Genomic DNA, 57671 nt, shown 5'->3' with positions numbered 1-57671 from the left:
CGGGGCCATGCTGCTGCCGTCCGAGCTCATGGATATCGCGCAGTTCATCATGGGCTCGAGGCGGATCCGCAAGTACGTAGGCGCCGTTTCCGAAGAAGCGGACATCCCGCTGCTCGAGGATCTTTGCGAGCCGCTTATCGATGCCAAGCAGCAGGAAGACGAGATTCGCAGGTGCATCGACGAGCAGGGCGACGTGCTCGACGCCGCGAGCGCCGAGCTGGCTGCCATTCGCAGAGAGATCCGCACGAACGAAGGACGCGCCCGGGAAAAGCTCGAGAGCATGATCCGCTCGTCCTCGGTGCAGAAGATGCTTCAGGACGCGCTTATTACAATGCGCGGAGACCGGTATGTCATCCCCGTCAAGGCGGAGTACCGTTCGAACTTCGGCGGCATCGTGCACGACCAGTCGGGCAGCGGCGCGACGCTGTTCATCGAACCGGAGGCCGTCCTTCAGATCAACAACAAGCTCCGCGAGCTCAAGCTTCGCGAGACGCGCGAGATCGAGCGGATCCTGCGGCAGCTGTCCGAGAGCGTAGGCGTCAAGGGAGAGCTGCTCATCGGCGACGCCGAAGCGCTCGGCTACATCGATTCGATTTTCGCGCGGGCGAAGCTGGCCGACCGGATGCAGGCGACCAAGCCGCAGATGAACGGCGAAGGCCGCCTGCGGCTGAAGCGGGCGCGCCATCCGCTGATTGACCCCAAAAAGGTCGTGCCGACCGATATCGAGCTGGACGATACGCACTCGGCGATCATCGTGACCGGACCTAATACGGGCGGCAAAACCGTGTCGCTCAAGACGGTAGGCCTACTCAGTCTGATGGCGATGTCCGGCATGTTCGTGCCTGCCGACGAAGGGACGATCCTTTGCGTTTTCGACGGGATCTATGCGGATATCGGAGACGAGCAGAGCATCGAGCAAAGCCTGAGTACGTTTTCCAGCCATATGACGAACCTGATCGGCATGCTGGGCCAAGTGACGAGCCGCAGCCTCGTGCTGCTCGACGAGCTCGGCGCGGGCACCGACCCTGCGGAGGGCTCGGCGCTCGCGATCGCCATCCTCGAGCATCTGCACCGCCTGCGCTGCAGGCTGCTCGCGACGACGCACTACAGCGAGCTGAAGGCGTATGCATACAATCGCGAGGGCATCATGAACGCCAGCATGGAGTTCGACGTTGCGACGCTGAGTCCGACTTACCGGCTGCTTGTCGGCGTGCCGGGCCGAAGCAACGCCTTTGCGATCGCTGAGCGGCTCGGTCTGCCCCGGTCGATTATCGACCACGCGCGAGGCGAGGTGTCGGACGACGAGCTCAAGGTCGATACGATGATCGCATCGCTCGAGCGGGACCGCCGGACGGCCGAGTCGGAGCGCCAGCTGGCCGAGCGGATCAAGCGCGAGGCCGAGGAGCTGCGTCTCAAGCTCGAGGAAGACCGGGCGAAGCTCCAGGATCAGCGCGTCAAGCTGCTCGAAGACGCTCGCGAGGAAGCCAGGCTTCAAGTGGCGAAGGCGCGGCGCGAGGCCGAGGAGATTATCGCCGACCTGCGCAAGCTCGCCCTGGAAGAAGCGGCGAGCGTCAAGGAGCACAAGCTCATCGAAGCCCGCCGCAGGCTGGACGATGCCGTGCCGGCGCCGGTGGCGAAGCCGCGTCCGGCCGCATCCAAGAGCGCGAAGCTCGGGCCGGGCGACGAGGTCAAGGTTTACAGCCTTGGCGGCCAAAAAGGCCATATCGTCGAGCTGGCGGGCAACGACGCGTTCGTCCAGCTCGGCATCATGAAGATGAAGGTGGCGCTCGCGGATCTCGAGCCGATCAAAGCGCCGAAGGACGCGGCAGCCAAAAAGATGCACCCCGCAGCGGCCGGCGCGACGTTGAAGCGTGCGGTTTCGGACCAGATACGGACGGAGCTCGACCTGCGGGGCGCTACGCTCGACGAAGCGATCATCGAGACGGACCGTTTTCTCGACGAATCGTTCCTCTCGAATCTGCACCAGGTCTATATCATTCATGGCAAAGGAACGGGGGCGCTGCGTACGGGCATTCAGGAGTTCCTGCGCAGGCACAAGCACGTGAAAAGCTATAGGCTCGGCAATTATGGCGAGGGCGGCGCCGGCGTTACCGTGGCGGAGCTGAACTAGCGTTAGGAGCGTTCCGCATGAATGAGCCCAGTTCCATCGACCGGCTGCTGTCCCATCCGGCGGTCGCGATCCCGGCGTATTTTTCCGTCGGCATTCTGATGCTGATCATCTGCCTGTACTGCTTCGAGCGGGTGACCAAGTACGAATGCTGGCAGGAGATCCGCAAAGGCAACATCGCGGTTGCCATGGCGACCGGCGGCAAAATATTCGGCATCTGCAACATCTTCCGGTTTTCCATCCAATCCAAAGACAGCATCTACGAGAGCATGCTATGGGCGGGAGGCGGATTTCTGCTCCTGCTCGCCGCGTACCTGCTGTTCGAGTTCGTCACGCCGGTATTCCGGATCGACGAGGAGATCGGCAAGGACAATCGTGCGGTGGGACTCATCTCCCTGCTGCTGTCCGTATCGCTTTCCTATATTATCGGAGCGGCGGTGACGCTGGATTGACGGCGGCCGCCGCAGGAGGTTTCATATGAAGTATTTATGGGGAACGCTGTTCGCGCTTGCGGCCCTTTTCTTTATTCTAGGCATCGTCTATATGGTGAGGGAGGGTTAAAGCCGTGGCTGCCAACGTAATTATTTGCCCCTGGTGTCAGTCCGAGATTATTCAGGAGCCGGGCGAGGAGCCGGACAAGTACTGTCCGGTCTGCGACAACGAGTTAAGCGGTTACCGGACGCTTCAGTTCGGTCTGGGAGAAGAAGATCCGGCAGAGGACGAGGAAGAGGAGGCGGAAACGGAGAATGAAGCGCTTTACGGGCGCCGTCGTCTCCGCGATCTGCCCGAAGACCTCGAGGGACTCGGCCTGGACGGCGACGACGACTTGCGCGGCAAGGACGAAGCGCTGCTCCGGTACGAAGACACGGTCGAAGCGATCCTGGACGAGCAGGAATTCGTGCCCGAGTGCCCGCAATGCCGCGAATACATGGTCGAGACGGGACGGCAGGTCGTACAGGCCGCCTCTTTCTCGTCCAAGCGGCCGGAGCGGCTGCGCGGCGGGGCGGTCCTCGAGGCGCCGTTTTCGATGACGCTGTATATGTGCCCTTCGTGCTTCACGATGGAGTACGCGCTGTCCGAGGAGGACCGCAGCCGCATCGGGGACAAGCTGAGCCGGGAACCCGGAGCCGACGGAAAGTGAGACGACGAACATGAAGAAGCTGGTGTATCAGAGCGTGACGGAGTTGATCGGCGATACGCCGGCCGTCCGGCTTAATCGTCTGGCCGGTCCCGACGACGCGGAAGTGCTGGTCAAGCTCGAGTGCTTCAATCCGAGCGGAAGCGTGAAGGACCGGGCGGCGGGCTCGCTCATCGAAGACGCCGAAGCGAGGGGCTTGATCGGGCCGGGTTCGCTGATCGTCGAGCCGACGAGCGGCAACACGGGCATCGGCTTGGCCATGAACGCGGCGGCCAGAGGCTACAGGCTCATCCTCGTCATGCCCGACAATATGTCCAAGGAACGTATCGACCTGCTGAAGGCTTACGGCGCCGAGGTCGTGCTGACGCCCGCATCCCAGCGCATGCCCGGAGCCATCCGGGAAGCGCAGTCCATCGCGGCGGGCACGCCGGGCAGCTTCATGCCCAACCAGTTCGAGAACGCCGCCAACCCCGACGTCCATCGCAGAACCACGGCGCTTGAAATTCTGGAGCAGACGGACGGACGGCTGGACGCGTTCGTGGCCACGGCGGGCACGGGAGGCACGATCACGGGCACTGGCGAAGTGCTCAAGGACAGGCTTCCGAATCTGCATGTGACCGTCGTGGAGCCGGCCGGCTCTCCCGTGCTGTCGGGCGGCGTACCGGGTCCGCACAAGCTCGTCGGCACCAGCCCGGGCTTCGTCCCGTCTATCTTGAACACCGACGTCTACGACGAGATCGTGCAGGTGACGGACGACGACGCCATCGACACGATGAGGAGGTTGGCGCGCGAGGAAGGGATACTGGCAGGTCCCTCGTCCGGCGCATCGGTATGGGCGGCGCTCCAGCTGGCCCGCAAGCTGGGCAAGGGCAAGCGGGTGCTGTGCATCGCGCCGGATACGGGCGAGCGGTACTTGTCGATGGATTTGTTTTAATAGTGCGAGGTCCTGCTGAGGCTCTATGTAGAGCCTCTTTTTTCATGAGGGGCGTGATTCCGAAAAGAAGTCCTATGCAGGACCTCTTCGCCGTGGCCGGCGTCGCAGCCCCGCAAAGAAGTCCTATGCAGGACTTCTTCGCCTCCGTCGGCGTCGCAGACCCGCAAGGAAGTCCTATGCAGGACATCTTCGCCGCGGCCGGCGTCGCAGACCCGCAAAGAAGTCCTATGCAGGACCTCTTCGCCGTGGCCGGCGTCGCAGCCCCGCAAAGAAGTCCTATCCAGGACCTCTTCGCCTCGGCCGGTCTGAAGAACACGCAATCTAAACCTGTAAAAACCTCATCGTACCGAACCTCTGCGCAATTTCGTTATACAGCGCCGCACAGCTGCTTTTTCTTGTCGGTCGGGGGCGCGGTTAGCGCTGTTGCATAGTGGCTCCCGCGCAAGTTTGCCGCCGTGTGCGCCGTGCGTCGCATGAAGGGATAATCGGCAGAGGTTGGCCGCATACTATGCTCGATTGTCCAATTACAGGAGGGATCGTCATGCTTCAACCGATCACCGGCAAGGAGCTCGAGTACATCGCGGATTCGATGTCCAACGAGGATCTGCTCATCAAGCAATGCACGGCCGCTTCCACGTCATGCTCGAACCAGCAAATCAAGCAGGTGCTCGATCATCAGGCGCAGGTGCACACGCAGCATTATCAGACGCTCCTGTCGCTGCTCCAGCAGCACCAGCCGCTCGCCCCGACGCAACCCCAAGCCTAGAATCGCATTCGAAAGGGAGGCCTCACGAAATGGCGCCAGCAAACCAGTTTATGCCTGACGAGGATTTGGCTTATACTGTGCTCTCAGATTTGAAACGCGTGACGCGCGAATACGCGACGGCAGCGACCGAATCGGTCTGTCCGACGGTTCGCCAGCAATTCACGCAGCTGCTGAACGTGACGCTGCAGATGCAAGGAGAATTGTTCAACGCGATGAAGACGGCTAATATGTACAATACTTCCTCGCCGACGCTGCGGCAGGAGATCGACAAGAACCTGAAGACGTATCAGGATACCCAAACGAAGACGCAGCAATTCGTGCAGCAAACGAAGCAGGGCGCGATGCCTGCCTGGCAGCAGCCGCAGCAAAACGCCCAGCAGCAAATGCAGCAGCACTGAGCGCGAAGCAGGGACCAGGCATCCTCCTCCCCCGGACGACAGTATCCGGCGGGAGGTTTTTTATAGGCGGGCGACATTGAATTTCCTTTTCACAGGGCCTGTATTTGATGTAATATGAGAGGTATTCAGGAGGGATCCCCATGAACGAATTTAAGTTGAAGATTCTGGATCTGCTCAAGGAAGACGCGAGATTGTCCGCTTCGACCATCGCTACGATGCTTGGGGCGGACGAAGCCGAAGTGTCTGCCGCCATCGCGGAGATGGAGCGGGACCATGTAATCGTAAAGTATGCGACAGTCGTGAATTGGAGCAAGGTGGACGACGAAAAAGTGACGGCGCTCATTCAGGTCGAATGCACGCCGGAGCGCGGACGGGGCTTCGAGAGCATCGCGGAGCGCATTTACCTGTATCCCGAGGTCAAGTCGGTATATCTGATGTCGGGCGCTTACGACTTGCAGGTGGAGATCGAGGGCAAGACGCTCAAGGAAGTCGCCTCGTTCGTTTCCAACAAGCTGTCGACCATCGAATCCGTTATCGCGACCAAGACTTTTTTCATTCTCAAAAAATATAAACAGGACGGGATCATCTTCGAGGAATTCGAGGGAGATCAGCGCCTGCTCGTTTCTCCTTGACGCGATAAGGGAGCGAGTATTTCGAAAAGGACGGTTGTCCAATGATTACGAATCAACAGACGCGCGGCAAGGAATCGACCGAGGGGATGAATCGTTATTTGTCCGCCGGCGCGCGCGCCATTCCGCCGTCCGGCATCCGCAGGTTTTTCGATCTGGTCAGCGCCAGCAAGGATGGCAGCATCATCTCGCTGGGCGTTGGCGAGCCGGACTTCGTGACGCCGTGGCATATTCGCGACGCAGCGGTCTATTCGCTTGAAAAGGGCAAGACGCAGTACACGTCCAACGCGGGCATGCTGGAGCTGCGCGAAGAGATTGCCTCTTATTTGAACAAGCAGTTCAATTTGCAGTACGAGCCAGGCAACGAAGTGCTCGTGACGATCGGCGGCAGCGAGGCGATCGACCTTGCGATCCGGGCGCTCGTCGAGCCGGGGGACGAGGTACTGATCCCGGAGCCCTGCTACGTTCCGTACAACCCGATCACCGCGCTAGGCGGCGGCGTTCCCGTTGGCATCGAGACATTCGCCAAGGACGGCTTCCGGCTGACGGAGGAGGGCTTGCGCGCGGCGATCACGCCGCGTTCCAAGCTGCTGATTCTCTCCTATCCGAGCAACCCGACGGGCGCGATCATGAGCTACGAGGATATGCTGCCGATCGCGAGGCTCGTCGAGGAGCACGACCTGATCGTCGTGTCCGACGAGATCTACGCAGAACTGACGTATGGCTCCAAGCACGTGAGCTTCGCCTCCTTGCCCGGCATGAAGGACCGTACGATACTGGTTAGCGGCTTTTCGAAGGCGTTCGCCATGACTGGCTGGCGAATGGGCTATGCATGCGGCCATCCCGAGTTGATCGGCGCGATGCTCAAGATCCATCAGTATACCGTCATGTGCGCCCCGATCATGGGCCAGGTCGCCGCGCTTGAAGCGCTCAAGAACGGCATGGAAGAGATGTATCGCATGGTCGAATCTTACAACCAGAGAAGGAGGCTCGTCGTCCAGGGCTTCAGGGATATCGGCCTGGACTGCCACGAGCCGCAAGGCGCGTTTTACGTTTTCCCGTCGATCGAGTCGACCGGCCTGTCGTCCGAGGCGTTTTCCATGCAGCTCGTGAGAGACGCGAAGGTCGCGGCCGTGCCCGGACACGTATTCGGCAGCGGGGGAGAGGGCTTTATCCGGTGCTCCTACGCCTCCTCCGTCCCTCAATTGACCGAGGCGCTTGAGCGGATCGGTCAGTTCGTCCGGCAGCTAAAATAGGGAAATTGGAAAAAGGATGTTATTTTTTCTAAAGTTCTGCTATAATTACCCTTGTTTTGCAGACTTGCCCGTAGCTGCGGAGAGGGGGAAAACGATGGCGACAGCAAGCAATCATTCTTTGGATCCGGATCGGCCCGCGACATGGGCGTCCGCCAGGAATGCCTACAGTGAAGCCGGCGCGTCTTCCTCTTATAACGACCGAAGCCTTATCGAAGAAATCGATCTGCTCAGGCGACGCATGACAGAGACCTTCTTGCGGGAAGACTCCTTCACCGCGGAGCCCGTCATGGAGATTAGCCGCATGCTCGACGTGAAGATCAACGAATACATGAGACTCGGCTATCATGCCCGATAAGTCCGGAGCTTCGCTCCGGGCTTTTTTATTTTGGCGCTCGTCTGCCTCGCTCCGGCTCTGCGCTTTTTCAAGTCGCCCTGCGATTGTGCTATAGTTAAAGTAGATATTTTTGCGCCTGGGAGGTGACGGGACATGCTCCTGTTGGTAACCGGCGGCACGGGGGCGGGCAAATCGGCATATGCCAGGCTATTGGCGGAGTCGCTGGGACGCGAGGCGATCGGCTTCACCTGTCCCGCTTGGCCGCTGCTTGACGCCAGCCAGGGCGCTGGTGCGGGTGCGGACGCGGACGCGAAGGCCAGCTCCGATACCCAAGACGCTGATGCGTTCGCCGACGCGAAGCATGCGCCGGGCAGGCGCGGCTTCGCATGGACGCAGCTGCCGGCGGATGGCGCCTGCGCGCAGACGCTGACGCGCGTCAATCTGGACTCGAACCCTTACCGGGCCGAGCGAAGGGCGCTGGTGCTGGACAGCCTGTCGGGCTGGCTGCGGCATCGCGTGCTCGAAGTCCGCCCGGGCGAAGTGGATAAAGGAGGGGCGGCTGCCGAAGCGGGCAAGCTGCTAGGCGCGCTGCTGGCGTTCGAGGGCGTCGTCATCGTCGTGACCGAGGAGGCGGCTGCGGGTCTGGCCTCGGACCCGCGCGAGAGAGCCTATATCAAGCTGCTGGCCGAGTCCAACCGGAGGTTGGCCGCGGCTTCGCATACGATCTACCGTCTGTCGTTCGGGATCGCCGAGGCGATCCGGGGCGAACGGATCTGATTCGGGAGGACAGGGCGATGAAGTTGTATACGAGAACCGGCGACGATGGCACGACTTCGGTCATCGGCGGCAAGGTTAACAAAGACGACGAACGGGTGGAAGCTTTCGGGACGATCGACGAGCTCAATTCGTTCGTCGGTCAGGCAGCGGCGTGTACGGGAAGGGCGAAAACAGAGGAAGCGGCGACCGAGCCCTCGGAAGGCATCCGTGCGTTCGAAGTCCGGCTGCTTGAAGAGCTGGCCGTCATCCAGCACGAGCTGTTCGACTGCGGCTCGGATCTGTCCTACGCGGCGCCGCAGCCGGAGCAGCTGAAGGTCCAGCCCGGGCTGGCAGAGCGGCTGGAGGCATGGATCGACCGTCATGAGGCCGGGAATCCGCCGATCGCGAGGTTCATATTGCCTGGCGGGACGGCGACCGCCGCCGCGCTGCACGTCTGCCGCACCGTCTGTCGGCGTGCGGAACGCGCGGTCGTGACCCTGGCGGCCACGGGCAGGTCATGTCCGCCCGACGTCGCGAAGTACCTCAACCGGTTGTCTGACTATTTTTTTGCGGCGGCGCGCGCAGCCAATGCCAAGGCGGGCGTGCAGGACGTTGAATACGAGAGGGGAGCGGCGGTTTTCCGCCGCATCGGCAAGGAGCTATAGCATCGATGGAATGGGAACGCACGGAAGGGTATTACAAACCGCTCGTACACGTCGCTGACGAGCGGGACGAAGGGCGCATGCTGCGCGACGTACTTCGCAACCGGGTAGGCATCTCGCGACGGCTGTGGACGAAGCTGAAGGCCTCTGAAGAAGGCGTGACCGTTAACGGGAACCCGGTGTTCTCCAGTTTTATTTTATCGGCGGGCGATATCGTGGCGCTGCGTATGGCGGAGGAGTCCTCGGACGATATTTTGCCGCAGCCGATGGCGCTCGATATCGTGCATGAGGACGACGACCTGCTCGTTCTTAACAAGCCTGCGGGCGTCATCGTCCACCCGACGACCGGCCATTACGCGAACACGCTGGCGAACGGCGTCGTGCATTATTGGCGGGAGCGCGGGGAGCGCTGCCGGTTCCGCCCGGTCAACCGGCTCGACGAGGACACGTCCGGCCTCGTGATCGTCGCCAAGCATCCTTACGCGCAGCAGCAGCTGTCCGCCCAGATGACGGCGGGCACGGTGCTCAAGCAGTACCGCGCATACGCTTACGGCCGTCCGCCCGCGGATCAAGGCGAGGTGAACGCGCCGATCGGCCGCGTGCCCGAAGACCCGCACAGGCGCGCCGTCCGAGAGGACGGCCAGCCTTCGCTTACGTATTATTCGTTGTCCGAGACGTACCCTTGCGGCGCGAGCGCGCTGGACATCCGTCTCGGCACGGGGCGGACGCACCAGATTCGCGTGCATATGGGCGCGATCGGATGTCCGCTCGTCGGCGACGCTTATTACGCCGATCCGGCCTGGATGCGGACGCCGCTCGCCGGCGCGCTCTCCGGCGCGATCGGCAGGCAGGCGCTCCATGCGGCGCAGCTCGCATTCCGCCATCCCGTGACCGGCGCCGAGACGATGCTCGAGGCGCCGCTGCCCGCCGATCTGCGCGAGCTGGAGCGGGTCCTGCGCGAGCTTCCGCCGGGTCTGGACGCCCTTTGAGCATGCATTTATCGAACCTGGAGGAACGCAGCAATGTCTAAAAAGTTGACAGTCTACCAATACCCGTCCTGCGACACCTGCCGCAAAGCGATCAAGACGCTGCAGGCCGAGGGGCATGAACTGAATTTAATTCATATCAAGGAAGCTCCGCCGTCCGTGCAGGAGCTGCGCAAGCTGGTCGCGGATAGCGGCCTTGCGATCGGCAAATGGTTCAATACCGCGGGCGACGTCTATCGGTCGCTGGGCCTTAAGGATCGCATGGCGCAGCTGTCCGACGACGAGAAGCTGGAGCTGCTCGCCGGCAACGGCATGCTGATCAAGCGCCCGGTCGTCTCGGACGGACGGACGGCGACCGTAGGCTACCGAGAAGAGGAGCTGAAGCGCGCCTATGCCGAATGACGGCCGGGAACATGAAGGGACGCTTGACGATCATAAGCCGGCGGATAACCGGCAGGAAGGGCTGACCGCTCCGGGCAATCCGGATGGATCGTATCTGCCGGAGCCCAAGCCGATCGACCCGAACGCGCCGCCTGTTCCGCCGTCGCACGGCGACGAAGAAGAGAGGCCGGCTGCAGAGGACGAGGGGGGCAAGCGCAAAGGCAATGGCGGCTCCTGGGCGTTCGGCGCCGTGCTCGCTTTTTTGCTGGGCAAGGGCAAGGCCGCGCTGCTGCTGTTCCTGAAGTTCGGCAAGCCGCTGATCTCGATGGCGATTACGGTCGGCGCGTACGCCATTATTTATCCATGGTCGTTTGCCGTCGGATTCGTCGCGCTCATCTTCGTTCACGAGATGGGACATGTGTGGGTCGCGAAGCGAAAAGGATTGCCGGTGACCGCGCCGTTATTCATTCCGTTCCTCGGCGCGGCGATCATGATGAAGCGCAATCCGAAGGACGCGGCGACCGAAGCGGATATCGCGCTCGGGGGACCGTATTTGGGCACGGCCGCGGCATTCGTTTGTTACGGCATCGGCGTTTATACGGACAGTCCGGTGTGGCATATGCTGGCGTACGTCGGCTTTTTCCTCAACCTGTTTAATCTCGTGCCGGTCCGACCGCTGGACGGCGGCAGGATCGCGTCGGCCGTGAATCGTTGGATCTGGCTTGCGGGCGTCGCGATCGGTCCGTTCGTCATCTGGTACACGCATAGCGTTATTTTTATCCTGATCTGGGTCTGGTTCCTGTTCACGACGTATCGGAAGTTCAAGGCAAAGCGCGGCGAAGGGCCGGTCCATATCGCCGAAGGCGTCTATCAGGCCAAGGCGGATCCGGCCCTGCCGGACTGGTATTACCGCGGCACCAATCATCTGCGCGAGCTGCCCTATACGGCTTACTGCAAGCTGGACGGCCAGCATATGGTCGAGTTCGAGTGGGAGGCGCTGTCCTTTAAGGGAGAGCTGCCGGTCGACCAGGCGATCCTCATCCGGCGCGTCTACGCCTATCAGCTGGAGGGGCCGGACGCCGAGCAGAACCTGACGCTGAAGGTGCGGGTCGAAGGCAATGTTTATGAGCCGGACAACTATTACGAAGTAAAGAGCCGGGACAGATGGCGGATCGGAAGCTTGTACGTCGGCCTTATCGTCGTACTGGTCTATATGATGTGGGTCATTCAAGAAGCAGGCTGGACGAACCCGGCGCAATAATGCGGCCGGGTCGTGCCGCGCACAGAGGAAGGAAGCTGTATTAGATGAATCGGCAAGCATGGAGATCCGACAGGCTGGACCGTCTGGGTTCGGCTATATTTTCGGAGGTGGCAGGCTGGAAGGCCGCAGCCCGATCGGCGGGAGTGGACGTCATCGCGCTCGATATCGGCAGTCCCGACCAGCCGCCGGCGATCGGGATTCGCGAGCGGCTGGCCGCAGCCAGCCTGCGGCCAGAGCTTTACCGCTATCCGGGCACGGACGGCAGCCCCGCTTTTCGCCTGAAGGTCGCGGAATGGTTCGAGCACCGGTTCCGCGTCGCGCTGGATCCCGAGCGGGAGGTACTCTCGCTCATGGGGACGCAGGACGGACTTGCCCACCTCGCGCTGGCCGTGACGAATCCCGGGGATGCCGCGATGCTGCCCGATCCGGGTTATCCCGTCTATCAGGCCGGTCTGGCCGTAGCCGGCGTGGAGACCGTGCCGCTGCCGCTGACGGCGGAGCGCGGCTACCTGCCCGACTTCGATGCCGTTCCTGACGATGTCTGGAGCAAGGTCAAGTTCATGCTCCTGAGCTATCCTAGCAATCCGACGGCAGCGGTCGCGGACCTTTCCTTTTTCGAGGAAGCGGTAGCCGTCGCAAAGCGTCGGGGCGTTCTGCTCGTGCACGACAACGCCTACAGCGAGATGGCATACGACGGCTTCAAGCCGCCGAGCGTGCTGGAGGTGACCGGCGCCAAGGAGATCGCGATCGAGTTTCACTCGCTGTCCAAGTCGTTCCATCTAGCAGGCGCGCGTATCGGCTATGCAGTCGGCAATCCCGAGGTGCTGGACAGCCTTCGCGCGCTTAAGAACAATATCGACTTCGGCGTATTTCTCGCCGTCCAGGAAGCGGCCGTCGAAGCGCTCGAGCTGGACATGAGCGCGCCGGACCCCGTCGCGCCGGAGTACGAGTGGCGCAGGGACGCTTTCATCTCGGCGATGGCCGCGGCAGGCTGGACGATTCCCGCGCCGCGCGGCTCGATGTTCGCCTGGGCGCCCGTGCCTGCAGGCTGGAGCTCGCGCGAGCTCGCCAGGTCGATGCTGGCGCATGCCGGCGTGGCGGTCATTCCCGGCAATGCGTTCGGCGCGCTCGGCGAAGGCTATGTCCGCTTTGCGCTTGTCGAGCCGGAGGAGCGGCTGCGCGAAGCAGCGGCGCGTATCGGGCGATTTTTACGGGAGCATGCCCCGTCCGAATCCCGCTGATCCGAAGGCGACGCTGGATAAATAAGGGGCCGGGACCAAACCGCGCGTTATGCTATAATAGGGTGATAGTTTACGCGCGAGGGTGATAGATGAATGAACGGCAACGATCAAAGAGTGCTGCTGGTCGACGGTATGGCGATTTTGTTCAGAGCCTACTTTGCGACCTCTTATACCGGCTACATCCGCAAGACGAAGGCCGGACTACCGACCAACGCGGTCCACGGCTTCATTCAGTACTTTTTCGACGCGATCAAGACGTTCCGGCCCACGCACGTCGTCTGCTGCTGGGACATGGGGAGCTCGACCTTCAGGACGGAGCAGTTCGGCGCCTACAAAGGCAATCGCCCGGAGCCGCCGCTCGAGCTGATTCCACAGTTCGACCTGGTCAAGGAAGTCGTCGCGGAGATGGGCGTGCTTAACGTAGGCATGCGCGGCTTCGAAGCCGACGATTGCATCGGCACGCTCGCTACCTCGCTCAGCGCGGCTGCCGAGGTTTACGTGATCACCGGCGACCATGACCTGCTGCAGCTCGTTTCGGACCGCGTGAAGGTCGTCATCATGAAAAAAGGCAAGCTGAATTATGCCGTATACGACCTGGAGACGTTGATGAGCGAACGGCAGCTGACGCCGGGGCAGATCGTCGATCTGAAGGCGTTCATGGGGGATACGAGCGATAACTACCCGGGCGTACCCGGCATTGGTGAAAAGACGGCGCACAAGCTGCTGCTCGAGTATCAATCGGTCGAAGGCGTACTGGACAATCTCGACAAGCTGGCCAAAGGCGTCCGCGCCAAGATCGAAGCGAATCTGGAGCTGCTGCATTTGTCGCGGGAGCTGGCCACGATTCGCCTGGACGCGCCGATCGCCTGCACGCTGGATGAATGCGTGTTGGAAATCAGGCGGGATGCGGCGACGCGCAAGTTCGAGGAGCTGGAGTTCGGCGGCTTGTACAAGCTGCTGAGCGCGGCGGAATTGCTCGGAAGCGCCGAGGCTGCCGCGGCGGCGGAAGATCCGTTTGCGGAGCCGGAATTGCTGCAGGCGGAGCTCACGTTTTCCGAAGCGGATATCGAGCGACTATAGTGGACGTACCGATCGCCGGGAATGCGCCGGCGATTTTTTTTGCATATCGCATTGCGGACATCGGCGTCTTTATAAATAACAAAGAACGGTTGAAGGTTCTCCCTGTCTAACCGTTCTTTGTTTATGACGGACGTTATGGCGGCTTAACGGTCGTCGTCCGTATCACCGAGCGGATCTTCGCCCGGATATGCGCGGGGCAGATCCTCGTGTAGCTCGATATTTTCGTAGCCGGCATGCGTATCCTGGTCGATGCGCCAGGGCTTGGAGCGGCCCAATTTTAAATTCGTGACAAGAGCGGCGCCGTAAGGCCCTTCCGGAAACTCTTCCAGAAAAAGATCGTTGCGAGCCGACTCCACCGTGCTGAGGTCCGTTTCGGGGCGACGTTCTTCGGAAAGGAAGCGGGACATGAGAAGGCCCTCCTTTATCGTAAGGATGAGCCTATTGTGCGTCATGCAGGAATGAATCATGCATGGCGTATGCCGCAGGCGGTCAGTCCGTAAAATGAACCTCGCCCAAAACGAGCGCCAAAAATTGCGACAGCTCGGCTGCCGCCTCTTCTTCCAACCGGAACACCGACGCGATCACGCCTGCTTCCTCGAGATCGTCGTAAGCGAGCACGCCGCTACGGCCGGATTGCATGTCGATCACGAGCTTTTTTCCATAAAACCGGTTTGTCGTCACGATCGCCAGATCGAAACGGTTCAAGCCCGGAGATACGAAGGTTACGAAACGCGTTGAAGTTTGTTCCGTACTGTCCGAGAGAAAATCGAAGTCCGTCATTTCCAAGTTGGGGGGCTCCCTTCAATTTTGTTTATGCGTACGGCGGATTTTGATGTATGAATTGCGGGCTGACGACGCGGTCCTCATAGCTTTTGTGGAAAATGGAGGTTGCTGAAGGGGACAGCGGCGGGATCAGCCAGGACCAGCGGCCGGTGACGTCTCTGCCGGCTTTTTGTTCATTGCGCTCGAAAATGCCGAATTGCTGCGCGGCCGTATGATGATCGACGATCGTGACGCCGTCGCGCCGGAAGGAATGAAGCACCGCGACGTTGAGTTCGACCAGCGCCCGGTCCTTCCAGAGCGACGCGTTCGATGACGTATCCAGACCCAGATTGGCCGCAACCCGCGGCAGCAAATCGTACCTGGCTTCGTCGCCAAGATTGCGCGAACCGATCTCCGTGCCCATATACCAGCCGTTAAAGGGGGCCGCGGGGTAATGGATGCCCCCGATCTCGAGCAGCATGTCGGATATGACGGGAACGGCGTACCACCTGGCCGGGAAGCCGGCGAAAATGTTTTTGTCCGGGTGCGCCAAGGGGACTTCGAGCACGTGCGTACGGGGAAGCTCGAACAGCCTCGGAGGCATGTCGCCATGCTGTATGACCAACGGGAGCAGGTCGAACGGCGTACCTTCTCCCTGCCAGCCGAGCCGCTCGCAAACCTGCGTAAACCGGACAGAAGCAGGGTCGCCGACGACGCCGGAAGGACCTTCGTATCCCGCGTATCGCAGCAGCTGATGGTTCCAGATCCGAAACGTATCGCGGCCAGCGCCGGCGGCCGGCAGGATCGTGATCGCAGGACGGATCTCCCCGCCGTTGGTGGCGAACGAGAGATGCCGCAGCAGCGCGTCGAATACCTCTTCCTCGCTGGTCGCGCCGCGTACGTCGAACACCTGCATCCGGTTCCAGAATAACCGGCCGATGCAGCGGTTGGCATTGCGCCACGCCATCTTTGCGCCGAGCGTCAGCTCTTCGGGCGTATGCCTGTAGGTTCCCGTCGCAGCGATCTCCGCAAGCGCTTCCCGACGTCTGGCCGCTGCGGCGATTCCTTCCATCCCGGTTTCCTCCGCATAACGCGTCAGGAAAAGCTCCGCCTCTGATCGTAGCGATCGTAAGCCAATATCGGTTGAAGTCGTACTGTGCATCGACATCGGCTCTCCTTCGCGGCCATTAAGGCGATATGTTGAGTTTACCTTAACATATCGGCACTAGCCCGGCAAAAGTCGATCCTGTGAATATCGCCGCTTGAGCCTCTTGTCAAAATGACCTGTTTTTGGTACGCTTGTGCAGAACAGGTCGAACGGATGAGGAAGCACCTCTATCGCCAAGCGCGGGACGAGGTGCTTCCTTTTTTGTCGCCTTTTTTCTCCCTTGGACGACTTGGTATCCCAACGCCGGCTGACGCCGGACCTATACAAGGAGGACTAAGGCTATGAAGATCGTGTTTTTGAATCGGCTCGAGCAAGGCAGCGGCTTCCCGGCGGGGCGCGAAGGACAAGTATTCATCGGGGAAGAGCAGGGCAACTGGACCGCGGGCTGGCAAGAGACGGCCGAGAGCGGAGACACGGAGCGGACGATCTGGTACGAGGGCACGAGCTGGGAGGAGCTGCTGTCGTCGTTCCGGCACGGCGTTGCCGGCAGGATGAAGGAAGGGTACCGTCCGATGCTGGACGGCATGCTCGAGGATACGCCGTTCTGGGAGCGCAAGCCCCAGCTGCAGACGCTGCTCCAGTGCTATGCGGACGGACGGTCGTCCTCGGACGAGGTCGTCGAATCGCTTCGCGTATGGCGAAGAACGAAGGCGGCGGAGGAGAAGCGGCCTGCTTATATGATCGCGACCAACCGCGAGCTCCACGGCTTGGCCGTATTTCTGCCGCACAGCCAGGCGGAGCTGCAGCAGGTGCCAGGCTTCGGCAAGCTGAAGGCGGAACGCTACGGCGCGGAGCTTGTCGCGATGCTGGCCAAGACGGAGCGCAGCCACGCGTTTCCGCTGGATTGGGTATCCGGCGCGGTATCCGCCGATCAATATACCGCTTGGATGTTCGCCCAGCGCGAAGATCGCTACGGCAAAAGCTTGTCGCTCATCCAGGAGAAGCGCAAGCTGTTGGCGGGTATCCGCGAGGGCAGTTCGCTCGCGGAGCTCGCCGAGCGGATGCAGTGCGCGCGCAGGGAGCTGATCGCGCGGATCGAGCAGCTCGACGAGGAAGGCTACGACGTGCTGCCGCTGATCGATCTGGAGCTGGCTGCCGTGCCCGAGCAAGAGAAGGAGGTCGCCTTGGGCGCCATGGACGAGCTGGGAGACCGTTTTCTCAAGCCGCTGCAGCAGCGGGTGTACGGAGGGCAGACGGGCACGGAATATGCGGAGACCGAGCGACAGTACGAGAAGCTGCGCATGCTTCGCATAACCTTCCGTAGGAGCAGGAAGATCGCGATTTAAGGTCGAATTCGGCTATAAACCCGCGTTCACGGACATAAAGCGCCCTTTTGCAGCCGAACCGGACGTGATATGATGCCAAGGATATTGAATCGGCACGTTTGCGGGTTCGGCGAGGGGCGCTTACTTACATGGAACTGGACAAAAAAATGAAGCTCGGCCGTCTCACTTGGCCTATAATGATCGAGATGTTCCTGGCGTTTGCCATCGGCACGTCGGATACGCTGATGGTAAGCCGGATCTCGGACGAAGCGGTCGCCGTCGTCGGCTTTTCCAATCAGTTTTTTAATGCCGTTATCGTCGTATTTATGCTGGTCGCAAGCGGCGCGGGCATTCTGATCGCCAATCGGCTCGGCGCCGGCGAAGCTTACGAGGCGCGCAAGCTGGCGATCGTCTCCGTCGTCCTGACCGGCGCGATCGGGCTCGCCGTCAGCCTGCTTATGATATTCGGAGCCAGCCAATTCGCCGGATGGCTTGGCATGCCTCACGATATTCGCCCGCTCGCGAAGGACTATATGGCGATCGTCGGCGGCGGCATGATCTTCACGGCCATCGGCAATGCGCTGTCTACCGCCGTCCGCAACACCGGCAATACGCGTTCTCCGATGTACATCGCGATCATGATGAACGTCGTTCACATCTTTTTGAACGCCCTGTTTATTTTCGGTCTGCTCGGCTTTCCGAAGTGGGGACTGTTCGGCGTGGCGTTGTCGACGCTGTTCGTGCGGGCGGCGTCGGTCGTGCTGCTGCTTTACGTGTTCCGCTCGGCATTCGGCGGCCGGATCGGGATCCGCGAATTTCTGCGTCCGGACTGGAGCAAGTCGAGGGAGATTCTGCGAATCGGCTGGCCGCTCAGCATCAACGGCGGCTCTTGGCAGATCTCGCAGCTCGCGATCACGGGGCTGATCGGAGTGATGGGGGCGCAGGAGCTGGCGGCGCGGACCTATATGAACACGATGGAATCGTTCGCGTTTACGATCGGGTGGTCTTACGCGATGGCGGTACAGATCCTGATCGCCTACCTGTTCGGTCAGGGAAGGCTGAGAGAAGCGTATCGCAGCGCATACCGGGCGATGGGGTACGGCATGGCTTTCGTCATGTTCAATACGGCGGTCATGCTTCTGTTCCGCAAGCAGATCATCACGTTTTTCACGGACGATCCATGGATCGTGGACATGGCGATCGTGCTTCTGTGGCTGAATTTGATCCTTCAGCCGGGCAAGATGCTGAATATGGCGCTCGGTCAGTCGATCGTGGCGGTCGGCGACAGCCGTTATATGATGAAAATATCGATTCCCAGCCAGTGGCTGGTGTCCGTCGGTCTTACTTACGTCCTGGGCATCCAGCTGGGATGGGGACTTTACGGCGTCTATGCAGGCATGATCCTCGACGAGTATATCCGGGGGATCGTGCTGTACATTCGCTGGCGGCATCACCGCAAGCGCGGTCTGTTCGCCGACGACGGCGACCGCGGCGCGGGAGCGCTCGGCGTGACGGTCGGCGGGTTGCAGGCCTGATCCCATATTCAACGACAAAGGCGCTCCGGATCGCTGCAGCTGCAGCTTATCGGGAGCGCCTTGTCTGAGGTAAAGGGCCGGCGTCGTTCATAGCCAATCCTTCTTGCGGAATATATAGAACATGCCGAAGCCAAGGCCGATCATAATGCACAGCAGCACGACGGAGCCGTACTGGTCGTGCATCCCGGGAATGTAATCGAAGTTCATCCCGTATACCCCCGTGAGGAAAGTAAGAGGCATGAAGATCGTCGTCAGCGCCGTGAATACGCGCATGATCTCGTTGGCGCGGTTGGCGACGCTGGACTGGTAGGCTTCGCGCAAGTTGCCCATCAGATCCCGGTACGTTTCGAACGTTTCGTAGATTTTGACGGCATTTTCGTGAATGTCGATAAAGTACTTTTGCAGCTGGTGATCGATAAGCCTGAGGTCCCGCTTGTTCAGCGTAGCGATGACGTCGCGCTGCGGGCCGAGCACTTTCTTGAGCCACAAAATCTCGCTTCGCAGCCCGATGATCTCGGTCAGATGCGATTTTTTGGTGTGCATCAGAATATCTTCCTCGAGCTGCTCGATGCGGGCTTCGATCCGGTCGCCGACGGAGAAGTAATTGTCGACGACGATATCGACGAGATGGTACATCAATCTGTCGGCGGTGTTGACCTCCTGCTCCCAGAGAATCGGCTTGATGCTGCGCAGCTCGTTGATCTTCTGGCGGGTCACGGTGATCAGATAATGCTTGCCGAGGAAGACGTTCAAGGCGCGGAGGAAAATCTCCTCGTCGTCGAACCGGATGCTATTGATGACCAGAAAATAATGGCTCTCGTAAACCTCAAGCTTGGGGCGCTGCTCTTCCTCGGTCATGCAGTCTTCGACCGCCAGATCGTGGATGCCGAACAGCGGCTGCAGGACGACCAGATCGTCGATATCCGCGTCGATCCAGTAGAAGCCTTCATCAGGCGGAATAAGCGTTTCGGTAATATCTTCAACAGTCGTGAATACGCCTTGACGGACCAGGCGGATTTTCATGGATATCGCTCCTTGTCATAATCGGCTTAAGCGCCGTCCGGCGCGCCTGTCTAAGGTCGCATTGGTACGGCGCTGTCGTATTATGCAGGGCGAACATCCGCGTGCGAAGGGGTTTACTCGGCGGAGCCGGGCAAGCGCGGGGCTTCGGTGGCGGACTCTCGTCCTGCGGCAATGCATCTTAATATGCGACTTGGCCCAGGATGATCTCCTTCCATGACCGGCTCCCCCCTTCCGTTTTTCGGATCGATGCTTAACAGCGAATTCGCCCTGTCCGGGCGCAATCCGTGTTAAGTATAATCCTCCGCTTCATCCCTTTCAAGGACAATTTATCGCGGCTGTCTAGGCGCTTGACGGAAGCGGGCCGATCGGTTACATTAATTGTAGTTTAACCTCTACAACCGAATAGTTTTGCCCATCTTATCAAGAGCAGGCGGAGGGACTAGCCCGATGAAGCCCGGCAACCGGCGTAGCGTACGCACGGTGCTAATTCTTGCGAAGACGTTCGTTTCGAACGTTTCTGGGAGATGAGAGAGGCGATCGCGTAACCGTTTGTTCACGACGACCCCTTTCTGACGAAAGCGGGTCTTTTGTTTTGCCAACACACCTGATTAGGAGTGATATTATGCCCATCAAGGTACCCGACAATTTGCCCGCCAAGGAGATTTTGGCCGGAGAAAACATATTCGTCATGGACGAAAGCGTCGCCTACCACCAGGATATTCGGCCGCTTCGCATTGCGATACTGAATCTGATGCCGACGAAGGAAACGACCGAGACGCAGCTATTGCGGTTGATCGGGAATACGCCGCTGCAGGTGGAAGTCGTGCTTCTTCATCCAAAGACTCACACGTCCAAGAACACCTCTTCCGAGCACCTGGAGAGCTTCTACAAGACGTTCGACGAGATCTCCCACCAGCGTTACGACGGTCTGATCATCACGGGCGCGCCCGTGGAGACTTTGCCTTTCGAAGAGGTCAACTATTGGGAAGAACTAAAAGATATTATGGACTGGAGCGCGAAGTACGTCACTTCGACCTTCCATATATGCTGGGCCGCCCAAGCCGGCCTGTATCACCACTTCGGCGTGCCTAAGCTGCCGCTTGAAGAAAAGCTGTTCGGCGTGTTCCCGCATACGATCGCGAGGCGCAACGTGCCGCTGCTGCGCGGATTCGACGAAATGTTCTACGTGCCTCAGTCCCGGCACACCGAGGTAAGGCGCGAGGATATCGATAAAGTGCAGCAGCTCGAGGTGTGGGCCGAATCCGAGGAAGCGGGCGTGTACATCGTGGCGTCGCGCGGGGGCAAGCAGATATTCGTTACCGGACATTCCGAGTACGACCCGAACACGCTGAAGTGGGAGTACGACCGCGACAAGGCCAAGGGACTTCGGATCGACGTGCCGAAAAATTATTACCCGAAGGACGATCCGTCCAAAATGCCGCTGTCGACCTGGCGCGCGCACGCGAACCTGCTGTATTCCAACTGGCTGAATTACTATGTATACCAGGAGACGCCGTACGACCTGGGCGCGGGCATCTGAGCGGAGGAGCCGCAGGAGTAGCGCTTATACGCATGCATGCGTAAAGACGGCGAGATCGATCGCGTTAGCGGGCGCAAGCCTAACCTAATGAAGATGGAGGAGTACTATTTATGAAAATCGAAAGCCGTCTTGCCCAAATCGGTTCGCAGGAGGATCCGGCGACAGGGGCCGTGAGCTTCCCGGTGTATCAAGCGACCGCGTTCCGCCATCCCAAGCTCGGACAAAGCACGGGATTCGACTACGCCCGCACGAAGAGCCCGACGAGAGCCGTGCTCGAAGAAGCGGCCGCGCAGCTTGAGAGCGGAGACCGCGGATTCGCCTGCAGCTCCGGCATGGCCGCGCTCCAGACGATCTTCGCTCTTTTCAAGCAAGGCGATCACCTGATCGTCTCGCTCGACCTTTACGGCGGCACTTACCGGCTGCTGGAGAAGATCATGTCCCGCTTCGGCGTGACTGCGTCATACGTGGACACGAACGACCTCGACGCGCTCGAATCGCTGCGCACGCCCGCTACCCGCGCGGTGTTGATCGAGACGCCGACCAACCCGCTTATGATGATTACGGACATCGCCGCGGTAACGTCTTGGGCCAAGGTGCACGGGCTGCTGACGATCGTCGACAACACGCTGCTCACGCCGTATCTCCAGCGTCCGATCGAGCTCGGCGCCGATATCGTCATCCATAGCGCCACCAAGTACTTGGGCGGCCACAACGACGTGCTGGCAGGACTGATCGTGACGAAGGGACAAGCACTGTCCGACGAGATGGCGTTCCTGCACAACTCCATCGGCGCGGTGCTCGGGCCGCAGGATTCCTGGCTGCTGATGCGGGGCATGAAGACGCTCGCGCTAAGGATGGAACGTCACGAATATAATTCCGTCAAGCTGGCGGAGTGGCTGGCCGAGCACCCGGCCGTCGATTCGGTATACCACCCCGCGCTCCCGGCGCATCCGGGTCATGACGTTCAAAAACGACAAGCTTCGGGCAGCACGGGCATCTTCTCCTTCCGCATGAAGGACGCCCGTACGGTCGAGCCGATTTTGCGCCACTTGCGCCTGATTGCGTTCGCCGAGAGCCTCGGCGGCGTCGAGTCGCTGCTGACTTATCCGGCGGTGCAGACGCACGCCGACATTCCCGAGGAGATTCGCAGAAAGGTCGGCGTAGACGACCGTCTCCTGCGCTTCTCCGTCGGCATCGAGCATATCGACGATCTGATCGCCGATCTGGGCCAGGCCATCGAGGCAGCGACAGCTGAGATCGGAGGGGAAGGCGCATGACGCATCCGAACAACCGACACGCGGGAGACCGCGAGTTCGCCACCAAGCTGATTCACTTCGGATCGGAGATCGACGAAGCGACGGGCGCGTCCAGCGTGCCGATTTACCAGGCGTCGACCTTTCACCACTTCGACCTGGAGCAGCCGCCCAAGCACGACTACAGCCGCTCGGGTAATCCGACGCGCGAAGCGCTGGAGTCTTATATCGCGCTGCTGGAAGGCGGAACGCGCGGATTCGCGTTTTCCTCCGGCATGTCGGCGATCTCGACGGCTTTCCTGCTGCTGTCGGCAGGCGATCACGTCATCGTCACGGAGGATGTATACGGCGGCACTTACCGCTTGCTGACGACCGTGCTCAACCGGCTCGCGATCGAATCCACCTTCGTCGACATGACGGACTTCGAGCAGGTCGTCGCGGCCCGCAGGCCGAATACGAAGGCGCTGTTCATGGAGACGCCGTCCAATCCGACGCTCAAGATCACCGACATCAAGCGGGTCGCCGGCTGGGCCAAGGAACAAGGCTTGCTCACGATGCTGGACAATACGTTCATGACGCCGTACCACCAACGTCCGATCGAGCTTGGCGTCGACCTGGTGCTGCATAGCGCGACCAAGTTTCTGGGCGGGCACAGCGACGTGCTCGCGGGCTTGATCGTGACGTCCGACGTAGAGCTTGGCAAGCGGGTCAAGGCGCTGCAGAACGGCCTGGGGACCGTGCTCGGCACGCAGGAGAGCTGGCTGCTCATGCGCGGCATGAAGACGCTGCAGGTGCGCATGGAAGCGAGCGAGCGCGGCGCGCGCAAGCTGGCGCAGTGGCTGAGCGAGCATCCGGGCGTGGCGCGCGTCTATTACCCGGGACTGGACGGACATCCGGGCAAGGACATTCACGAGCGGCAGTCGCAAGGCTACGGCGCCGTCGTCTCGTTCGATGCGGGGAGCGGTGAGAAGGCGAAGAAGCTGCTCGGCAAAGTTCGTATTCCGATCGTGGCTGTCAGCCTCGGCGCGGTCGAGAGCATCCTGTCTTATCCGGCCATGATGTCCCATGCCGCGATGCCGGCGGAAGTAAGGGCGGCGAGAGGCATTACCGACGGACTCGTGCGCTATTCGGTCGGGCTCGAGGATATCGACGATCTGATTCGCGATCTCGCGCAGGCGTTGGAAGAGTAAAGAAGAACAGGCCTTAGCCATTGTTTGGGCGGTTAGAGACGGGCTAGGGACCGGCAGGAGGCCGGCTAGTAAGCGGCTTCCATAATTCGCCTTTCCGAGCATTCCGATTCGTGATAAAATAACAATATTCGACAAGACCCATGCAACTATAACGAATCGATAAGACAAGGCAGGCGAGGACGTGACCGCGACGATGCTGCTTGAGAGATTGAAGACGATTGCCAAGGCATTTCTACCGGATCGCCGGTTAAACGCCTTCCCGCCGGATTTTACGATCCGGCGGCCGATCCTATCTCTTCTACGGCGGCGTCTCGGTCGCGGAGAAGCCTGCTTTTTAGCATTGTACCGCTGGGAGAGCAAGTTCGATCCCGAGCATCGGCAGCATGGCCGCGAAGACGAAAAGCGGCTGTCCGCCGCCAGCCGGAGGCAGCTCACGTTGCTTGCGCGCGAGCAGTTCGGCAAGCGGGAGCTGATCGGCATGGATCAGTACGGTCCGCAAGATTATGTCGTGCTGGTCAGCGCGCCCCAGGATCCGGAGGAGGCGTTCGTGCCGGTCTCGCTGTTCCGCAGGCTGGAGCTGCTGCGCCATGCATTCGAAGGCGGCACCGCAGCCGCCATGCCGGAAGCCGCCGAGCAATGGCAGCTGACGGGCACTTACGTGCCGGTATCGAGCGCTGTCTGGGCTTCGGCTCCGGACGCGTCGGCGCTGTTCAAGGAAACGTTCGATTTCGCGCTGGCGCTGGCTACGGGAGCTGTCACGCCCCAGGTGATCGAGGCCAGGAGGCAATTGGACGAGATTCTGGCCGAAGGCCGGATCTCGGTGCTGGCGCAGCCGATCATGGATCTTAGAAGCGGCGACGTGTACGGCTGGGAGATCCTGACGCGAGGTCCGGCCGCGAGCGTGTTCCATATGCCCGACGAGCTGTTTCGCTTCGCCGGTCAGAGCAAGCTGCTCAGCAAGCTGGAATTTATCGTCATTCGGCATGCTCTGGACGAGATCGCGAGCCGGCGCATCAGCGAGCCCGTATTTCTGAACGTCACGCCGGTGACGTTGGCGCATCCGTTGTTTATGGCGCATCTGGAGCAGTGCCTCGACCGGCACCCGTCGCTGTCGGCCGGACAGATCGTGCTTGAGATCACCGAGCGGCACGAGATTCACGATCTGGGGGAGATGTCCAAGATTTTGGACCGGTTCCGCGAGAAGGGGTATCGCTTCGCGATCGACGACGCAGGGTCGGGCTACTCGAGCTTGCAGTGGATCGGCGAGCTGATGCCGGAGCTGATCAAGATCGATCGCTCGGTCATCCAGTTCGTGGATCGGTACAAGGTCAAGGAAAGCTTGCTGCGCGCGATCGTGACCGCTGCGGGCGAGATGAGCTGCGATGTCGTGGCCGAAGGCGTCGAACGCGAGGAAGAAGCGGACGTGCTGTTCCGGCTCAACGTGAGCATGGGGCAAGGCTATTACTTTGCGCGCCCGAATCCGCTTATGCACGAACATGAGCGCGGGATTTTCGATGAAATGAAGGAACGGATACAAAGCCGCCGCGGATTGGTTGCTTCCTGATTGTGGGAGGCACCTTTTTGTTCGTCAGCAATCGTGATTTATTTCACAAAGAAATGCATGACAAGGACGGCGAACAGCGTTAGAATAAGGGCATAGTGAAGGAGGCTTGAACGATGAGTGCGGTGGATGGAATACTATCACGCGCGCTGCAGGGCCAGCGCTTGGAATTGGAAGATGTCGTCAAGCTGTTCGAATCGGAAGAGATCGAGAAAATGGGAGCGGCAGCGAACGAGCTGATGATGCGCCGCCACCCGGATCCGATCACGACGTTCGTGGTCGGCCGCAACGTGAATTATACGAATATTTGCGACGTATATTGCCGTTTCTGCGCCTTTTACCGCGCGCCGGGCTCCAACGAGGGCTACGTGCTGCCGGATGAGCTGATTTTGCAAAAGATTCAAGAAACGGTCGACGTCGGCGGCACCGAGATTCTGATGCAGGGCGGCACCAATCCGAACCTCAAGTTCGGCTATTATCTGGATCTGCTGCGCAAGATCAAGGCGCGTTTCCCCGGTATTACGATGCACTCCTTCTCCCCTGCGGAGATTCATAAGATGATGGACGTCTCGGACGGCTTGTCGCTCGAGGAGGTCATCCGGCAGATTCATGAAGCGGGACTCGACTCGTTGCCGGGCGGCGGCGCCGAGATCCTGGACGACCGCACGCGCAAGAAGATCAGCCGGCTCAAGGGCTCGTGGCGCGATTGGATGGACGTCATGACGACCGCGCACAAGATCGGCATGAACACGACCGCGACGATGGTCATCGGCTTCGGCGAGACGATGGAAGAGCGCGCGCTTCATCTGTTGCGGGTCCGCGAGGCGCAGGACGAGTGCCTGAACAACGGCTATCCGTCCAAGGGCTTCCTGGCGTTCATCCCGTGGACGTTCCAGCCGGACAATACGAACATGAAGCGCGAGAAGGCAACGCCCGAGGAATATTTGAAGACGCTGGCGATCAGCCGCATCGCGCTCGACAATATCGACAACTTCCAGTCCTCCTGGGTTACGATGGGGCCGGAGATCGGCAAGCTGTCGCTTACCTACGGCTGCAACGACTTCGGCAGCACGATGATGGAAGAAAACGTCGTCTCGGCCGCCGGCACTACGCATAAAGTCAACATCGAACTCATCCTTAAGCTCATCCGCGAGGCAGGCAAGATCCCTGCGCAGCGCAACACGCGGTACGAGATTCTGAAGGTGTACAACGAGGACGAGAGCGTCGCGCGGGACTTTATTATGCAGAACTGATAGAATGTACGTTTTTAACGCTTATCTAGCTTCTGCCCCTCGGGGAAAGCGTCCGGATAAGCGTTTTTTTGTGTATTGTTTGAGGCATCAGGCAAAGCGAAGGGGTGAACACGATGAGAGGCATCATTATTGAAGGGTTGTCCACCACCGGAAAAACATCCGTTTTTGCGGCGATCAAAAAACTGCACAGTCAAAATCAAGGCGTGGAACAATCGGTCGTTGCGTTAAGCGAACACTATTCGCAAGTTTTGCATTCCTACCAAGGCGTATTGAGATCGATGGGGAAGGATGAACACTTGCAGCTGTTAAAACGCCATGTAGATTATCTGGAGCAGCAAGACGAATGGATTGGATCTCTGGGGCATTTGAAACGATCGAACGATATATTTTATTTGTTGGAGAGGTTCCATTTAAATCATCGAGGCGCATTTACGGGGTCGGAAGAAATCGGCGTACTAGAAAAACGCCTATCAAAAATGAATGCTCGCTGCATATTGCTGACGATATCCCCTGACGCCGTTGAACCGAGATTTATCGAAAGCCGCGGCGAAGCTTGGAAGTCATATGTGATGGAGGATCACGGTGGGGTAGCTGAGATTTGCGAGAAGTTCTTAGGGGAACAAGAAAGGCTTCGCAGGTGTGCAAGCGATTCGCTCATTCCTACTTTAGAGATTAACACGGATGAGGGGAAATGGGATTCGTATGCCGAGGAAATACTTGACATGACTTTTGTAAATCATTAAAAGTCGGATTTTTATTGAAAGAACTTTTTGTGCCGCAAATCATGCAATTGTATATCTTTGCAACAACTTTTGCAGTAATAACGAAGTGTGATACGATGTTTGTTCCTCCCTTAATAATAAGTTCCGCTCATGCTGTACCAGCCTTTTTCTAGCAAGGTTTTTTCATACTTCATGGGATTTTTTTTCCTCCAAACTAGCCCTGCCGAGATAACGATATTGTAAATGAGTCGAGCATTGGATGTCTCGCTTTAGTGGGAAAATCGTACCTACTGCCAATTGGAAGACTGAATCGCTCATCGCCTGTTGTAGAGCAGACGAACATCCATAACGAGGACCGGATGGTCCGATCGCCTCCCGTATAGCAGGCGATCGCCGGAAACGCGGGTCGCCTGGCTCAATCGCCTGTTGTAGAGCAGGCGATCATTCTAATCGTCGGTCGGCTGGCCCCATCGCCTGCTGTAGAGCAGGCGATCGCCCTAATCGTCGGCCGCCTGGTCTCATCGCCTCCCGTAGAGCAGGCGATCGTCCTAATCGTCGGCCGCCTGGTCTCATCGCCTCCCGTAGAGCAGGCGATCGCCCTGAAACGCGGGCCGCATTACCTCTTCATGTCCTTCTGCCCCATTCAACCAACCCGTTTCCGCGAGCCCCAAAATCATCTCCGCCGAATCCGCATTTTACCAGCCGAAAATTAATAAAATATACCACATGCGGCGAGCGATCGTATATGGCGATTCCGGTCACCATATAGTTTAAGAACAGGAAGTCGGGGGTGCGCGGATGAACAGGGAGCAGTGGGCCGTTAGTCTATACGGGGGCCTGGAAATGAGAAGCAGGCTACAGCGCATGATGAACGATGCCTTTGAGGGACTGGCCGATAGCGCAGGACAAGGTCCTTGGCGCCTCGCCGAACGGGGCGATGCGATCGTGTGCAAGCTCGATATTTCCGCGGGGCAAAGGGAATTTTGCGACAAGGTCGGCATGGTGCTGGCGGAATTTGTGCTGGCTGTCAAGGAGCCTCAGACGCTTGAGCGATTTATGCAGCGCAGGTTAGGCACGCGCGACCAGAAGGAAATCAAAACGGGTATGCGGGAAGCGATCGTTCTGTTAAATGGGGAATTGCCGGAGGGCGAGGCGGTCGATCCCGAAGTGGTCCCCGGCGAAGGCCGGAAGCTGCGACTGGTCAAGATCGCCGTGAAGCTCGGCGATTTTATGTGGCGCAACGGCTCGCTCCATCTGGACGGCTTCATGCGGTTTCGCATGCGCGAGCATTTGGAGGAGATTAGGGAAGCCGCCGAAACGGCGATCGAAGAAATGCTCATGGACCGGCAATATCAGGAGTTCATGCGCCTGCTGCAATCGATGGTGAAGGGACAGGAGACGGGACTGCCGGCCATCCACGTGCTGCATGGCGGCGGACAAGGTCCGACGCTGCTCGACGAGAAAATGCGTCCGCTGCAGGACGAACAGGTTACGGAACCGATCCTGCAAGCGGCATCCGATCAGCAGGACCGCGAGAGCTTGCTGGTCACCAGGCTGCTCGCCGCGAGCCCGAGGAGACTTTACATCCATACGGACGAACCGGATGCGCAGGTCGTGCGGACGCTGATGGGTATTTTTGGCGAGAGAGCCGCTATCTGCGACCATCCTGTACCGCGCTGAAGCGGGCAACCGAGGCTGCAGCCCGCTTGACGCATGCGGCTCGCTACGGGTATAATGCATCGTATCGGCTGTGAGAAAGACAGCGGCGCTGCAACGGACGGCCCAGAGAGAGGAACCTTAGGCTGCAAGTTCCTTCCGGCAACGGCAAGCGTCGACCCCTTTCGAGCTGCAGCTCCTAACGCGAGTGCCATTCCTGCATAGGTCTTATACAATCGACCGGGCGGAGAAGCGCGTATCGCCATTAAGAACTGCCGGGTCATGACCGTTACTCATGCCTAGAGAATCGTCCGTACTCCGCCTTGGGCGGCAGGCTCGGCGGTTGAACGAGGGTGGAACCACGGACGCCATGAACAGGCGCTCGTCCCTTACCGGGGACGGGCGCTTTTTTGCGTTGATTTGTCCCCATACACTTATTCCACGCAGCCAAGGAGGCCAACGCAATGACTGTACAAATCAAGCTGCCCGACGGAGCGGTCCGCGAATACGAGGGCGGCTCCAACATCGCCGACGTCGCCGGTTCGATCAGCCCGGGATTGAAGAAAAATGCCGTAGCCGGCAAACTCGACGGCAAAGTCGTCGACCTGAACGCCGAGCTGACGCCGGATGCCAAGGTCGAGATCGTGACGCTCGACTCCGCCGACGGCGTCGAAGTCATGCGTCACAGTACCGCTCATCTCATGGCTCAAGCGATCAAGCGCATTTACGGCGATACCGCCGTGAAGCTGGGCATCGGTCCGGTGATCGAAGACGGATTTTATTACGACATCGACATGGAGCAATCGATTACGCCGGACGATCTGGCGAAGATCGAAGCCGAGATGGAGAAGATCGTCAAGCAGGACCTGCCGATCGTCCGCCGCGTCGTGAGCCGCGAAGAAGCGCTCCGCATTTACACGGAACTCGGCGATCCGCTCAAGCTCGATCTGATTAACGGCTTGCCGGAAGAAGCGGAGATTACGATTTACGACCAAGGCGAATTTTTCGACCTGTGCCGAGGGCCGCACTTGCCTTCGACCGGCCGCATCAAGTCGTTTAAGCTGCTGAGCGTAGCGGGCGCATACTGGCGCGGAGACAGCAAGAACAAGATGCTGCAGCGCATTTACGGCACCGCCTTCGCCAAGAAGGCGCAGCTGGACGAGCATCTTCATTTCCTCGAGGAAGCGAAGAAGCGCGATCATCGCAAGCTCGGCAAGGAGCTGGGCATGTTCACCTTCTCCCGCGAAGTCGGCCAAGGACTGCCGCTGTGGCTGCCGAACGGCGCCAAGGTCCGCCAGATGCTCGAACGCTACATCGTCGATCTGGAGGAGAAGCTCGGCTATCAGCACGTATATACGCCGGTGCTCGCAAACGTCGACTTGTATAAAATCTCCGGGCACTGGGAGCACTACCAGGAGGACATGTTCCCGCCGATGCAGATGGACAATGAGGAACTCGTCCTGCGTCCGATGAACTGCCCGCATCACATGATGGTATACAAGAGCGAGATGCGCAGCTATCGCGACTTGCCGATCCGGATCGCCGAGCTCGGCACGATGCACCGCTACGAGATGTCCGGCGCGTTGACCGGCCTTCACCGCGTGCGCGCGATGACGCTTAACGACTCGCATATCTTCTGCCGCCTCGACCAGATCAAGGAAGAGTTCAAGCGCGTCGTGCAGCTGATCCAGCGCGTATACGAAGACTTCGGCCTTAAAGAATACCGTTTCCGGCTGTCCTACCGCGATCCCGCGGACAAGGAGAAGTACTGGCCGGACGACAACATGTGGGAAACGACGCAGCGCATGCTCCGCGAAGTCGTCGACGAGCTTGGCCTGCCATACTTCGAGGCGGAAGGCGAGGCGGCGTTCTACGGACCGAAGCTGGACGTACAGGTGAAGACGGCGCTTGGCAAGGAAGAGACGCTGTCGACCGCTCAGATCGACGTGCTCCTGCCCGATCGCTTTGAGCTTGAGTATGTCGGCGACGACGGCAAAAAGCACCGCCCGGTCGTTATCCACCGCGGCATCATCAGCACGATGGAGCGCATGACCGCGTTCCTGCTGGAGAACTTCGCCGGCGCGCTGCCGGTGTGGCTGTGCCCGGTGCAAGCCAAGATCCTGCCTGTCAGCCAAGCGTTCGAAGCATACGCGCGCGAGCTCGAGGACAAGATCCGCGAATCCGGCGTTCGCGTCGTGGCGGACCTGCGCAACGAGAAGCTCGGCTACAAAATCCGCGAGGCGCAGCTTGAGAAAGTGCCATATATGCTCGTCGTGGGCGAGAACGAATCCGCAGCCGGCACCGTATCCGTACGCCGCCGGGGCGAGGGCGATATCGGCGCTGAGCCGATCGACGCTTTTATCGCGCGGATCAAGGGGGATATCGACAGCAAGCGCACCGATTGACCGTTAGCGTCTAACGATGAATAAAGCTTGCGGGCTTGGGGCATTCTCCCTCTAGGAGGAATGCTACCGATGCCCGCAAGCTTTTTTTTCAGATCGGCCATAGTGCTTCTCGTCGTCTCTGCCGCATGGACTTCGTCCGAAGTCCCGCGCGCGGCCGCAGAAGCGACAGCGGAAGAAGAACGGGAAGAATCGAATCCCGCTACCGTATCCGTACTGGCGACCGGCTACACGGCAGGTGTCGAGTCGACGGGCAAACGCCCGGGGCACCCGCAATACGGCGTGACCTATTCAGGCGTCAAAGTGAGGCGCAGCAAGGTATCGACGATCGCGGCCGATACGCGCGTATTTCCGCTGGGAACGCTCCTTTATATTCCGGGCTACGGCTACGGCTGCGTCGCGGATACCGGCTCGCGGATCAAGGGGAGAAGAATCGACCTCTATTTCCCGTCGACCCGGCAGGTGTTCAAGGAGTGGGGGAAAAAGCAGGTCGAGGTCAAAGTCATCCGCCGAGGCAGCGGGAGAGTGACGGAGACGATGCTGGACGAGATGAACGAGGTCGCCGTGGCGGGCCAGGACTTGTCCGACAAAAAATTCGATTCTTAGTATAATTATGATATTACGATCGGAATCCATATGTTAAAATAAAGGAGATGAGGATCAAAAGGCCTAAGGAGTGACATTGAGGCATGACGAACTCCCGCGGAGAAATCGGAAGTCGCGAACAATCCGCTATCGAGGACGAACTTCTGAACGAGCTGTATCGGGAGATGCTGCGGGTGGCCCGTCACAGGCTTCATCACAAGAGCGACGCGATCGACGTGGTCCAGGAAGCATGGGTTAGAATCTTGGAAAAGCGTGACACGCTCCGGGAGAGCAACAAGATTATCCCTTGGGCGAAGACGATCGCCGCCAATCTGGCGCTGAACGCCAACCGCGCCAGGCGCGTCAAGCCCGTCAGCGAGCTGAGCGAAGCTTATGCGGCCGGCGAGACCGGGGCCGGCAGGCTGAGCGAGCCGGAGACGATGGCCGAGCTGACCGATATCCTCGGGCGGCTGGAGCCGGCGACGCGCACGCTGCTGCTTTACAAGTTTTATTACGGGTTCAAGGACGATGAGATCGCGGCTGCCCTGCAGGTGCCGGTCGGGACCGTCAAAGCCCGCATCCACCGGGGGAAGGCGAGGCTGAAGGCCGAAGCCGGCGGCGCAGGAGCCATGGATTTATAGCGATTCGAATATAACCGAGAGGAACCGTGAGGTTCCTCTTTTATTTTGCCCTGTGGACAGATATAATGTTAGCAATTATTACATTATGTCGATCGGTGTAGAAAATGCCGACGGAAGGCGGGGGCGATTCGCAATGACCGGATGGCGGAAATGGTTCAACGGAACGGACGGGGCCAAAGCGAAGCGGACGGCGTCAGATACGGCTGCCGCCGTATCGGCGGGGAGTGCGGGAGCGGGGCATGACGCGGACCAGGACAAGCTGCGGACGATGGTCGGCGAAGCCGTCGTCATTTCCGACCGGCTCCAGGCCGCGGTCGGCGAGGTGGATTCGAGCGTAGGGCAGCTGGAAGCGATCGCGGACCGTTCCGCCGTGCAGGAGGATCGGCTGCGACAGCAGAGCAGGCTTGCTTCCGGGCGTCTGGACGAAGCGTTTTCGGCGCTGCAAGAAGTGGCGGCCGCTTCGGAGGAGATCCGCGCGACCTCCGAAGGCATGAGCAGGCAAAGCCGGGAAGCCCGGGACGTCGTGATCGATGTATGCAAGTCGATGCTGCAGACCGACGAGGTCATGAACGATCTAGCGGCCCATCACGGCACGATGGAGGAACGGGTGAGCGCGCTCATCGCCGAAGCCTCTAAGATTACGCAGATGAACGAGCTGATCCAGGAGATCGTCTCGCAGACTTCCCTTCTGGCGCTGAACGCCGCCATCGAGGCTGCGCATGCGGGCGAATACGGCAGCGGATTCACCGTCGTAGCGCAGGAGATCCGCAAGCTCGCGGAGCAGAGCAGCGTCGCGGTCAAGCGCTCGTCGGGCATCGTCCGCAACATCGAGGCGGGCATCCGGCAGGTCGTCGCGTCGGTGGCCGAGGAGAAGCAGTCGGTCGCGCGCGGCCTCGCCGAGATGCAGGTCAATCGGGACCGGATGGACGCGATCTACAACCATATCGTCAAAGTGGACGGGCAGGTCGGCAAGACGCTGACCGCGGCGGCGGAGCAAGCGGGCCGGACTTCCGCGGCCAATGCGATGCTGAAGGATGTCGTCGACTCCGTCAATCAGATGATGTCCAGCATCGACGATACGCTTGCCCAGAATCTTAAGCAGCGCGACGAGACCGCCAAGCTCGGGAGAGTATCGACGGAGCTTAAGACGGCGGCGGACGAGCTGATCGGCGCGGTTCATCAGGCCGGAGGCAAGGTGTGGTCGGATACCGGACTCGCGGAAAAAGAACGGTGGATGCAGTTTCTGACGACCATGGCGGCCGATCCCGCGCTGAGCGGACTGAGCGAGGACATTCATCGCCGAGTACTCTCCGGCTGGCTGGCGCAGACGGCCGGCGTAGAAGCGATCTGGTCCAACCGGGCGGACGGCTCCTTCGTCTTTTCCGAGCCGGTAGCGGGCTTGCTCAACGCGCGCAGCAGGGAATGGTGGAAAAAAGCGATGGATGGAGAGATTTTCGTATCGGAGGTATACCTGTCCGCGATCACGAAAAAGCCCTGCGTGACGGTATCGACGCCGCTTCAAGGAGAAGATGGACGCCCGATTGGGGTCATCGGGATCGACATTGTCATCTCTTCCTAAAAAATAGCTGACATAAGGGTTCTCATGCTGGCTGTTTTCCGATACAATTGGCTTACGTGTGATGAATCTTCACAAGAATAGACAGGTGATATTTCATGACAAAGCCCGTTGTGCAAGGAATCCCGCCATCGGCGGCGCTGTCCCGGCAAGCGGAGGTGCACTCGCTGGTCGACGCTCTGATCGAGAAGCGGCTTGAGGAAGTCGCGGAGATCGAGCAGATGGTCCAGCGCTATGAGCGCCGCGTGCAGAAGGAAGAGCAGGCTTACCGGACGATGTCCACCTTTCGCAAGTTCCTGAGCGGCAAAAAGCCGGATCACCATGCGGCGGTCGAATATATCCATTACGTCAAAAAGCCGCTTGAAAAGGCCAGGAAGCTGCGCGAGGAGATTGCGCGGTACGAGGCGATGAAGCTGAACGGCGACTATATAGAAGAATAAAGATTTGCGGAGCATAAAGAAGCTTTTCCGGGCACCTGCGAGGGTGCGTTCGGAAAAGCTTTTTTGTTGCGGAGCGGGCGATCTGGAACGAATGGCATGAAGCGGGCTGTCGACCTGCGCGGCGTCCGAAGTTATTCGTTCCTCAATCGCTCTATATCAAGGAAGTCATGCTCCTGGCTGTACGCGGGCACGCCATGGATGCCGACGTCGAGACCGACAAGCTCCTCGTCGCGGGAGACGCGTACGGGACGCCATGCATTGATGAGCTTAAGCGCGCCCCAGGTGAGCGCGAAGCCCCATACCGCGACCACGGCAAGTCCGAGCGCCTGGACGCCCAGCAGCTTCCAGCCTCCGCCGTAAAACAGTCCGGCGTTGGCTGACAGGCTCGGCACGGCGAACAGCCCGACGGCGAGCGTGCCGATGCTGCCGCATACTCCGTGAACGGCGAAGGCGCCTACCGGATCGTCGACGCGCCGCCGCTCGAGCCATTCGGTCGCAAGCACCATCGCAATGCCGCTGAATGCGCCGATGAAGATGGCCGCTCCGTCCGACACGAAAGCGCAGCCCGCGGTAATGCCGACAAGACCGGCGAGCGCGCCGTTAATGACGGTAGGCGGGTCCGCTTTTTGGTAGCGCAAAATGGTAAACAGAATGCAGGCGGCGCTGCCTGCTGCGGAGGCGAGCATCGTCGTAACGGCGATGTGGCCGATGTTGGGATTGGTTGCGCTGAGCGTACTCCCCGAATTGAAGCCGAACCAGCCGAACCAGAGGATAAAGGCGCCGACGGAGGCGAGCGGGAGGTTGGAGGGCGGGACGATATTGACCCGGCCGTCCTCGGAAAATCTGCCGATGCGCGGTCCGAGAAACAAGGCTGCAGCAAGCGCGGCGAAGCCGCCCAAGGCGTGAATCGCCGCCGAACCGGCGAAGTCGACCATGCCGAGCTTGGCGAGCCAGCCTCCCGCGGACCAGATCCAGTGACCGGAGATCGGGTAGATCAGCCCCGTCATGATGATCGTATAGACGATATAGGCGCGGAAGTGGATGCGCTCGGCGACGGCGCCGGATACGATAGAGATGACTGCGATGACAAAGGCGCTTTGGAAAAGCCAGAAGGTGTCCGTCGAAATGTTCAGGCTTAGATGCGACCAATCGCCCTTCATCGCAAAGCCCGAAGTTCCGATTAATCCGCCGGCGTCCTTGCCGTACATCAACGCGAAGCCGACGGCGTAAAACAGCAGAGCGCCGAACGAGATGTCCACGAATACCTTCATGATGATGCTTACCGCGTTTTTTTGCCGGACGAAGCCTGCTTCGAGCAGCGCGAAGCCGCCTTCCATCAATAAGATCATTGCGGCGGTCAATACAACCCATATTGTATCGACGCCGCTGGAGAGCGTCTCCAACGTCATTCTACTTCCCCCAGAATGATTCGATTTTTTGTCGCTTGCCTACAAGAAGAATAAAAATACGACCAAATTATATATTTAGAAGTCATATATGTCAACGAAACATGTTATGAAAAATGACATAATCGAAAGTCCGGGGAACGACTCCGTCCCGAGACCGAGGCAAGTTCCATCCCGCGCCGCTATGGAAGCTCCGCGACTTTCCTTTATAATGTAACCAGCAGAACCCAATCGTACAGAAAAACGGAGGAACCCCTATGCAGCAGTCCGTGCTTCATCGCATTTTTTGGGGATTTATTCTGATCGGCGGCGGCCTGATCTTCTTATTGAATCAGAGCGGGGTCATCGAAGTGGATATCGGTTATCTATTTTCGAACTACTGGCCCGTCTTGATGATTTTCTTTGGCCTTCAAGGCATGCTGCTACAACGGAGGAACGGCTTCGGCTGGAACTCGATCGTCGTGTTGATGGGTCTTTTCTTCCTGGGACGCAACCTGGGCTGGCTCCATTGGGAGCTGGGCGATTTGATCCGCTTCGCCATTCCGGCCGCGCTTATTATTGCAGGTCTCAACATGGTGTTCAGAGGTAGCGGCTGCGGACGGAAGAACAAAAAGTGGGAGGAGAGCGGATGGAACGAGGTGACGCCGCCACCCGCCCCGAATCCGTTTGAAGCGCCGCTGCCGCCGCCCCCTCCGCCGCAGCCGTATGACAGCCCGAATGCGTTTGCGCAGGAACCCGCTCCGGTTGATCGGCACACGGAAGAAGCGCGCGATGGAGAACCTGGTGAGAGCCGCCCGAGGGATCGGGGCTGGGATCCGGCCGATCGGATCGGTCAGCGGATGGAGCGGCGTCAGGAACGTCTGGACAACTTTAACTCTCGCATGCAGGAGCGGGTCGAACGAATCCACGCCAAGCAGCGCGAGCATCACGATCGTCGCCGCGCCAAGGTACAGGAGCGTCATGCGAGGCATGGTCATTTCGATCACGAAGGCTATGGTTCTGGCGGCGAGTCCGACCGGATGTGGAAGGAATACCATCGGCCGCCAGGCCACTCGCCGCGGGGATCCCGGATCGACCACAGCCGCTTTATCGGCGACGTTCATATCGGACAAGAGATGTGGGAGCTTCAGCCGATGAGTATCTCGCATTTTATCGGCGACACGACGATCGATTTGACCCGCGCCCACATTCCGGTCGGCGAGACCCGTATATACGTGTCGGCGTTCATCGGGGACGTCAAGGCGTATGTACCCGGCGATCATAGCGTCGGCATTCGCGTCGTCTCGAGCTGCCTGATCGGAGACGTGAAGGTGCTGGAGCAAAAGCGCGGAGGCGTGTTCAACCAAATGTCGGCGGAGACGCCCGGATTTCAGGATACGGACAAACAAGTGGTGCTGATCGTCAGCTGCTTCATCGGCGACGTGCGCGTGACGAAGGTGGGATAACGACAGATGCCTAAGCTGCTTCGCAACATTAAGTGGGAGTGGGCATTCTATGCGGCGATTTCGGGTGCCGTCGTGCTGGCCGTCATATACGGCCTGTGGCGGCCTCACATCGAGGCGTTGCCGGCGGGGCCGGCGATCTATAGGCTGATCCCGCTGCTGATCGCCGTTCGGATCGTCAGCGCCTACTTCCGGGGCCGTAGATATCAGAGCCGGATCGACGCGCTTCAGGAGGCGCTCAAGCAGTCGGCCGCCGGCAACTGGGAAGCGCGGCTGCCGGAGGAGCGTACCGACGCTTTCGCCGGCGCGTACCGCGAGTTCAACCGGCTGCAGCAGGGGCTGGCCGAACGGCTCCGCCTGCTGCAGAAGCTGGGCGAGAAGGAAGTGATGGGCAAGGCGGCCACCGTGGAGGAGGCGGTGCTCGAGGAGCGCAGGCGGCTGGCCAGGGACCTTCACGATACGGTAAGCCAGCAGCTGTTCGCGATCCATATGAGCGCATCGGCGCTGCCGGCGCTCGTGGACAAAAACCCGGAGCATGCGGGCCGCGTCATGCAACAGCTCATTGAAATGTCCAAGGCCGCGCAGCGCCAGATGCGCGGTCTGATCGCGCAATTGCGGCCGCTGGAGCTGCAGGGCAGGACCTTGCCGGAAGCGCTGGACCACTGGTTCCCGGACTACTGCCGGCAAAACGGCATGCAGGGCACGCTCGACGTGCGGGTGTCCGCCGCGCTGCCGCCAGCTATGGAGCATCAGCTCTTTTTAATCATTCAAGAGGCGATGGCAAACGTTATGAAGCATTCGGGAGCGGATGAAGTCAGGCTCGTGCTGGGAGAGACCGACAGGCAGGTGCTGCTGTCGATCGACGATGACGGCGAAGGGTTCAGCGCAGATCAGGTCAAGGCGGGCTCGTACGGGTTGACGACGATGCGCGAGCGCGCGATCCAGCTCGGCGGCGACGTCGAGATCGCGACCAAGCCCGGCTCCGGCACGCGAATTAAGGTGGGGTTGCCCAAGTTCGCCCAAGCGATCGAAGGAAACGGAAGGGGATAATCGGAAATGAGCGGATTAAGCGCGATGCAGAGCCCGAGCGGCGTATTGATCGTAGACGATCACGAGATGGTCAGGGCCGGCATCCGGACGTATCTGATGCTGGACGAGCGGTTCGAGGTGATCGGAGAGGCCGCGGGCGGCCAGGAGGCGATCGACCGGCTCGACGCGGGCGCTTATGGCGGCCGTGTCCCCCAGCTTGTGTTGATGGATCTGATGATGCCCGGCATGGACGGCGTCGAGTCGACCCGTGCGATGCTGGCCAAGTATCCGCATGTACGGATCATCATACTGACGAGCTTCCTGGAGGACGACAAGATCGTAGCGGCGATTGAAGCGGGTGCCGTCAGCTACGTGCTCAAAACGGTGTCGGCGGACGAGCTCGTATACGCGATGCAGGGAGCGCTGCGCGGAATGCCGGTCATGAGCGGCGACGTATCGCAGGCATTGACGCGCGGCCTTCGCCGCCGGACGGCGCAGGACGAGGACGAAGGCTTGACGGAGCGCGAGAGGGAGGTGCTGCTGCTTATCGCCGAGGGCAAGTCCAATAAGGAGATCGGGGACGAGCTGCATATCAGCATCAAAACGGTGAAAACGCACGTCAGCAACCTTCTTATGAAGTGCGAGCTCGAGGACCGGACGCAGCTTGCCATATTTGCGCACCGCAAGGGATGGGCCAAGGCGTAAGAGATGCGCTGAAAAAGGGGCGAGCGCAATAGCGTTGGCGGAATAACGATGCGCCGCATTCTTATATGAAGCGTGGGCCGGCTGAAATGACGGAATAACGATGCGCCTGCATTCTTATTTGAAGCGTGGCAGGCTGAAATGGCGGAATAACGATGCGCCATGGCAATGCCAGTAAGGTTTAGCTTGCCGCTCATCCGGGCATTCTATGGCTAAAAAGGCGGAATTCCCATGCAGCAGCTGTCATCGCGACTTGCCTCGACGCAGGTCGCTTACATCCAGGCGCAGGAAGGCCTCGACGATCTGGGCTTTAACTTGGGCGGCAACTGGGATTACAAGACCGGCTCTCTCGATCGGGCGCTCGACAGAGAGCACAAGGTCTGGTTGCGGCTCCCCTTTGAGGTCGAACGCGGCGAGCTCGACGCGGAAGCGGTGAAGACCGACGCGATCATCCGGTTCGGCCAACCTTATGTCCTGAGGCACGAATACGAGGAGGGCTTGGACCAGGATGCGCAGCCGCGCACGCTGGGCGGATTTTTCGACCAGTTCGCCGCGCCTTCCAATCCAGATGCCGAGATCGACGATTCATGGATCCGCGAAGCGGAGAGAGTGCTGGAGCAAGCGGAGAAAATATTTTTAAACTGACGGATTTCGACCGGATTTTCTATGCGAGCATCCTTTAGAGTGAACCGGATATCCAAGCGACAGCCCTCCGGCCATACGGAGGGCGTTTCTCTTTTTTTTACTTTTTTAATATTGATTCAGTTCACTTTAAGATTGTTTTAAGGTAAGTAGGCGAATATGTAGTCAAGAAGAACAACGGCCGCAGGCGCTGACGCCGCGGCGACATGGGAGGAATTGAACATGGACGATCAGAACAAAAAACCGGAAGACAATCTCTTCGGGTTCCGATATGGCAATGAACGCGAAGAGAACGGCGAGGGGGGAACGGCGAAAGGGCCGGAATTCCGGTATGCGGACCAAACGGACGCACGCGAGGAAGGGCACAGCGAAGTGGCCTCCGGATCGGATACGCCGGAATCCGGGTATTCGTCCCCTAATGAATCCAGGTATTCGTCTCCTAACGAATCCGGGTACACGTCTCCCAGAGAAGAAGAAACCCGGTTCACCTACGGTCCTTTCGGATCCGATCGGGAGCGCAGCGCGTCCTATGGTTCATCCTATGATAGCGGCACCGGCGGCAGCGCGAGCGAACGTCCGGCGACGCCGGCGGTCCAGCCGGCCGACAGGGAGTACCGGCCTTTCACCGTATCGGGCAACGGCAGGAACTGGGAGGCCTCCAAGCCGCCGCGCAGATCCTCGCTCCGGTCGGTATTCGCTTCGTTCATGGCTGGCGTGGTCGTCGTCGGCGGACTGATGTTCGCGGCCGACCGCGGCGACTGGTTCAGCTCCAAGGCCGCCGCACCGGCATCGGCGGCAGTATCGACGTCCAGCGACAACGGCGGCGCCAAGACGGTAGCCAATGTCACCGATACGGTTCGGCCGAACAACATTTCGAAGATCTTCGAGCAGGCAAGCCCGGCGGTCGTTAAAATCGAAACCTACGTCAAGGCTTCCAGCCGCAGCAGCAACGGCTACAGCTGGATGGACGACAATCCGCTGTTCCGTCAGTTTTTCGGCGATGATTATGGCGACGGCTCCGGCGGAAACGGCGGCAACGGCAGCGGCAGCGGCGATGGATCGGACGGAAGCGGCTCGCTGCAGGAGGAAGGCATGGGCTCGGGCTTCATTTTCGACTCCACGGGCTATATCCTGACCAACCAGCACGTGATCGCCGACGCAGACGAGATCAAAGTTACCGTTACCGGCCACCAGGAGCCATATACGGCTAAGCTGCTCGGCTCGAGCTACGATCTGGACCTCGCGGTGCTTAAGATCGAAGGCACGGACTTCCCGACGCTTAAGCTTGGCGATTCCGGCGCTTCCAATATGGGCGACTGGGTCGTAGCGATCGGCAATCCGTACGGCTTCGACCACACGGTCACCGTAGGCGTACTGAGCTCCAACGAGCGTCAGATCAGTATTCAGGATACGGCAGGCACGCGCAATTACGAGCATCTGCTGCAGACCGACGCTTCGATTAATCCCGGCAACTCCGGCGGCCCGCTGATTAATCTCAACGGCGAAGTCATCGGCATCAACACCGCAGTCAGCTCGCAGGCGCAAGGCATCGGTTTCGCGATTCCGACAAGCACGATCACCGAAGTACTAGATAACCTGAAATCCAACACCAAGATTCCGGCGAAGCCGTCTCCGTTCATCGGCGCGACGCTGCAGGATATCAGCAGCTCTGCTGCACGCCAGCTGGGGCTGTCCAGCACGGACGGCTCGCTCGTCAACAGCATTCTGTACAACTCGCCGGCTTATAAGGCTGACCTGCGCCAATACGACGTGATCCTCGGCATGGATGGCACGACGTACAAGACGAAGGAAGAGCTGATCGCCGCGATTCAGAAGAAGGCCGTAGGCGACAAGGGCGTGCTGAACGTTTATCGCGACGGCAAGAAGATCGATCTGACGATTACGATCGGCAACAAGAGCGATTTCGAGGATCAATCGACGCAGCAACAACAGCAACAACAATAAGCTTTTCTGCTACAATAGCGTTAACGGGGCAGTCGCCGAGACTGCCCCATTCTTTTAGACGGAGGAACACATGAGACCGCATATTCTCGTAATAGACGACGACGAAAAGATCACCTCGCTGCTCAGGCGCAGCCTCGCTTTCGAAGGCTATGAAGTTTCCACCGCGCCGAACGGTCCCGCAGGCCTTGGCATCGTGGCGGACAAATCCGCGGACCTGGTCATCCTTGACGTTATGATGCCGGGGATCGACGGCTGGGAAGTGTGCCGCAGGCTGAGGACTGCTGGCATCAATGTGCCCGTACTTATGTTGACGGCCAAGGACGACGTGCAGGACCGCGTGCGCGGCCTGGACCTGGGAGCCGACGACTATTTAGTGAAGCCGTTTGCGCTAGAGGAGCTGATGGCTCGCGTGCGCGCGCTCATGCGCCGTCGCCCCGAGCCTGCCGGAGAGAATAACCGGCTGCGCTTTGACGACCTGGTGCTCGACGTCGACGGCCGCGAGGCCATACGCGGAGACAACCGGATCGAACTGACGGCCAAGGAGTTCGACTTGCTCCATCTGTTCATGCAAAATCCGAAGCGCGTCCTCTCGCGCGATCAGATCATGGACAAGATCTGGGGTTACGACTATAGCGGGGAGTCCAACGTGCTCGAGGTCTACGTGGCGATGCTGCGCCAGAAGCTGGAGGAATACGGGGACAAGCGACTCATTCAGACGGTGCGGGGAGCGGGCTATGTCCTGAAGGGAGACAGCTAGGACATGTCGATCAGGCTTCGACTGACTTTGTGGTACTCGGGGTTGCTGGCGGGCGCACTCGTGGCTTTTGGTATCCTGATTTACGCGATCGTTTATCAGAATACGATGGGCAGCATCAAGAGCAGGCTGATGAACGAAGCGGAAAACGTTTATGTGGGTTCGACGTTCAACTCCGCAGGAGACCTGAAGATTTTTATCCGGACTTCTAATGCGTTAGACGTCAGCATTGCGGCTCAAGCCATTAATTATACACAGGATCCGAGCGGCCGCATTGACATGCAAACTTCAAATTTGAATTCATTGGGGATCAAATTCGCCTATCCCGAGTTCGACGGTATCAAGACCGGCCGGTACCATTCGGAAACGCTGAAAGGTTATCCGTTCGTGATCTATGAGAAAGCGCTCGTTATGCCCGAGAATGGAGCGATCATCGGACTGCTTCAAGTCGGCGCATACACAAAAAATGAAATCGGCTATCTTTCGCAAATGCGCACGATTCTTTGGATCGCCGGCCTCGCCAGCCTCGTTCTCGCCTTCGTCATCGGCCTTTTCCTCGCGCGCAAAGCGCTGCGCCCGATCGAGAAGGTCACGGAGGCGGCGGAGCGCGTACAGAGCGGTTCGGATCTGAAGCTGCGCATCCCCGGCGAGAGCCAGGACGAGATCGGCCGGCTCACCCGGACGCTCAATCATATGCTAGAGCGGGTGGAAAAAGCATATAATGTACTTGAAGAATCGAACACGGCCCAGCGCAGGTTCGTATCGGACGCTTCGCATGAGCTGCGCACGCCGCTGACGACGATTCGGGGCAATGTGGATTTGCTGGAAAAGGTATGGTCGGAGACGGGCTCCGGCGCCGCGGCAGAGGATCAGGACAGCGCAATCGTGAAGCCTCGGCTGTCTTTGGCGGAGCGGGAGGAGCTGTCGCGCGAAGCGCTGCACGACATATCGGACGAAGCGCGGCGGATGAGCCGGCTCGTCAACGATCTGTTGTCGCTGGCGCGCGCGGACGCCGGCTACGTCGTGGACAAGGAACCGATCGACCTGCTGCCGCTCGTCGAAGAGGCGTCCCGCAGAGCGGGTTTTCTGCCGCGCAAGGCGGAGTGGATCGTCGGTCCGCTGGATGCGCTTGCCGGCGTACGCGTCGTGGGCAACCGGGATTACCTCATGCAGCTGCTGTTCATTTTCATCGAAAACGGTTTTAAGTACACCCCCGCGGGCGAAGTTCGCCTGGAGGTGTACCGTCAGGAGGACCGCGTAGGCTTGTCCGTCACCGATACGGGCATCGGCATTGCCAAAGCCGATATGCCCCGCATCTTCGACCGCTTCTATCGGGCCGACGAATCCCGCGGTCAGACAGCCGGTACGGGGTTAGGCCTATCGATCGCCAAATGGATCGCGGACATGCACCGCGCTTCCCTGGATGTCCAGTCTCGTCCCGAGGGCGGCAGCCGCTTTACCATTTGGCTTCCCGTCGACTTTTCCGAACGCCGCGATTACGGTATAATAGAGGCATCGGTGCGCCCGGCTGTTCCCGACACGGAACAAAGCTGACAGGTACGGGCGAGAAAGCGGGTTACAAAAATGGAGATCGTCAAAATTTCCCCTCGCGGATATTGCTACGGCGTGGTGGATGCCATGGTGCTTGCCCTTCAGACGGCGCGCAACCTGGATCTGCCGCGCCCCATTTATATTTTAGGGATGATCGTGCACAACAGCCACGTGACCGAATCCTTCAAGGATGAGGGCATCATAACGCTGGACGGCGCGAACCGTCTCGAGATTCTCGAAGGCGTCGAGTCCGGCACTGTCATCTTTACGGCGCACGGCGTTTCGCCGGAAGTCCGCAACAGGGCAAGAGAAAAAGGGTTGACGATCGTGGATGCGACCTGCCCGGACGTTACGAAGACGCACGATCTGATCCGCGAGAAGGTCGGAGAAGGCTACGACATCATTTATATCGGCAAGAAAGGCCATCCAGAGCCGGAAGGCGCCATCGGGATCGCGCCCGATCGCGTTCATCTGATCGAGAACGAAGCAGAAATTGCGGAACTTCGACTTGCCGGCGACCGTATTATAATAACGAATCAGACGACGATGTCGCAGTGGGATATTCGACATCTCATCTCGAAGCTGCTCGAGACGTTTCCCCGGGCGGAGGTCCATAACGAGATTTGCTTGGCGACGCAGGTTCGTCAGGAAGCCGTTGCCGAGCAAGCGAAGAATGCGCAGCTCTGCATCGTCGTGGGCGACCCCCGGAGCAACAATTCCAATCGACTCGCCCAAGTATCGGAGGAGATCTCCGGCGTCAAGGCCTACCGCGTCTCGGACGTAACCGAGATCAAGCAGGAGTGGCTCGAAGGCATCGAACGTGTCGCCGTCACATCCGGCGCTTCGACGCCTACGCCGCTGACCAAGGAAGTCATCCAATACTTGGAGCGTTATGATCAGAACGACCCTTCGACCTGGGAGATCCGCCGCACCGTCAACATGAGCAAGCTGCTGCCGACGGTTAGAGAAAAATCAACCATCTGAGCCTTTCTTGGCTGAGTGGCGCCGCAGGCCGCAAGAAAGGAGCGCCATGCAACAACGTCTTCGCAAGTTCATCCGCTATTTGAAGCTGCAGTATGTCAAGCTGCTTCGTGCCAAGGGCGGAGCGTATTCGATAGCGATGGGTTTCGCGATCGGGCTGTTCGTCGAGATGTTTAATCTGCCGACCTACGGAACCTCGTTCGTACTCATCTTTCCGCTGATCTATCTGCTTCGGGGCAACTTGCCTTCGGCGCTGGTCGGATTCGTTTTCGGCAAGCTGATCTACATTCCGATGTCCGTGTTGAACAAGATGGTGGCGGATGCGGTGATGCCAGCGCACTTCGCGGTGAACTTCTCGTTCCTGCCGGCGAAGGTGAATCATTTTCTGCTGTTTAACCTTAAGATGATCGTCGGGGGGATGATCGACGGACTCGCGCTTGGCGTCTTGTTTTTCTTCCCAATCTGGTACAGCGTCCAGGCGTTCAAGCGCAAACGGAGAGAAAAGCGCCGCGCGAGAAAAATCGTCATAGAAGCGAGCAAGCCTGCAATGGAGTGACAGGGAAAAGCGATAACCCCGGGGATTGACACCCGGGGTTTTATCGTCTATATTTACTTTAGCGCTTAAAAGCGTATAAGCGTCGAAGCGTATAAGCGCGAAAGCGAATGAATAGAAATAATAATAATTAGAATCCGGGAGCGTGTCCTTATGATCGTCATTACTTCTCCGCATATCTCCGAAGAACGCATCTTGGAGATTGCCGAATATATTCAAAAGAGCGGCGTACAGCCTCATATCTCGCGCGGCACGGATCGTACCGTCATCGGCATCATCGGCAAGGCGGAGCCGACGCTCGCAGAGCATATCCGCTCCATGCATGGCGTGGAGAACGTCATCAAGATCTCCAAGTCCTACAAGCTGGCGAGCAGAGACTTCCATCCGGACGACACGATCATCGACGTGAAGGGCGTGAAGATCGGCGGCGACAACCTGGTTATCATGGGCGGACCGTGCGCGGTCGAGACGCCGGAGCAGATCGACGAGATCGCCCGTCTGGTCAAGGCGGCCGGCGGCCAGGTACTTCGCGGTGGAGCGTTCAAGCCGCGTACCGGTCCGTACAGCTTCCAAGGGATCGGCGTGGAAGGACTGAAGTGGATGAAGGAAGCCGGCGAGAAATACGGCCTGCTCACCATCACGGAGGTTATGGCGCCGGAGTTCGTCGACATTTGCGCAGAATACGCGGACATCATGCAGGTCGGCACGCGCAACATGCAGAACTTCGATCTGCTGCGCAAGCTCGGCACGATTCAAAATCCCGTACTGCTCAAGCGCGGATTCAGCGCGACGTACGACGAGTGGCTGAATGCGGCGGAATACATCCTGGCTGGCGGCAATCCGAACGTCATGCTATGCGAACGCGGCATCCGCACCTTTGAGACTTACACGCGCAACACGTTCGACTTGGCTGCGATCCCGGTCATCCAGCAGTTGTCGCATCTGCCGGTCATTGCCGACCCGAGCCATGCGACGGGCCGCCGCGAGCTCGTGGAGACGATGACCAAGGCGTCCGTCGCCGCAGGGGCGAACGGTCTCATTATCGAGATGCATACCGATCCGGACAACTCGGCGACGGGAGACGGCGTGCAGTCGCTGTTTCCGGATCAATTCGCCAACCTGCTCAAGGAGCTCGAGCAGCTCTCGCCGCTGCTCGGCAAGCGCTTCGACACCGCCAAGGAGCCGGCCGAAGCGTTCGCGACCTGGAAAAAGTAATATAGAACTTTAAACTAGGGCCGCCAGTTAAGCTGGCGGTTCTTTTTATATTTATTCGGACAATTGCGGCGCAGCCTTGTTGGCGCATAGAGTGGGACTCCAGGTACGCTATTTCGGGAAAAGTGAGTCTGTGGAGGCGCATGCGGACTCAGGGTACGCTATTTCGGTAAGATTGCTTACGTTGGGCAGCATGAAGATAGAATAGCGGCGCCTGAGTCCGTAACGGGGCCCGGATCGCTCAAATTAAGGAAATAAGGGCGCTGGGGTCCGAAGGAGCGCAGGAACACAGGATGTTGAAGCACAGGATGTAGAAGCACAGGACGCAGGAGCATAGGAGCGTATTAAAAAGGCCGCCAGCGCATTGCGCTGGCGGCCTTTGCAATCCATTTTATTTTTTAGAGCGTGCGCTTCGGCTTGCGGTTGCGAAGCCGGATCGCGAAGAGGATAAGCGAGGCTGCGATCAGGCCGTACCCGATAAGCGGGTAAATCGGCGCGGTCTCGCCGGTCTTAGGCAGCTGTCCGTCGCCGTTAGCCGAGCCGGAGCCGGAAGCGCCGGAGGATGCGCCGTTCGAGCCGCCATCCGCGCCGCCGTCTTCGCTGCCGCTGTTCCCGCCCGCGTCTACGCCGCCCGAGCCGTTGCCGCCGGAGCTGCCGTTGCCTTGGCTAGGGTTGCCCGAGCCAGGATTGTCGGTGCCGCCGTTGTCGGTTCCAGTGCCGGTGTCAGGCGTTTGCGGTTCAGCCTTCTTGAGGACGAGGCCCGCATCGACGGTCAGGTCGTTTGCGCCAGGCTGCAGCGAGATGACGCCCGTGCGTCCGTCAGGGCCCGCATCGGAATCGTTGTCGCCATTCGAGCCGGCGGCATGTACGGTTGTCCATGCATAACCGTTCGGAAGCTTGAAGCCGACACGGTAAGAACCAGGCGTCAGATCCTTGAACGCGTAGTAGCCCGGTTTGCCGCCGGCGTCATTGCCGGTCAGCTGCTTGGCAATCTCGTTGCCGTCGGCATCGTAGAGGGTGACCTCCACGTCGTTCAAGCCGACTTCGCCAGCGTCTTGCCTGCCGTTCGCATTGCTGTCGATCCATACGTAATCGCCGATCGACGACAGCTGGATGAGACCTGCGTCGATCGTCTTGTCATTCATGCCGGCAATCAGAGAAACGACCGGCGTCTTGCCGAGCGAGTCCGCGTTGGAATCGTTGCTCCGGTCCGTTCCTTGCGCAGGCTTCGTGAATTGATAGCCTGCCGGCAAGATGAATTTGACCGTATAATCTTCAGGATTCAAGCCGGTGAAAGCATAATATCCAGGCTTGCCGTCAACATCGTTGGCCGTGACCTTCGTCGCGACGAGCGCGTTAAAGCGATTGTAGAGCTCGACGGTCACGCCGTTCAGACCCGTTTCGGAATCGTCCTGCAGACCGTTGCCGTTCACGTCCAGCCACACGCGGTCGCCGAGAGCGGCAGGGATGATGGCCGGTACCGCATAGAAGCCGGCGTCGATATCGTCGCGGTACTCGCCAGGCGTCAGCGTGACGGCTGCCGTATCGCCTTCAAGTCCGGCATCGGAGTCACGCGTGGCGTCCGGCGTAGCGCCTTTGCTCGTGAACAGCTGGCCGTCCGGAATGTAGAACTTGATCTTGTACGTATCCGGCATGAGGCCGTCGAATTTATAATAGCCCGGTTTGCCGGCCAGATCGGCGGTTGTCGTCGTCTTCAGCACGTTGCCGAGGGCGTCGAGCAGCTCGACCTTAAGTCCGTTGCGTCCTTTCTCGTCGGGTCCTTGGATCCCGTTGGAATCCGCATCTTCCCAGACGAAATCGCCGATCGCTGCCGGCAGGACGATGCCTGCGTCGATGCTAAGGTCGTCCTGGCCAGCCGTAAGCGAGATCTGGCCTGTCGTTCCCGTAGCGTCAACGTTGGAGTCGTTGTCGGTCGTGTAGCCCGTACCCGTCACGAGGCTCTTCGTAAACATATAGCCTGACGGCAGATCGAAGCGTACCTTGTAGTTGCCGGGATACAGATTCGTAAACAGGTAGTTGCCCGAGGCATCCGTTACGGTCGTCACAGGCGTGCCGCCGCTCAGGACTGGCGAACCGTCGCCTTGGAGCAGATGAACGGTTACGCCGGCTGCAGCCGGATCCGAAGGCTCGCCGTCCTGGCGTCCGATGGCGCCCAGGTCCACCCATAGCTTGTCGCCCAGGTTGACAAGCTTGACAAGGCCTGCGTCAAGCGTCGTGTTGATATCGCCGGAGGACAAGGTCACAGAAGCCGTACGTCCGCCTGCGCTTGCATCGGCATCGGAATCCGCAGTGTCAAGCGGTCCGACATCCTGCGCCGTAAACACATAGCCGGCCGGCAGGTCAAAGGAGACGCGATAAACCCCGGGTACCAGATGGTCGAACAAGTACTTCCCGTTCGCATCCGTCGTTGTCGTGACCGGCAGGCCGCCGCTCAATACAGGCGAACCGGCTCCGTCCAGCAAGCGGACGGTCACGCCGGCTACGCCGGTCTCTCCGGCATCTTGAATGCCGTTCAGATTGCGGTCCATCCAGACATAGTCGCCGAGCGCGGTCAGCTTGACGAGACCCGCGTCGGTGTCGACGTCGTTTTCCCCCGGGCTGAGCGAGACGATCGCCGAGCGTCCGGTGACCGGATCGGCATCCGAATCATTGCTTGCGGTGCTGCCCGATGCATTCTTTTTCGCGAAAATATAGTCGGTCGGCAATTCGAACTGTACGATGTAGTCGCCAGGAACGAGCTTCGTGAATTTGTAGCGTCCGTTCAGATCGGTCGTCGTCGTGACGGGCACGCCGCCCTTCAGGACCGGATTGCCGCTGCCGTCCAGCAGGTTGACCTTGGCGCCGGCAAAGCCGTTTTCGCCGACATCCTGGATGCCGTTGTCGTTCGTATCGTGCCAGACGGTATCGCCGAGGGAAGCCAGCTCGACGAGCCCCGCGTCGATCGTCAGATCGTCCTCGTCGGAGACGAGCGTGATCGCGTCGCTGAAGCCGAAGTTCGTACCGGCCGCGTCGTCGTCCGCGTTGGAATCAATCGCGCGATCCGATCCGGCGAACGAATGCGTGAACATGTATTCGTCGCTCGGCAGAACGAATTGCACGACATATTCGCCGGGCCACAGATTGGTAAACAGGTAAGCGCCGTCTGCGTCCGTTACTGCCGTCTTGATGGCCGCCGTCAGATCGGCCGCATCGTACAACTTGACGGTGACGCCTTCGACGCCGGGCTCGCCTGCGTCCTGAATGCCGTCAAAGTCCCGGTCGCTCCATACGAAGTTGCCGAGCGATACCCGGTCTACGATACCGGCATCGATGTCGGTGCGCTGTTGTCCGATGGTGAGCGTCACCGTATCGGTAAGGCCCAGGTCCGCATCCGCGTTAGAAGCGTCCGAGTCTACCGCGCTTGTGCTTTGATGCTTGCCGGTGAACTTGAAGCCGGCAGGCAGCTGGCTGAATTTGACCTTGTAGTCGCCGGCGGACAAGTTAATGAATTTGTAGTTGCCGTTCGCATCCGTCGTTTGCGAAGCGACTGCATTGCCGTAAGCGTCCTCTGCAGGCGTCGTACCGTCCGCCTCGAACAGCTCGACCTTGATGCCGCTCTTGCCCGGCTCGCCCGCATCCTGGTTGCCGTCGCCGTTCAGATCGTGCCATACGAAGTCTCCGAGCGACGCCAGCGTGTGTATGCCTGCGTCGATCGTCATATCGTGCTCGCCCGTGGACAGCGTCTTGTCCGCAAGACCGACGGAGCCGGTGCCTTGTTTGATCGCGTCCGAATCCTTTGCGTCGTCGCTGCCTTGATTAGGCTGTACGAACCAGTAGCCGGTCGGCAGCGTGAATTTGACCGTGTAGCTTCCTGCATTGAGGTACTGGAACTTGTACAGGCCGTCTGCAGCCGTCGTTTGGGTTGTAATCGCCGTGCCGTAGGCATCAGCCGTTACCGGATCTCCCGTTCCGTCCAGCAACTGAACTTGAACGCCGGCTACGCCGGATTCTCCGGCATCCTGCACGCCGTTAGCGTCCGTATCGAGCCATACCTTGTCGCCAAGGGAGGAGAGCTCGTACAGTCCCGCATCGATGTCCATATTGTCGACGGCATTCATTGCGATCGTGGCCGTCTTTGCTTCTGTCGTCGCAGGCAGGGCCGGTACGATCGCGTCGGAATCGCTGGCCGCGGTGCCCGCGCCATTGATCGTGAACAGGTATCCGTTGCCGCGAACGAATTCGACTTTATAGTTGCCAGGATAAAGATTCGAGAATTTGTACAGGCCGTCCGCGGCGGTCGTTGCCGTGCGATAGACGACAGTCGTCGAGTCGTCCTCGTAGTACAGGTTGACGACAATGCCGCTCACGCCTGGCTCGCCGGAATCCTGCACGCCGTCTTGATCCTTGTCGTTCCACACGTAGTCGCCGAGCGCAACGAGCTTGACGAGCCCGGCATCGATCGTCAGATCGCTTAAGCCAGGTGTCTGCACCGACGTAATCGTGTCGGTCTGGCCGGACGTCTGCAGCGTCGGCTCGTTGTTGGCCGAGCGATTGACGTTGGAGTCCGAAGCGGCGCTGCCTTGACCCTTGCGCGTAAAACCGTAGCCGGTCGGCAAGACGAATTCGACCTTGTATTTGCGAGGCAGCAGGTGGTCGAACAAGTACTTGCCATTTGAATCGGTCGTAGCCGTTACGAAATTATCGTTTCGGTCTTTGACCTGTGCGCCGGATTCAGTCAATAGACGGACGGTAACGCCCGCCATTGGAACATCGGTCGGATCGGTAGCTTGCTTCCCGTCGGCGTTGCCGTCGACCCAGACTTCGTCGCCGAGCTTGACGGGAAGGACATAGCCCGCATCGACGGTCAGATTTTTCTCCCCGAGCTGCAGGTCGATTACGTCCGAAAATCCGAGCGGCTTGGCTTTGTCTGCCGTCGCTGCGCCGCCGAAGCTCGTAGCGCTCGCCAGATCGTAAGCGTTGGAATCCTCGAATCGCTTGCTGCCCTTATCCTTATAAGTCAACAGTACATCTTCGGCTGTTCCGTCGGAATCCGTATCGAACGCGTACTGGGTAGGGAACTTGACCTTGTACTTGCCCGGGAGCAGGTTGTCGAACAGGTATTTGCCGTTCGCATCGGTCGTTTCGGTGCCCTGGCTGACCCAAGTCGAACCGTTTTGCTTGAACAGCTCGACCTGAACGCCGGATACGCCGTGTCCAGCTGCCGGTTCATTTTGCGTACCGGAGCCGTCTTCGTCGTACCATACATAGTCGCCGATCGCGCCGAGCGGAGGCTCGAGTCCCGCGTCGATCGTGAGATCGTTAGCGGTCAAGTGGATCACGTCCGTCAAGACGGTAGGAGACGTGTCCGACGAACCCGCCACGCCGACATTGGAGTCAACGGCTCTGTTGCTGCCGGCTTCCTTTTGGGTCCATGCGGTAAAATGACGCGCTTCATTCGTATAGGCGTTGGCTCCGCTGCCGTATTTGTAATCCTCGGGCAGCGAGGTCGGCATCGTAAACTTCACTTTGTAATCGCCGGCCGGCAGGTTCGGGAACAAATAGTAGCCCGCCTTGCCGCTGGCATCGGGACCGGTCACCGTGGTCACCGGAATATGAACGGTCGTGCCGTCGTCCTTGAAATCCTTCGTGAATGGCGTGTTGTCGGATTTCAACAGCTCCACCTTGACGCCGTTGATGCCCTGCTCTCCGGCATCCTGCACGCCGTCTTTGTTGACGTCCGCCCAGACGTAATCGCCAAGCGACAGGCCGGTAGGCGGATTGATATGCACGCCGACTTTTGGCGGCTCGGCAGGTTCGAGCTTGGAGCTTGTGCCTTTTTCCTGCGCTTGGTGCGCAAAGGAGTTCCAGGCGATCCGGTCGACGGTCGTGCCGAGCGGCGCCTTCATCGACCAGACGATCGGATATTCCTGGCCGGGAGTCAAAGAGAACGCCGCCGCGAATTCGAACTTAAGCGCCGTGACGGTCGTCAGGTCGGCTGGCGGCGTCGCGCTCCAGGTAGAAGCCGTTTTAATCTTGGCGTGGACATCCGTGCTGTAATAGACGGTGTAGTCCGCATTGGCGGCCAGCGGCTCGGTAAGCACCGTGCCCCACTCGGATCCGCGCGAACCGAGCAGCGCGCCTTCGTCGCCTTGGCGCGGCAGCGTATCGACAACGACGACATGGTCGACGTCGAAGTTCGAGTTGTTCTTGACGGTCAGCTTATAGTCGACCCGCCCGCCGGCCACCGTGTTGCCAAGCTGGTCGCAGGCTGCGCTGAACGTACAACCGGACGGGAAAGTGCCGGCCTTCCAATCGTCGTCCAATTCTCCGCGTACCCGCTTGTACGATCCAAGCTCGGCAACGCGATTGACGGTGATGTCGGCGGAGGAGCCGATGTAAAGGTTGGTCGGACTGCCGTCGCCATCGTAATCGTTCGTATCCGTCTTGAGCGGATTGAAATAGTAGTCGTTCAGGTAAGCTTCGTTGTTGGACGTAACGCCCGCCTGATTCGTATAGGTCGTAGCCGGCGCGTATTCTGCAATTTTGGCTTTGACGCGAATCGTGAACGAGCTGTTTAATGGCATCTTGGTGCCGGGCGCGAATTTCCAGCGCAGCAGCGTTTTGTCGCCGCTTAACGCCGTCGGCGTGGAGGCATCGAGCGCGAACGAAGCGGCGGAGAAATTAACGCTCGAATCCGAGATCCCCGCGGATACGTATTCCAGTCCCTTCGGCAGCACATCGAAAACGATCGGATCGTGGAACTCTGCGCTGGAGAACGAAGTATTCGATACTTTGAGATCGAATTCGACGTAGCTGGCTTCCGTCGCATTGGAAGGCACGAACGGGCCGCTGCTCACAAGCGTCTTGTCGAGTCTGACAAGCGGCCGGTCCTGCCATACGTAAACGTCGGCGCCGTCGCTGCCGTGCTTCGGCGTGGAATCGAAGGTATAATCCAGGTTCGCCGTATTGCGAATATAATTGCCGTTCGTGATGGAAGATCCGCTTCTCAGCGTATATGTGAGCGTAAAGTTCGAAGTCTGGCTAAACGAGACGGGGAGCGAACCCGCGAAGCGGAACTGAACGCCCATCACCCGATCTGCGCCCAGATTCAAGGAAGAGGCGGAGAGAGATTCGGATGTATCAGGGCTGACGGACTGCCAGTATACCCAGTCACCCGCGCCGGGGCTGGACTTTGTGGTGTAGTACACCGCATAGTTGACGCTGACGTCATGGAACGTCGCGGTGTCGATTGCCTTCAGATCGAGGTTCACAGGGTTGCCGCCCGAATCCTGCGTCGGCGTCATGTCGGTGATGACGGCATCCTCGAGCGTGCTGTTGGAGCGGTTGCTGAAGCCGCCGACATAGAACTTGACGTCCTGTCCGGGGGAAATTTCTTTTTGACGATCTTCTACATTCTTGTAGAAGCCGCCGGGGCCCGTATCGATTTTCGTGCCGGTAAAGCCGTGGCTGACGTTGGCGCTAGTCGACAGCTGCGGCTTGCCCAGCGGGTTGTAGGTGACGTTCGCGATATTCGTAACGGTTGTCGACGTGTCGACTTTGCTGGCCGGATATCGGACGGTCACGTAATAGACCGCATCGTCGGCGAGCGTACCTGCCGGGCTCCAGGTTACGACGCCGGTATCGCCTGGCGCAGGCGCCGAACTTGGCGCCGGATACGCGGATACGAACTCGGCTTCGGAAGGCAGCGTATCCTTCAGCACGACATTTTCGATATCGAGCACGCCGATGTCGGTGCCGGACTTCTTGTTGTTAAACGTGAGCTTGTACTGGACCTGGCCGTCTACGAGCGGCGTCGGAATCGGAGAGACCCGCTCCTTGACGAGCTCCCAGTCCGCGGCGGCTTGCGCCTTGACGGTGACCGGATTGGACGCTTCCAGCTCGACCGTCGGATTGCCGCCGGCGTCCGGTCCGTAGATCTTGGCCGTCGCCGTGGTCTCCGTGCCGTCGGGCGTGGTATGCGCGGTATAATGCGCATTGATCTGCAGCATATACGACGTGCCTGCGACCGGGCCGCCGGCGCCGGAATTTTTGAAGCTGAATTCCAGATCGTTCCCGACCTGTGTCATGCCGGACAGAATGGATAGCGGGATATAGTCGTTGAATACGACGCCTGCCGGAAGCGGCAGTACCAGCTTCAGCTTCTCGGTGTCGATCCCGCTGTCCACCAGATCGGAAAAGCTGAAATTGATCGTATAAATGAAGGTGCGACCGGAATCGACGACCGGCACGTCGGTCGACATGCTCATCAAAATGCCGTTAGCGGCATCGCTATCAGCGTTCGCATCGGGCTCGGGCAGCCAGGATCGGCTCCACAGCAGTCCGAAGACGAGCGTAATCGCTAAAAAGGACTTGAGAATCTTCATTGCTTACATGTCTCCTGTTCGATCGGAATTGTTGATCAGTACGGCATGAACGATGAGGCGATGCGTCGGATTTTTGCGCGGATGGCAGGTGACCAGCGTCAGCTCGGAGACGCCGTTCCCGGCATTGTCCAGCACGGATAAATCGTCCGGTTCCACGATCTTGATGTCTGTAACGCGGTATGTAGAGCGGCCGATCGATGTGTCCACGTTCACGGTGTCCCCGACGGCGACTTCGCCGAGCCGGTTGAAATGTCTGCCGCGCGTCAGGCTTCTGTGTCCGGCGAGCACGAAGTTGCCCGCCTCGCCGGGCAGCCTGTCCGGCACGACCGTACCGGCGCCCCGCTTCAAGGCCGCCGCGTCCGAGCCGTAGACGATCGGCTCGCTGAGGTCGATCCGGTCGATCGAGACCGTACCGAGCACCCTGGCTCCGTCAATTTCCCGCCATTCGGGCAGCGCCGCGGAGGTCGTCGCGATATTCGTCGCGGCAGGGGAAGGTTGCACGGCCGCCGCATGCGTGCTCCAGGCGGCGAGCAGACGCAGCTCGCGTTCGTCTTCACGGTGCTCGGCCAGGCGGGGATATAGCACGAGCGCGATGCCCGCAGCCAACAATAGCAGCGCCGTCAGTGTCAGCGCGGGCTTGCCGCGCTTCGGTGTTCCTGTCAAATCAAAACGTTCCTCCTCCATTGCAGTCGAATTTCTATACTAGCAGTCAGTGTAAATTACAAAACTCTACAAAAACTGAACAAAGTATTTTAGAAATACGAAAAAACGGCAATGCCCTCTAAAATCAGGGCTTTGCCGTTTTTTTGTAATATCAGAAAGCATAAGTTTGTTGGCGATTCGTGGGCAGCTACGCTCGCTTTCGGCGTTAGCTTCTTTTTGCGCTTATTGCACCTTCCTGAACGCAACGGAGGCAGCGTTAGTATCCGTATGCGCTTATCTGCACCTTGCTGGAAGACCTGGACTTCATTGCTCCAACGTCGAGGCAGGCATGTCCGAACGACGGCCCGAGAACCAAGCCGCGATATCGGCGGAAGGCGGGTGACCGTATTGCTCTTCGCTCATCCTGACGAGCAGCGAATACTGCTGTTCGACCATGCTGTTTTCGCCGAGCCCCGCGTGCAGCTTCATTATAAGGAAGTAAACTTCCTCGGAATACGGAAAACGCGACTGAACCCGGTACAGCCAGTCCAATCCGTATGCGGGCATGCCATGCTCCTCGAGCAGGGCGGCCAGCCGGAGCGCATACCGGTACCAGAGCACGCGCAGTCTTCGGCGCTCCGTATCCGCCCACTCGTAGTCCTGCTCCTCGAAGTAATCGCCCGTAAACGCTTCAAGCCACGATTCGTACTGCTGCAGCTCATCTGGCAGCGACTCGTCGGCCGGCGGCATGCGCCTCTCCCAATCGTCCACGTCGATGAGGACATCGTCTGTCATGAGCTCGTAGCCGGCTTTCGTATTCAGGATCCGAATGCCAAGACGCGCAGACTCCATGGACTTGCGCAGTTGGTAGACCGTCGTATAGAGGAGCGCGTAGCTGCGCTCGGGCGCAAGCTCGGGCCACAGCAGCTCGATCAGCGTATCCTTGCGCGTCTGCTGCCCGCGTCGGTGAAGCAAGAAGGCGAACAGCTCCTGCGCCTTGTTCGTCCTCCAGGTGAGCTGCGAAGCGGCGGGTCCGTATTCGACGGACAACGTGCGGAAGCAGCGGATGACCGCATGGACGCCAGTCGGATCGGCATTCGCGGGAACAACGGGGACCGTCATGCTCTCCAGCCGCTGAAGCGTCTGCGCCAGGCGCGGGAGCAGCACGGGCTTGAGCAGGTAATCCAGCGCGTTCACCTCGAACGCCTTGAGGGCATATTCCTGGTAGGCGGTCACGAATACGATCCGGGCGCCGGGCAGCGCTTCCTGAAAGTGAAGCGTGGCTTCGAGGCCGTTCATGACAGGCATATCGATATCGAGAAAAACGACGTTCGGCTGCAGTGCGCCGAGTGCGTCCAGCGCGTCTTTGGCGTTGCCGAACTTGCCACAGATCTCGATGCCGCCAAGCTTGCGGAGCTGCCTTTCCATATCGTTCAATGCCAAGGGTTCGTCATCGACGATTATGCATTTCAATTCGATCCCGCCTCGTTCGTGATCCGGCGACGCCAGCGATCGCCATTTTTCTACATTATATCGGAATTGAGGGCAAAATGGGGGCTTGAAGCCATAAATTCTGCGCATGAACGGAGCGGCGTACAATAAGTAGCGAGGTGATGGACGAATGTTGAGGCTGGGCGTATTGGACCAATCTCCCGTTCTGAGCGGAGGGGGCGCTGCGCAAGCGCTGCGGGACACGGTCGAGCTGGCGCGGCTCGCCGAAGGACTCGGCTATTCGCGCTTTTGGGTATCGGAGCATCACAACGCGACAGGACTCGCGGGTTCCTCTCCTGAAGTGCTGCTGTCTGCCGTCGGGGCGCGGACTTCGCATATTCGGATCGGTTCGGGCGGCGTGCTGCTGCCGCATTACAGTCCTTACAAGGTTGCCG

General features: G+C 59.5%; 49 protein-coding genes and 1 riboswitch (2 of these 50 cut by a window edge). Of the genes, 41 read left to right on the top strand and 8 right to left on the bottom strand.

Annotated elements, in window-relative coordinates; all coding sequences use genetic code 11:
- From ACFOTD_RS04730 to ACFOTD_RS04655, 16 genes are all read left to right on the top strand, one after another.
- Positions 1-2131, top strand: the 3' portion of a protein-coding gene (locus ACFOTD_RS04730; protein WP_378116232.1) for an endonuclease MutS2. It extends 239 nt beyond the left edge of the window; 2131 of the gene's 2370 nt are visible here — the last part of the coding sequence; the start codon falls outside the window, past its left edge; the stop codon is at positions 2129-2131.
- A 17-nt stretch (positions 2132-2148) separates the two neighbouring features.
- A complete protein-coding gene (locus ACFOTD_RS04725; protein WP_378116230.1) occupies positions 2149-2580 on the top strand; it encodes a DUF350 domain-containing protein in 432 nt (143 codons plus the stop codon).
- Positions 2581-2693: 113 nt separating this feature from the next.
- On the top strand, positions 2694-3269 hold the full coding sequence (locus tag ACFOTD_RS04720) for a hypothetical protein (RefSeq protein WP_378116228.1): 576 nt from the start codon (positions 2694-2696) through the stop codon (positions 3267-3269).
- 10 nt (positions 3270-3279) lie between these two features.
- Positions 3280-4200: a cysteine synthase A gene (gene cysK / locus ACFOTD_RS04715; RefSeq protein ID WP_378116226.1), complete on the top strand. Its 921-nt coding sequence runs from the start codon at positions 3280-3282 to the stop codon at positions 4198-4200.
- 541 nt (positions 4201-4741) lie between these two features.
- Positions 4742-4966, top strand: a complete 225-nt coding sequence (locus ACFOTD_RS04710) for a hypothetical protein (RefSeq protein WP_378116224.1) — start codon at positions 4742-4744, stop codon at positions 4964-4966.
- A gap of 29 nt (positions 4967-4995) precedes the next feature.
- Positions 4996-5364 (top strand): spore coat protein, encoded by a 369-nt coding sequence (locus ACFOTD_RS04705; RefSeq protein ID WP_378116222.1) that lies wholly within the window; start codon positions 4996-4998, stop codon positions 5362-5364.
- Positions 5365-5504: 140 nt separating this feature from the next.
- On the top strand, positions 5505-5996 hold the full coding sequence (locus ACFOTD_RS04700) for an Lrp/AsnC family transcriptional regulator (RefSeq protein ID WP_378116220.1): 492 nt from the start codon (positions 5505-5507) through the stop codon (positions 5994-5996).
- Positions 5997-6037: 41 nt separating this feature from the next.
- Positions 6038-7249, top strand: coding sequence for an aminotransferase class I/II-fold pyridoxal phosphate-dependent enzyme (locus ACFOTD_RS04695; protein ID WP_378116218.1), 1212 nt, complete (start codon positions 6038-6040; stop codon positions 7247-7249).
- Positions 7250-7343: 94 nt separating this feature from the next.
- Complete coding sequence (locus ACFOTD_RS04690; protein WP_378116216.1) at positions 7344-7604, top strand: Spo0E family sporulation regulatory protein-aspartic acid phosphatase; 261 nt, start codon at positions 7344-7346, stop codon at positions 7602-7604.
- Between the two features lie 132 nt (positions 7605-7736).
- Positions 7737-8360: a bifunctional adenosylcobinamide kinase/adenosylcobinamide-phosphate guanylyltransferase gene (locus ACFOTD_RS04685; RefSeq protein WP_378116214.1), complete on the top strand. Its 624-nt coding sequence runs from the start codon at positions 7737-7739 to the stop codon at positions 8358-8360.
- Between the two features lie 17 nt (positions 8361-8377).
- Positions 8378-9004, top strand: coding sequence for a cob(I)yrinic acid a,c-diamide adenosyltransferase (locus ACFOTD_RS04680; RefSeq protein ID WP_378116212.1), 627 nt, complete (start codon positions 8378-8380; stop codon positions 9002-9004).
- 5 nt (positions 9005-9009) lie between these two features.
- Positions 9010-9990 (top strand): RluA family pseudouridine synthase, encoded by a 981-nt coding sequence (locus ACFOTD_RS04675; protein ID WP_378116210.1) that lies wholly within the window; start codon positions 9010-9012, stop codon positions 9988-9990.
- Positions 9991-10023: 33 nt separating this feature from the next.
- Positions 10024-10389, top strand: a complete 366-nt coding sequence (locus ACFOTD_RS04670) for a Spx/MgsR family RNA polymerase-binding regulatory protein (RefSeq protein WP_378116208.1) — start codon at positions 10024-10026, stop codon at positions 10387-10389.
- Positions 10379-11629, top strand: coding sequence for a site-2 protease family protein (locus tag ACFOTD_RS04665; RefSeq protein WP_378116207.1), 1251 nt, complete (start codon positions 10379-10381; stop codon positions 11627-11629). Before ACFOTD_RS04670 ends, ACFOTD_RS04665 begins: the two co-directional genes overlap by 11 nt.
- Before the next feature lie 44 nt (positions 11630-11673).
- Positions 11674-12870, top strand: a complete 1197-nt coding sequence (locus ACFOTD_RS04660; protein ID WP_378116206.1) for an aminotransferase class I/II-fold pyridoxal phosphate-dependent enzyme — start codon at positions 11674-11676, stop codon at positions 12868-12870.
- Between the two features lie 93 nt (positions 12871-12963).
- Positions 12964-13950 (top strand): 5'-3' exonuclease, encoded by a 987-nt coding sequence (locus tag ACFOTD_RS04655; RefSeq protein ID WP_378116204.1) that lies wholly within the window; start codon positions 12964-12966, stop codon positions 13948-13950.
- 143 nt (positions 13951-14093) lie between these two features.
- Here ACFOTD_RS04655 and ACFOTD_RS04650 read toward each other — a convergent pair whose 3' ends face one another.
- From ACFOTD_RS04650 to ACFOTD_RS04640, 3 genes are all read right to left on the bottom strand, one after another.
- Positions 14094-14357, bottom strand: coding sequence for a hypothetical protein (locus ACFOTD_RS04650; RefSeq protein WP_378116202.1), 264 nt, complete (start codon positions 14355-14357; stop codon positions 14094-14096).
- An 82-nt stretch (positions 14358-14439) separates the two neighbouring features.
- Positions 14440-14730: a DUF3055 domain-containing protein gene (locus tag ACFOTD_RS04645; RefSeq protein ID WP_378116492.1), complete on the bottom strand. Its 291-nt coding sequence runs from the start codon at positions 14728-14730 to the stop codon at positions 14440-14442.
- A 31-nt stretch (positions 14731-14761) separates the two neighbouring features.
- On the bottom strand, positions 14762-15874 hold the full coding sequence (locus tag ACFOTD_RS04640; RefSeq protein WP_378116200.1) for a nitric oxide synthase oxygenase: 1113 nt from the start codon (positions 15872-15874) through the stop codon (positions 14762-14764).
- Positions 15875-16161: 287 nt separating this feature from the next.
- Here ACFOTD_RS04640 and ACFOTD_RS04635 point away from each other — a divergent pair, with 287 nt between their 5' ends.
- Together ACFOTD_RS04635 and ACFOTD_RS04630 are read left to right on the top strand one after the other, a co-directional pair.
- The gene (locus tag ACFOTD_RS04635) at positions 16162-17166 is read left to right on the top strand and encodes an HRDC domain-containing protein (protein ID WP_378116198.1); all 1005 of its coding nucleotides are present in this window, start codon (positions 16162-16164) and stop codon (positions 17164-17166) included.
- A 128-nt stretch (positions 17167-17294) separates the two neighbouring features.
- Entirely contained in the window at positions 17295-18680 is a 1386-nt protein-coding gene (locus tag ACFOTD_RS04630) for an MATE family efflux transporter (protein ID WP_378116196.1), read from the top strand.
- Positions 18681-18767: 87 nt separating this feature from the next.
- On the opposite strand, the gene corA is transcribed toward ACFOTD_RS04630, so the two are convergent.
- Positions 18768-19703 (bottom strand): magnesium/cobalt transporter CorA, encoded by a 936-nt coding sequence (corA, locus tag ACFOTD_RS04625; protein WP_378116193.1) that lies wholly within the window; start codon positions 19701-19703, stop codon positions 18768-18770.
- Positions 19704-20117: 414 nt separating this feature from the next.
- Positions 20118-20234: riboswitch (SAM riboswitch) on the top strand.
- A gap of 91 nt (positions 20235-20325) precedes the next feature.
- Between corA and metA the strand changes: the two genes are divergently transcribed.
- The 12 genes from metA (at position 20326) to ACFOTD_RS04565 (ending at position 34522) form a co-directional block, all read left to right on the top strand.
- The gene (metA, locus tag ACFOTD_RS04620; RefSeq protein WP_378116192.1) at positions 20326-21243 is read left to right on the top strand and encodes a homoserine O-acetyltransferase MetA; all 918 of its coding nucleotides are present in this window, start codon (positions 20326-20328) and stop codon (positions 21241-21243) included.
- Positions 21244-21353: 110 nt separating this feature from the next.
- Entirely contained in the window at positions 21354-22520 is a 1167-nt protein-coding gene (locus ACFOTD_RS04615) for a PLP-dependent transferase (RefSeq protein WP_378116190.1), read from the top strand.
- Positions 22517-23686 carry a PLP-dependent transferase gene (locus ACFOTD_RS04610; RefSeq protein WP_378116188.1) on the top strand — a complete coding sequence of 390 codons (1170 nt, stop codon included), beginning with the start codon at positions 22517-22519 and terminating at the stop codon, positions 23684-23686. The genes ACFOTD_RS04615 and ACFOTD_RS04610 overlap by 4 nt, the downstream gene beginning before the upstream one ends.
- A 181-nt stretch (positions 23687-23867) precedes the next feature.
- Positions 23868-25250: an EAL domain-containing protein gene (locus tag ACFOTD_RS04605; protein WP_378116186.1), complete on the top strand. Its 1383-nt coding sequence runs from the start codon at positions 23868-23870 to the stop codon at positions 25248-25250.
- Positions 25251-25363: 113 nt separating this feature from the next.
- The gene (gene mqnC / locus ACFOTD_RS04600) at positions 25364-26500 is read left to right on the top strand and encodes a cyclic dehypoxanthinyl futalosine synthase (protein WP_378116184.1); all 1137 of its coding nucleotides are present in this window, start codon (positions 25364-25366) and stop codon (positions 26498-26500) included.
- Between the two features lie 113 nt (positions 26501-26613).
- Complete coding sequence (locus tag ACFOTD_RS04595) at positions 26614-27243, top strand: hypothetical protein (protein ID WP_378116183.1); 630 nt, start codon at positions 26614-26616, stop codon at positions 27241-27243.
- A gap of 822 nt (positions 27244-28065) precedes the next feature.
- Complete coding sequence (locus ACFOTD_RS04590) at positions 28066-28902, top strand: putative sporulation protein YtxC (protein ID WP_378116181.1); 837 nt, start codon at positions 28066-28068, stop codon at positions 28900-28902.
- A gap of 440 nt (positions 28903-29342) precedes the next feature.
- Positions 29343-31283, top strand: coding sequence for a threonine--tRNA ligase (gene thrS, locus ACFOTD_RS04585; protein WP_378116179.1), 1941 nt, complete (start codon positions 29343-29345; stop codon positions 31281-31283).
- 60 nt (positions 31284-31343) lie between these two features.
- Positions 31344-31886 (top strand): 3D domain-containing protein, encoded by a 543-nt coding sequence (locus ACFOTD_RS04580; RefSeq protein WP_378116177.1) that lies wholly within the window; start codon positions 31344-31346, stop codon positions 31884-31886.
- 83 nt (positions 31887-31969) lie between these two features.
- On the top strand, positions 31970-32506 hold the full coding sequence (locus tag ACFOTD_RS04575) for an RNA polymerase sigma factor (protein ID WP_378116175.1): 537 nt from the start codon (positions 31970-31972) through the stop codon (positions 32504-32506).
- A 133-nt stretch (positions 32507-32639) separates the two neighbouring features.
- On the top strand, positions 32640-34085 hold the full coding sequence (locus tag ACFOTD_RS04570) for a methyl-accepting chemotaxis protein (RefSeq protein ID WP_378116173.1): 1446 nt from the start codon (positions 32640-32642) through the stop codon (positions 34083-34085).
- 95 nt (positions 34086-34180) lie between these two features.
- The gene (locus tag ACFOTD_RS04565; protein WP_378116171.1) at positions 34181-34522 is read left to right on the top strand and encodes a hypothetical protein; all 342 of its coding nucleotides are present in this window, start codon (positions 34181-34183) and stop codon (positions 34520-34522) included.
- A 131-nt stretch (positions 34523-34653) separates the two neighbouring features.
- Here ACFOTD_RS04565 and ACFOTD_RS04560 read toward each other — a convergent pair whose 3' ends face one another.
- On the bottom strand, positions 34654-35931 hold the full coding sequence (locus ACFOTD_RS04560) for an ammonium transporter (RefSeq protein WP_378116169.1): 1278 nt from the start codon (positions 35929-35931) through the stop codon (positions 34654-34656).
- A 254-nt stretch (positions 35932-36185) separates the two neighbouring features.
- Here ACFOTD_RS04560 and liaF point away from each other — a divergent pair, with 254 nt between their 5' ends.
- The 10 genes from liaF (at position 36186) to aroF (ending at position 46762) form a co-directional block, all read left to right on the top strand.
- Positions 36186-37373, top strand: a complete 1188-nt coding sequence (gene liaF, locus ACFOTD_RS04555; RefSeq protein ID WP_378116167.1) for a cell wall-active antibiotics response protein LiaF — start codon at positions 36186-36188, stop codon at positions 37371-37373.
- A gap of 6 nt (positions 37374-37379) precedes the next feature.
- Complete coding sequence (locus ACFOTD_RS04550) at positions 37380-38420, top strand: sensor histidine kinase (protein WP_378116165.1); 1041 nt, start codon at positions 37380-37382, stop codon at positions 38418-38420.
- A gap of 6 nt (positions 38421-38426) precedes the next feature.
- Positions 38427-39104 (top strand): response regulator, encoded by a 678-nt coding sequence (locus tag ACFOTD_RS04545; protein ID WP_378116163.1) that lies wholly within the window; start codon positions 38427-38429, stop codon positions 39102-39104.
- A gap of 228 nt (positions 39105-39332) precedes the next feature.
- Positions 39333-39746, top strand: coding sequence for a YugN family protein (locus ACFOTD_RS04540; RefSeq protein ID WP_378116161.1), 414 nt, complete (start codon positions 39333-39335; stop codon positions 39744-39746).
- Between the two features lie 219 nt (positions 39747-39965).
- Positions 39966-41708 carry a trypsin-like peptidase domain-containing protein gene (locus ACFOTD_RS04535; protein WP_378116159.1) on the top strand — a complete coding sequence of 581 codons (1743 nt, stop codon included), beginning with the start codon at positions 39966-39968 and terminating at the stop codon, positions 41706-41708.
- A 70-nt stretch (positions 41709-41778) separates the two neighbouring features.
- A complete protein-coding gene (locus tag ACFOTD_RS04530) occupies positions 41779-42465 on the top strand; it encodes a response regulator transcription factor (RefSeq protein WP_378116157.1) in 687 nt (228 codons plus the stop codon).
- Positions 42466-42468: 3 nt separating this feature from the next.
- Positions 42469-44016 (top strand): sensor histidine kinase, encoded by a 1548-nt coding sequence (locus ACFOTD_RS04525; protein WP_378116156.1) that lies wholly within the window; start codon positions 42469-42471, stop codon positions 44014-44016.
- 30 nt (positions 44017-44046) lie between these two features.
- Positions 44047-44997, top strand: coding sequence for a 4-hydroxy-3-methylbut-2-enyl diphosphate reductase (locus tag ACFOTD_RS04520; RefSeq protein WP_378116154.1), 951 nt, complete (start codon positions 44047-44049; stop codon positions 44995-44997).
- 46 nt (positions 44998-45043) lie between these two features.
- Complete coding sequence (locus tag ACFOTD_RS04515; RefSeq protein WP_378116152.1) at positions 45044-45550, top strand: DUF2062 domain-containing protein; 507 nt, start codon at positions 45044-45046, stop codon at positions 45548-45550.
- Between the two features lie 150 nt (positions 45551-45700).
- Positions 45701-46762, top strand: a complete 1062-nt coding sequence (aroF, locus tag ACFOTD_RS04510; RefSeq protein WP_378116150.1) for a 3-deoxy-7-phosphoheptulonate synthase — start codon at positions 45701-45703, stop codon at positions 46760-46762.
- A gap of 395 nt (positions 46763-47157) precedes the next feature.
- Here aroF and ACFOTD_RS04505 read toward each other — a convergent pair whose 3' ends face one another.
- The 3 genes from ACFOTD_RS04505 to ACFOTD_RS04495 form a co-directional block, all read right to left on the bottom strand.
- On the bottom strand, positions 47158-55143 hold the full coding sequence (locus ACFOTD_RS04505; RefSeq protein WP_378116148.1) for an SdrD B-like domain-containing protein: 7986 nt from the start codon (positions 55141-55143) through the stop codon (positions 47158-47160).
- A 3-nt stretch (positions 55144-55146) separates the two neighbouring features.
- The gene (locus ACFOTD_RS04500; RefSeq protein WP_378116146.1) at positions 55147-55806 is read right to left on the bottom strand and encodes a class D sortase; all 660 of its coding nucleotides are present in this window, start codon (positions 55804-55806) and stop codon (positions 55147-55149) included.
- A gap of 303 nt (positions 55807-56109) precedes the next feature.
- Positions 56110-57258 (bottom strand): response regulator, encoded by a 1149-nt coding sequence (locus ACFOTD_RS04495; protein ID WP_378116144.1) that lies wholly within the window; start codon positions 57256-57258, stop codon positions 56110-56112.
- A gap of 148 nt (positions 57259-57406) precedes the next feature.
- Here ACFOTD_RS04495 and ACFOTD_RS04490 point away from each other — a divergent pair, with 148 nt between their 5' ends.
- Positions 57407-57671, top strand: partial view of an LLM class flavin-dependent oxidoreductase gene (locus ACFOTD_RS04490; protein ID WP_378116142.1) — the 5' portion only. Its footprint extends 758 nt past the window's final position; 265 of the gene's 1023 nt are visible here — the first part of the coding sequence; it begins with the start codon at positions 57407-57409; the stop codon falls past the right edge of the window.

Source organism: Cohnella sp. GCM10012308 (assembly GCF_042649185.1).
In the GTDB taxonomy this organism is placed as follows: Bacteria; Bacillota; Bacilli; order Paenibacillales; family Paenibacillaceae; genus Cohnella.
Note: the sequence above shows the minus strand (reverse complement) of the source record. Positions and strands in the feature narration are given on the sequence as shown.

Excerpts from the sequence above, each read along its gene's own strand:
- ACFOTD_RS04725 (WP_378116230.1), top strand. The coding sequence starts at position 2,149 with ATGAATGAGCCCAGTTCCATCGACCGGCTGCTGTCCCATCCGGCGGTC.
- cysK (WP_378116226.1), top strand. The coding sequence starts at position 3,280 with ATGAAGAAGCTGGTGTATCAGAGCGTGACGGAGTTGATCGGCGATACG.
- ACFOTD_RS04710 (WP_378116224.1), top strand. The coding sequence starts at position 4,742 with ATGCTTCAACCGATCACCGGCAAGGAGCTCGAGTACATCGCGGATTCG.
- ACFOTD_RS04705 (WP_378116222.1), top strand. The coding sequence starts at position 4,996 with ATGGCGCCAGCAAACCAGTTTATGCCTGACGAGGATTTGGCTTATACT.
- ACFOTD_RS04700 (WP_378116220.1), top strand. The coding sequence starts at position 5,505 with ATGAACGAATTTAAGTTGAAGATTCTGGATCTGCTCAAGGAAGACGCG.
- ACFOTD_RS04695 (WP_378116218.1), top strand. The coding sequence starts at position 6,038 with ATGATTACGAATCAACAGACGCGCGGCAAGGAATCGACCGAGGGGATG.
- ACFOTD_RS04690 (WP_378116216.1), top strand. The coding sequence starts at position 7,344 with ATGGCGACAGCAAGCAATCATTCTTTGGATCCGGATCGGCCCGCGACA.
- ACFOTD_RS04685 (WP_378116214.1), top strand. The coding sequence starts at position 7,737 with ATGCTCCTGTTGGTAACCGGCGGCACGGGGGCGGGCAAATCGGCATAT.
- ACFOTD_RS04680 (WP_378116212.1), top strand. The coding sequence starts at position 8,378 with ATGAAGTTGTATACGAGAACCGGCGACGATGGCACGACTTCGGTCATC.
- ACFOTD_RS04675 (WP_378116210.1), top strand. The coding sequence starts at position 9,010 with ATGGAATGGGAACGCACGGAAGGGTATTACAAACCGCTCGTACACGTC.
- ACFOTD_RS04670 (WP_378116208.1), top strand. The coding sequence starts at position 10,024 with ATGTCTAAAAAGTTGACAGTCTACCAATACCCGTCCTGCGACACCTGC.
- ACFOTD_RS04665 (WP_378116207.1), top strand. The coding sequence starts at position 10,379 with ATGCCGAATGACGGCCGGGAACATGAAGGGACGCTTGACGATCATAAG.
- ACFOTD_RS04660 (WP_378116206.1), top strand. The coding sequence starts at position 11,674 with ATGAATCGGCAAGCATGGAGATCCGACAGGCTGGACCGTCTGGGTTCG.
- ACFOTD_RS04655 (WP_378116204.1), top strand. The coding sequence starts at position 12,964 with ATGAACGGCAACGATCAAAGAGTGCTGCTGGTCGACGGTATGGCGATT.
- ACFOTD_RS04650 (WP_378116202.1), bottom strand. The coding sequence starts at position 14,357 with ATGTCCCGCTTCCTTTCCGAAGAACGTCGCCCCGAAACGGACCTCAGC.
- ACFOTD_RS04645 (WP_378116492.1), bottom strand. The coding sequence starts at position 14,730 with ATGACGGACTTCGATTTTCTCTCGGACAGTACGGAACAAACTTCAACG.
- ACFOTD_RS04640 (WP_378116200.1), bottom strand. The coding sequence starts at position 15,874 with ATGCACAGTACGACTTCAACCGATATTGGCTTACGATCGCTACGATCA.
- ACFOTD_RS04635 (WP_378116198.1), top strand. The coding sequence starts at position 16,162 with ATGAAGATCGTGTTTTTGAATCGGCTCGAGCAAGGCAGCGGCTTCCCG.
- ACFOTD_RS04630 (WP_378116196.1), top strand. The coding sequence starts at position 17,295 with ATGGAACTGGACAAAAAAATGAAGCTCGGCCGTCTCACTTGGCCTATA.
- corA (WP_378116193.1), bottom strand. The coding sequence starts at position 19,703 with ATGAAAATCCGCCTGGTCCGTCAAGGCGTATTCACGACTGTTGAAGAT.
- metA (WP_378116192.1), top strand. The coding sequence starts at position 20,326 with ATGCCCATCAAGGTACCCGACAATTTGCCCGCCAAGGAGATTTTGGCC.
- ACFOTD_RS04615 (WP_378116190.1), top strand. The coding sequence starts at position 21,354 with ATGAAAATCGAAAGCCGTCTTGCCCAAATCGGTTCGCAGGAGGATCCG.
- ACFOTD_RS04610 (WP_378116188.1), top strand. The coding sequence starts at position 22,517 with ATGACGCATCCGAACAACCGACACGCGGGAGACCGCGAGTTCGCCACC.
- mqnC (WP_378116184.1), top strand. The coding sequence starts at position 25,364 with ATGAGTGCGGTGGATGGAATACTATCACGCGCGCTGCAGGGCCAGCGC.
- ACFOTD_RS04595 (WP_378116183.1), top strand. The coding sequence starts at position 26,614 with ATGAGAGGCATCATTATTGAAGGGTTGTCCACCACCGGAAAAACATCC.
- ACFOTD_RS04590 (WP_378116181.1), top strand. The coding sequence starts at position 28,066 with ATGAGAAGCAGGCTACAGCGCATGATGAACGATGCCTTTGAGGGACTG.
- thrS (WP_378116179.1), top strand. The coding sequence starts at position 29,343 with ATGACTGTACAAATCAAGCTGCCCGACGGAGCGGTCCGCGAATACGAG.
- ACFOTD_RS04580 (WP_378116177.1), top strand. The coding sequence starts at position 31,344 with ATGCTACCGATGCCCGCAAGCTTTTTTTTCAGATCGGCCATAGTGCTT.
- ACFOTD_RS04575 (WP_378116175.1), top strand. The coding sequence starts at position 31,970 with ATGACGAACTCCCGCGGAGAAATCGGAAGTCGCGAACAATCCGCTATC.
- ACFOTD_RS04570 (WP_378116173.1), top strand. The coding sequence starts at position 32,640 with ATGACCGGATGGCGGAAATGGTTCAACGGAACGGACGGGGCCAAAGCG.
- ACFOTD_RS04565 (WP_378116171.1), top strand. The coding sequence starts at position 34,181 with ATGACAAAGCCCGTTGTGCAAGGAATCCCGCCATCGGCGGCGCTGTCC.
- ACFOTD_RS04560 (WP_378116169.1), bottom strand. The coding sequence starts at position 35,931 with ATGACGTTGGAGACGCTCTCCAGCGGCGTCGATACAATATGGGTTGTA.
- liaF (WP_378116167.1), top strand. The coding sequence starts at position 36,186 with ATGCAGCAGTCCGTGCTTCATCGCATTTTTTGGGGATTTATTCTGATC.
- ACFOTD_RS04550 (WP_378116165.1), top strand. The coding sequence starts at position 37,380 with ATGCCTAAGCTGCTTCGCAACATTAAGTGGGAGTGGGCATTCTATGCG.
- ACFOTD_RS04545 (WP_378116163.1), top strand. The coding sequence starts at position 38,427 with ATGAGCGGATTAAGCGCGATGCAGAGCCCGAGCGGCGTATTGATCGTA.
- ACFOTD_RS04540 (WP_378116161.1), top strand. The coding sequence starts at position 39,333 with ATGCAGCAGCTGTCATCGCGACTTGCCTCGACGCAGGTCGCTTACATC.
- ACFOTD_RS04535 (WP_378116159.1), top strand. The coding sequence starts at position 39,966 with ATGGACGATCAGAACAAAAAACCGGAAGACAATCTCTTCGGGTTCCGA.
- ACFOTD_RS04530 (WP_378116157.1), top strand. The coding sequence starts at position 41,779 with ATGAGACCGCATATTCTCGTAATAGACGACGACGAAAAGATCACCTCG.
- ACFOTD_RS04525 (WP_378116156.1), top strand. The coding sequence starts at position 42,469 with ATGTCGATCAGGCTTCGACTGACTTTGTGGTACTCGGGGTTGCTGGCG.
- ACFOTD_RS04520 (WP_378116154.1), top strand. The coding sequence starts at position 44,047 with ATGGAGATCGTCAAAATTTCCCCTCGCGGATATTGCTACGGCGTGGTG.
- ACFOTD_RS04515 (WP_378116152.1), top strand. The coding sequence starts at position 45,044 with ATGCAACAACGTCTTCGCAAGTTCATCCGCTATTTGAAGCTGCAGTAT.
- aroF (WP_378116150.1), top strand. The coding sequence starts at position 45,701 with ATGATCGTCATTACTTCTCCGCATATCTCCGAAGAACGCATCTTGGAG.
- ACFOTD_RS04505 (WP_378116148.1), bottom strand. The coding sequence starts at position 55,143 with ATGAAGATTCTCAAGTCCTTTTTAGCGATTACGCTCGTCTTCGGACTG.